Origin of the sequence: Allostigmatella hybrida, from assembly GCF_020103775.1 — a bacterium.
Taxonomy (GTDB): domain Bacteria; phylum Myxococcota; class Myxococcia; order Myxococcales; family Myxococcaceae; genus Hyalangium; species Hyalangium aurantiaca.
In genome coordinates this window covers 57,672-113,401 of record NZ_JAHXBH010000014.1, presented here as the reverse complement: position 1 = coordinate 113,401, position 55,730 = coordinate 57,672, and the positions used below count along the sequence as shown (strand labels likewise).

General features: G+C 70.2%; 52 protein-coding genes (2 of these 52 cut by a window edge). 21 read left to right on the top strand and 31 right to left on the bottom strand.

Annotation, left to right across the window (positions count from 1 at the left end; translation table 11 throughout):
- Nucleotides 1-447: the 3' end of a DUF6986 family protein gene (locus KY661_RS21455; RefSeq protein ID WP_225411990.1), read on the top strand. It extends 918 nt beyond the left edge of the window; only the last 447 of its 1,365 coding nucleotides appear in the window; its start codon lies beyond the left edge, outside the window; the stop codon is at nt 445-447.
- Between the two features lie 21 nt (nt 448-468).
- Here the strand turns inward: KY661_RS21455 and KY661_RS21450 are convergent, their stop codons facing one another.
- The 5 genes from KY661_RS21450 to KY661_RS21430 all read right to left on the bottom strand — a co-directional run bounded on the left by KY661_RS21450 (nt 469) and on the right by KY661_RS21430 (nt 5,666).
- Complete coding sequence (locus KY661_RS21450; protein WP_225411989.1) at nt 469-1,533, bottom strand: DUF2804 domain-containing protein; 1,065 nt, start codon at nt 1,531-1,533, stop codon at nt 469-471.
- A gap of 56 nt (nt 1,534-1,589) precedes the next feature.
- A complete protein-coding gene (locus tag KY661_RS21445; protein WP_075006596.1) occupies nt 1,590-2,108 on the bottom strand; it encodes a DUF2378 family protein in 519 nt (172 codons plus the stop codon).
- 132 nt (nt 2,109-2,240) lie between these two features.
- Nucleotides 2,241-3,407, bottom strand: a complete 1,167-nt coding sequence (locus KY661_RS21440) for an ABC transporter permease (protein ID WP_225411988.1) — start codon at nt 3,405-3,407, stop codon at nt 2,241-2,243.
- Nucleotides 3,404-4,138, bottom strand: a complete 735-nt coding sequence (locus KY661_RS21435) for an ABC transporter ATP-binding protein (protein WP_225411987.1) — start codon at nt 4,136-4,138, stop codon at nt 3,404-3,406. The genes KY661_RS21440 and KY661_RS21435 overlap by 4 nt, the downstream gene beginning before the upstream one ends.
- 13 nt (nt 4,139-4,151) lie before the next feature.
- The gene (locus KY661_RS21430) at nt 4,152-5,666 is read right to left on the bottom strand and encodes an alpha/beta hydrolase (protein ID WP_225411986.1); all 1,515 of its coding nucleotides are present in this window, start codon (nt 5,664-5,666) and stop codon (nt 4,152-4,154) included.
- 122 nt (nt 5,667-5,788) lie between these two features.
- Between KY661_RS21430 and KY661_RS21425 the strand changes: the two genes are divergently transcribed.
- The 9 genes from KY661_RS21425 to KY661_RS21385 all read left to right on the top strand — a co-directional run bounded on the left by KY661_RS21425 (nt 5,789) and on the right by KY661_RS21385 (nt 17,201).
- Entirely contained in the window at nt 5,789-6,613 is an 825-nt protein-coding gene (locus KY661_RS21425; RefSeq protein ID WP_225411985.1) for an NDR1/HIN1-like protein, read from the top strand.
- A gap of 101 nt (nt 6,614-6,714) precedes the next feature.
- Nucleotides 6,715-7,107, top strand: coding sequence for an aspartate 1-decarboxylase (gene panD / locus KY661_RS21420; protein ID WP_225411984.1), 393 nt, complete (start codon nt 6,715-6,717; stop codon nt 7,105-7,107).
- Nucleotides 7,108-7,262: 155 nt separating this feature from the next.
- On the top strand, nt 7,263-12,545 hold the full coding sequence (locus tag KY661_RS21415; RefSeq protein ID WP_225411983.1) for a trifunctional serine/threonine-protein kinase/ATP-binding protein/sensor histidine kinase: 5,283 nt from the start codon (nt 7,263-7,265) through the stop codon (nt 12,543-12,545).
- A gap of 94 nt (nt 12,546-12,639) precedes the next feature.
- Nucleotides 12,640-13,080: a hypothetical protein gene (locus KY661_RS21410; protein WP_225411982.1), complete on the top strand. Its 441-nt coding sequence runs from the start codon at nt 12,640-12,642 to the stop codon at nt 13,078-13,080.
- 6 nt (nt 13,081-13,086) lie between these two features.
- Nucleotides 13,087-13,713, top strand: a complete 627-nt coding sequence (locus tag KY661_RS21405) for a hypothetical protein (RefSeq protein ID WP_225411981.1) — start codon at nt 13,087-13,089, stop codon at nt 13,711-13,713.
- A gap of 195 nt (nt 13,714-13,908) precedes the next feature.
- Nucleotides 13,909-14,601 carry a hypothetical protein gene (locus KY661_RS21400; RefSeq protein ID WP_225411980.1) on the top strand — a complete coding sequence of 231 codons (693 nt, stop codon included), beginning with the start codon at nt 13,909-13,911 and terminating at the stop codon, nt 14,599-14,601.
- 44 nt (nt 14,602-14,645) lie between these two features.
- A complete protein-coding gene (locus KY661_RS21395; protein WP_225411979.1) occupies nt 14,646-15,290 on the top strand; it encodes a hypothetical protein in 645 nt (214 codons plus the stop codon).
- A gap of 109 nt (nt 15,291-15,399) precedes the next feature.
- Complete coding sequence (locus tag KY661_RS21390; protein WP_225411978.1) at nt 15,400-16,137, top strand: hypothetical protein; 738 nt, start codon at nt 15,400-15,402, stop codon at nt 16,135-16,137.
- 101 nt (nt 16,138-16,238) lie between these two features.
- Nucleotides 16,239-17,201: a hypothetical protein gene (locus tag KY661_RS21385; RefSeq protein WP_225411977.1), complete on the top strand. Its 963-nt coding sequence runs from the start codon at nt 16,239-16,241 to the stop codon at nt 17,199-17,201.
- On the opposite strand, the gene KY661_RS21380 is transcribed toward KY661_RS21385, so the two are convergent.
- Together KY661_RS21380 and KY661_RS21375 are read right to left on the bottom strand one after the other, a co-directional pair.
- The gene (locus tag KY661_RS21380; protein WP_225411976.1) at nt 17,198-18,031 is read right to left on the bottom strand and encodes a hypothetical protein; all 834 of its coding nucleotides are present in this window, start codon (nt 18,029-18,031) and stop codon (nt 17,198-17,200) included. The two genes, KY661_RS21385 and KY661_RS21380, sit on opposite strands and share 4 nt — an antisense overlap.
- Nucleotides 18,028-20,517 (bottom strand): TonB family protein, encoded by a 2,490-nt coding sequence (locus KY661_RS21375; RefSeq protein WP_398577220.1) that lies wholly within the window; start codon nt 20,515-20,517, stop codon nt 18,028-18,030. The genes KY661_RS21380 and KY661_RS21375 overlap by 4 nt, the downstream gene beginning before the upstream one ends.
- A gap of 15 nt (nt 20,518-20,532) precedes the next feature.
- Here KY661_RS21375 and KY661_RS21370 point away from each other — a divergent pair, with 15 nt between their 5' ends.
- A complete protein-coding gene (locus KY661_RS21370; protein WP_225411974.1) occupies nt 20,533-21,420 on the top strand; it encodes a hypothetical protein in 888 nt (295 codons plus the stop codon).
- 3 nt (nt 21,421-21,423) lie between these two features.
- On the opposite strand, the gene KY661_RS21365 is transcribed toward KY661_RS21370, so the two are convergent.
- The 4 genes from KY661_RS21365 to KY661_RS21350 form a co-directional block, all read right to left on the bottom strand.
- Entirely contained in the window at nt 21,424-22,530 is a 1,107-nt protein-coding gene (locus KY661_RS21365; RefSeq protein ID WP_225411973.1) for an alpha/beta hydrolase family protein, read from the bottom strand.
- 153 nt (nt 22,531-22,683) lie between these two features.
- Entirely contained in the window at nt 22,684-23,304 is a 621-nt protein-coding gene (locus KY661_RS21360; RefSeq protein ID WP_225411972.1) for an HAD family hydrolase, read from the bottom strand.
- 2 nt (nt 23,305-23,306) lie between these two features.
- Nucleotides 23,307-23,690: a thioredoxin gene (trxA, locus tag KY661_RS21355; RefSeq protein WP_075006612.1), complete on the bottom strand. Its 384-nt coding sequence runs from the start codon at nt 23,688-23,690 to the stop codon at nt 23,307-23,309.
- Nucleotides 23,691-23,739: 49 nt separating this feature from the next.
- Nucleotides 23,740-24,063, bottom strand: a complete 324-nt coding sequence (locus KY661_RS21350) for an FKBP-type peptidyl-prolyl cis-trans isomerase (RefSeq protein ID WP_225411971.1) — start codon at nt 24,061-24,063, stop codon at nt 23,740-23,742.
- Nucleotides 24,064-24,329: 266 nt separating this feature from the next.
- On the opposite strand from KY661_RS21350, the gene KY661_RS21345 reads away from it, so the two are divergent.
- Nucleotides 24,330-25,613: a hemolysin family protein gene (locus tag KY661_RS21345; protein ID WP_225412050.1), complete on the top strand. Its 1,284-nt coding sequence runs from the start codon at nt 24,330-24,332 to the stop codon at nt 25,611-25,613.
- A 71-nt stretch (nt 25,614-25,684) separates the two neighbouring features.
- Here KY661_RS21345 and KY661_RS21340 read toward each other — a convergent pair whose 3' ends face one another.
- The 3 genes from KY661_RS21340 to KY661_RS21330 all read right to left on the bottom strand — a co-directional run bounded on the left by KY661_RS21340 (nt 25,685) and on the right by KY661_RS21330 (nt 29,466).
- Nucleotides 25,685-26,671, bottom strand: coding sequence for an outer membrane protein (locus KY661_RS21340; protein WP_225411970.1), 987 nt, complete (start codon nt 26,669-26,671; stop codon nt 25,685-25,687).
- Nucleotides 26,672-26,799: 128 nt separating this feature from the next.
- Entirely contained in the window at nt 26,800-28,689 is a 1,890-nt protein-coding gene (gene nadE / locus KY661_RS21335) for an NAD(+) synthase (RefSeq protein ID WP_225411969.1), read from the bottom strand.
- 120 nt (nt 28,690-28,809) lie between these two features.
- Nucleotides 28,810-29,466 (bottom strand): LON peptidase substrate-binding domain-containing protein, encoded by a 657-nt coding sequence (locus KY661_RS21330; protein ID WP_225411968.1) that lies wholly within the window; start codon nt 29,464-29,466, stop codon nt 28,810-28,812.
- A gap of 127 nt (nt 29,467-29,593) precedes the next feature.
- On the opposite strand from KY661_RS21330, the gene KY661_RS21325 reads away from it, so the two are divergent.
- A complete protein-coding gene (locus KY661_RS21325) occupies nt 29,594-30,172 on the top strand; it encodes a YqaA family protein (protein WP_225411967.1) in 579 nt (192 codons plus the stop codon).
- Nucleotides 30,173-30,188: 16 nt separating this feature from the next.
- Here KY661_RS21325 and KY661_RS21320 read toward each other — a convergent pair whose 3' ends face one another.
- On the bottom strand, nt 30,189-32,594 hold the full coding sequence (locus KY661_RS21320) for an MASE1 domain-containing protein (RefSeq protein WP_225411966.1): 2,406 nt from the start codon (nt 32,592-32,594) through the stop codon (nt 30,189-30,191).
- Between the two features lie 205 nt (nt 32,595-32,799).
- Between KY661_RS21320 and KY661_RS21315 the strand changes: the two genes are divergently transcribed.
- Nucleotides 32,800-33,018 carry a hypothetical protein gene (locus tag KY661_RS21315; protein WP_075006716.1) on the top strand — a complete coding sequence of 73 codons (219 nt, stop codon included), beginning with the start codon at nt 32,800-32,802 and terminating at the stop codon, nt 33,016-33,018.
- On the opposite strand, the gene KY661_RS21310 is transcribed toward KY661_RS21315, so the two are convergent.
- The 4 genes from KY661_RS21310 to KY661_RS21295 form a co-directional block, all read right to left on the bottom strand.
- Entirely contained in the window at nt 33,015-33,680 is a 666-nt protein-coding gene (locus KY661_RS21310) for an HAD family hydrolase (RefSeq protein WP_225411965.1), read from the bottom strand. The genes KY661_RS21315 and KY661_RS21310 overlap by 4 nt on opposite strands.
- A 78-nt stretch (nt 33,681-33,758) precedes the next feature.
- Nucleotides 33,759-34,346: an ExbD/TolR family protein gene (locus KY661_RS21305; RefSeq protein ID WP_225411964.1), complete on the bottom strand. Its 588-nt coding sequence runs from the start codon at nt 34,344-34,346 to the stop codon at nt 33,759-33,761.
- Between the two features lie 39 nt (nt 34,347-34,385).
- Nucleotides 34,386-34,868 (bottom strand): ExbD/TolR family protein, encoded by a 483-nt coding sequence (locus KY661_RS21300; protein ID WP_075006621.1) that lies wholly within the window; start codon nt 34,866-34,868, stop codon nt 34,386-34,388.
- A gap of 120 nt (nt 34,869-34,988) precedes the next feature.
- On the bottom strand, nt 34,989-35,729 hold the full coding sequence (locus tag KY661_RS21295) for a MotA/TolQ/ExbB proton channel family protein (protein WP_083423177.1): 741 nt from the start codon (nt 35,727-35,729) through the stop codon (nt 34,989-34,991).
- 304 nt (nt 35,730-36,033) lie between these two features.
- Between KY661_RS21295 and KY661_RS21290 the strand changes: the two genes are divergently transcribed.
- Together KY661_RS21290 and KY661_RS21285 are read left to right on the top strand one after the other, a co-directional pair.
- Entirely contained in the window at nt 36,034-36,909 is an 876-nt protein-coding gene (locus tag KY661_RS21290; protein ID WP_225411963.1) for a GspE/PulE/PilB domain-containing protein, read from the top strand.
- Between the two features lie 11 nt (nt 36,910-36,920).
- Nucleotides 36,921-37,640 carry a hypothetical protein gene (locus KY661_RS21285; RefSeq protein WP_225411962.1) on the top strand — a complete coding sequence of 240 codons (720 nt, stop codon included), beginning with the start codon at nt 36,921-36,923 and terminating at the stop codon, nt 37,638-37,640.
- Between the two features lie 4 nt (nt 37,641-37,644).
- On the opposite strand, the gene KY661_RS21280 is transcribed toward KY661_RS21285, so the two are convergent.
- From KY661_RS21280 to KY661_RS21250, 7 genes are all read right to left on the bottom strand, one after another.
- On the bottom strand, nt 37,645-39,564 hold the full coding sequence (locus tag KY661_RS21280) for a GAF domain-containing sensor histidine kinase (RefSeq protein WP_225411961.1): 1,920 nt from the start codon (nt 39,562-39,564) through the stop codon (nt 37,645-37,647).
- On the bottom strand, nt 39,554-41,518 hold the full coding sequence (locus tag KY661_RS21275; protein WP_225411960.1) for a PAS domain S-box protein: 1,965 nt from the start codon (nt 41,516-41,518) through the stop codon (nt 39,554-39,556). The genes KY661_RS21280 and KY661_RS21275 overlap by 11 nt, the downstream gene beginning before the upstream one ends.
- A 54-nt stretch (nt 41,519-41,572) precedes the next feature.
- Complete coding sequence (locus KY661_RS21270) at nt 41,573-43,204, bottom strand: right-handed parallel beta-helix repeat-containing protein (protein ID WP_225411959.1); 1,632 nt, start codon at nt 43,202-43,204, stop codon at nt 41,573-41,575.
- A gap of 279 nt (nt 43,205-43,483) precedes the next feature.
- Nucleotides 43,484-44,233 (bottom strand): queuosine precursor transporter, encoded by a 750-nt coding sequence (locus tag KY661_RS21265; RefSeq protein WP_225411958.1) that lies wholly within the window; start codon nt 44,231-44,233, stop codon nt 43,484-43,486.
- 57 nt (nt 44,234-44,290) lie between these two features.
- Nucleotides 44,291-45,016 carry an SDR family oxidoreductase gene (locus KY661_RS21260; protein WP_225411957.1) on the bottom strand — a complete coding sequence of 242 codons (726 nt, stop codon included), beginning with the start codon at nt 45,014-45,016 and terminating at the stop codon, nt 44,291-44,293.
- Nucleotides 45,017-45,059: 43 nt separating this feature from the next.
- Nucleotides 45,060-45,437 carry a hypothetical protein gene (locus KY661_RS21255; RefSeq protein ID WP_075006628.1) on the bottom strand — a complete coding sequence of 126 codons (378 nt, stop codon included), beginning with the start codon at nt 45,435-45,437 and terminating at the stop codon, nt 45,060-45,062.
- Between the two features lie 89 nt (nt 45,438-45,526).
- A complete protein-coding gene (locus KY661_RS21250) occupies nt 45,527-46,162 on the bottom strand; it encodes a DUF5011 domain-containing protein (protein WP_225411956.1) in 636 nt (211 codons plus the stop codon).
- Nucleotides 46,163-46,514: 352 nt separating this feature from the next.
- Between KY661_RS21250 and KY661_RS21245 the strand changes: the two genes are divergently transcribed.
- The gene (locus KY661_RS21245) at nt 46,515-47,117 is read left to right on the top strand and encodes a DUF3943 domain-containing protein (protein ID WP_225411955.1); all 603 of its coding nucleotides are present in this window, start codon (nt 46,515-46,517) and stop codon (nt 47,115-47,117) included.
- Nucleotides 47,118-47,142: 25 nt separating this feature from the next.
- On the opposite strand, the gene KY661_RS21240 is transcribed toward KY661_RS21245, so the two are convergent.
- Nucleotides 47,143-47,655: a GreA/GreB family elongation factor gene (locus tag KY661_RS21240; RefSeq protein WP_225411954.1), complete on the bottom strand. Its 513-nt coding sequence runs from the start codon at nt 47,653-47,655 to the stop codon at nt 47,143-47,145.
- 165 nt (nt 47,656-47,820) lie between these two features.
- Between KY661_RS21240 and KY661_RS21235 the strand changes: the two genes are divergently transcribed.
- Nucleotides 47,821-48,495, top strand: a complete 675-nt coding sequence (locus KY661_RS21235; protein ID WP_225411953.1) for a dienelactone hydrolase family protein — start codon at nt 47,821-47,823, stop codon at nt 48,493-48,495.
- Here KY661_RS21235 and KY661_RS21230 read toward each other — a convergent pair.
- The 3 genes from KY661_RS21230 to KY661_RS21220 form a co-directional block, all read right to left on the bottom strand.
- Entirely contained in the window at nt 48,492-48,938 is a 447-nt protein-coding gene (locus tag KY661_RS21230; protein WP_225411952.1) for a hypothetical protein, read from the bottom strand. The two genes, KY661_RS21235 and KY661_RS21230, sit on opposite strands and share 4 nt — an antisense overlap.
- A gap of 80 nt (nt 48,939-49,018) precedes the next feature.
- Nucleotides 49,019-50,617 carry a hypothetical protein gene (locus KY661_RS21225; RefSeq protein WP_225411951.1) on the bottom strand — a complete coding sequence of 533 codons (1,599 nt, stop codon included), beginning with the start codon at nt 50,615-50,617 and terminating at the stop codon, nt 49,019-49,021.
- Complete coding sequence (locus KY661_RS21220; protein WP_225411950.1) at nt 50,614-51,588, bottom strand: hypothetical protein; 975 nt, start codon at nt 51,586-51,588, stop codon at nt 50,614-50,616. The genes KY661_RS21225 and KY661_RS21220 overlap by 4 nt, the downstream gene beginning before the upstream one ends.
- A 212-nt stretch (nt 51,589-51,800) precedes the next feature.
- On the opposite strand from KY661_RS21220, the gene KY661_RS21215 reads away from it, so the two are divergent.
- A complete protein-coding gene (locus KY661_RS21215) occupies nt 51,801-52,910 on the top strand; it encodes a helix-turn-helix transcriptional regulator (protein WP_225411949.1) in 1,110 nt (369 codons plus the stop codon).
- Nucleotides 52,911-52,984: 74 nt separating this feature from the next.
- Nucleotides 52,985-54,064 (top strand): metallophosphoesterase family protein, encoded by a 1,080-nt coding sequence (locus KY661_RS21210; RefSeq protein ID WP_225411948.1) that lies wholly within the window; start codon nt 52,985-52,987, stop codon nt 54,062-54,064.
- A 3-nt stretch (nt 54,065-54,067) separates the two neighbouring features.
- Here the strand turns inward: KY661_RS21210 and KY661_RS21205 are convergent, their stop codons facing one another.
- Nucleotides 54,068-55,417 carry a thioredoxin family protein gene (locus tag KY661_RS21205; RefSeq protein ID WP_225411947.1) on the bottom strand — a complete coding sequence of 450 codons (1,350 nt, stop codon included), beginning with the start codon at nt 55,415-55,417 and terminating at the stop codon, nt 54,068-54,070.
- 80 nt (nt 55,418-55,497) lie between these two features.
- Here KY661_RS21205 and KY661_RS21200 point away from each other — a divergent pair, with 80 nt between their 5' ends.
- Nucleotides 55,498-55,730: the 5' end (the start) of a GTPase gene (locus KY661_RS21200; protein WP_225411946.1), read on the top strand. 1,531 nt of this gene lie beyond the right edge of the window; the window shows 233 of its 1,764 coding nt (coding positions 1-233); the start codon lies at nt 55,498-55,500; the stop codon falls past the right edge of the window.

Sequence of the window (55,730 nt, the reverse complement as noted above, 5' to 3'; positions counted from 1 at the left end):
GTGGGCCCGCATAAGAAGGATGTGAAGAAGGCCCTCACGCCCGCCCAGAAGAAGGAGAACCGCGAGGGGGTCCACCGCGCGTGGCGGCTCGCGTATGACCACACGCGCCACTCGCTGGAGCGCGCCATCTACCAGGGGTGGGACCTGCACCCCGCGCAGCTCCCCGTGCGCTACGCGGCCGTGTATGCGTTCTTCCTGGAGGGGTTGGATCCCGCCTCGCGCCGGCTGAAGTCCTTCATCGACAAGGCGGCCCAGGCCACGCTGCTCGGCGACGTGTTCGACGACGCGGCCACCGGTCAGGGCCTGCTGAACTACTTCCTGCGCGGCATCTCCTGCGGCGCCATCACCGAGGAGGAGGCCCTGGCCACCGGCCTCACCCTGGAGGAGCTGCGCAGCCGCTCCTTCCTGAAGATCCTCAACGGCCGCCGCGAGGCCAGCGCGCGGTAACACCCGGCCCGCCGCCGGGACTCACCAGAACATGTCCTGATCCTCGGTGACTCCCGGCACGCTGGCGAGCGTGTACGTCTGGCCGCCCGCCCGCACCGTGCCCTCGAAGAGCCCCACCGGCTGCGCGAAGCGGCTCACCAGCAGCCGGAGGCTCTTGTCCTCCCGGTGCACGTGGATGGGCTTGAAGTGCAGGTCCACCGCCCCGTCCTCCGTCGTCACCCGCCAGGGCTCCAGCAGGTCCTTGCGCTCGTACGTGAAGCGCGCCCGAGCCAGCGAGTAGAGCCGGTCCCCCACCCAGAACGCGTTCTCGTTGGACTGGGGGTCCTCGTTGAAGCCCTCCACGAAGTTGAAGCCCACCGGCGTCCCGTCCGCCAGGCGGCCCGCGCCGAACGCCCAGCGCCACGCCGTGTGCCGCGCCAGGTAGCCCTGCGTGTAGTCCAGCCCGCCCACCCCGCCATCGAGCCGGAACTGCCTGCCGCCCACCTCCAGGCTGCCCAGCGCCAGCAGCCCGCCCCGCTTCTGCGTCACGTTCACCAGCCCGTCGTTCTTCACGGGCGCGATCACCGTGAGCGCCGGAGGGCCTCCGGCCACCACCAGCTCCCCCTTCCACCGGAAGGGCTGGAAGCCCGGCGTCCGCGCGCGGCGGATGTCCACCTCCACCTGGTAGCGCTCGTCGTCCTCGCCCCGCCAGGCCGCCAGGCGGCCGCCCAGCGTGCGGAACGACACGTCCAGCCCCGCCCCCGGCCGGTCTCCCACCGAGGCCAGCGCCCGGGGCACCCCCAGGAAGCTCACGTCACACAGCGGGCGCTTCTCCTTCAGGTCCACCGCCACCGCGAACGCGTTCGCCCCGTAGCCCAGGTCCACCACCGCGAAGAGCGCGGCCACCTCCTGCGTGGCGGCGAACAGGTAGTTCCAGCGCTTGCGCTTGAACAGCTTCAGGGCCGTCGAGGGCGCCCAGCGGCCCTGCAGGCGGCCCAGGTCCACCTCGCGCAGCTCTCCCAGGTAGGTGCCGAAGCACGGCTCGCCTTGCGCCGTGCAGACGGAGGCGGGCGCGGAAGCCAGGGTCATCTCTTGCTCGGGTGTCATTTCCGCATTGTGCGGAGAAGGCCCAGCCGCCGCCATGAAACTCTTGGAGGGGGGGACTACCAGGTGACGTGCAGCGTGAAGCTGATGGGCGAGTGCCGCACCACCCGGATGCTGGGCACCACGCGCGTCAGCCGCAGGCCTTCCTCCACCACGCCCTGGAGGAAGAAGGGCGACAGGTCCACGCTGGCCCGGAAGTCCAACCGGAACTGGCGCTCGTTCACCTGCACCGCGTTCACGGAGATGGGCGAGGTGTCAAAGCGCAGGTGCTCGGGGAACTTCTTGAGGAAGCGCACCGGCCCCACCAGCGGAACGCCCGCGGACACCGCCCCGCCCAGCACCGTGCGCGCGAAGCCCTGGACGAACTGGTGGCCCAGCCGCCGCCGCCCCTCCTCCACCGTCAGCCCCGGGTAGAAGCACCGGCAGGCGATGTCCAGGCACTTGCGGAACAGACTCATGGGGTACTGCGGCAGGAGATCATCCCGGTCGAACCCCACCTTGCGCAGCTCCGCCTCGAAGTACGAGTCCCGCTTCACCCCATGAACGAACAGCCCCTCGAACAGAATCGACCGCGTCATCGGCTCGACGCTCAAAGGCGGGGGGGTCGGGTGCAGGGTGGTCCGCATAAACGGGAGATTCACACCTTCGGACGCCGTGCGCAAAGCCTTGGAGTTCACTTTCCGTCCTCTCCTACCGCACGGTGCGTTTTCTTAGCGGCCGAAAATGATGCGTTCTTGACCCAGGAGGTGCGTGGTGAAGCGCAGGCAGGCCGCCGCCGCCACCAGGCACCCGAGCGCACCCAGCAGGTAGGGCAGCCCGCCCACGGCCTCGCCCCGCATCACCTCGCCCATGAGGAGCTGCTGGCCAAACACGGGGATGGCGAACATCCAGGCCTGGCTCTTGATGGGGGACAGGCCCAGGAGGAGGCTGGGCACCAGCGGCAGCATCAGCAGGAGCTGGAGGTAGGTCTGCGCCTCCTTGAAGGAGCGCGCGAAGGTGGACACCAGCACCTGCCCCGCCGAGGCGAACAGCGCCAGGGGCAAGAGCGCCGCGAGCATGCTGACCACCGACGTCCCATCCAGGTGGACCTTCAGCCCCAGGTCCTGGAGCGGCACGAGCCGCAGCATGACGAGGAAGGCCCCCAGGCACACGAGCGTGGACAGGGCCGCGAACACCACGGCGGTGAGCCACTTGCCGGCCACCACGTCCCCGCGCCCCACGGGGTTGATGAGCAGGGGCTCCAGCGAGCCGCGCTCGCGCTCCCCCGCCATGGCGTCGATGGCCACGTTCATCCCGCCCATGAGCGCGGCGAACACGAGAAAGTACGGGACGATGTAGAGCGCCCGGGCCGCCAGCCGCTCCGGCGTGGCCAGGTCCACCTCGTCCACCCGTACGGGGGCCGCCAGCTCCGGCGACACGCCGCGCGCGAAGAGCCGCTGGCCGCCCAGCATGCCCGAGTAGGCCTGGAGCATCGCCTTCAGGCGCTCGGCGTTGACGCGCGCCTCGTTGCGCGAGCTGTCCACCACCACCTGCACCGCGGCCGTGCGCCCCGAGGAGAAGTCCTTGCCGTAGTCCTCTGGAATGATGAGCACCGCGTCCAGCTTGCCCGCCTGGAGCTGGGCCTCGTAGTCCGCGGGCGGCTCGGTGAACTGGGCCCCGTAGCGCTGGAGGAAGGCCATGAGGCTGGGGGCGTGCTCCCTTCCCACCACCGGCACCTCCAGGGGCTTGGTGTCCTGGTACCAGGAGGCCATCATCGTGAAGAGCAGCGCGGAGACGAGCGGCCCCAGCAGCGTGCCCACCAGCGCGCTCGACACCGAGCGCCGGTCCCTCAGGTGGTCCTTCAGCTCCTTGCGGAACACCGTGGTGAAGCGGCTCATTGCATCAACCCCTGGTCCGATCCGATGGCGGAGATGAAGGCCTCCTCCAGGCTCTCCTTGCCCGTGCGGGCGCGCAGCTCGTCCGGGGTTCCTTCCGCCACCACGCGGCCCCGCGCCACCACGACGATGCGGTCACACAGCGCCGTCACCTCCTGCATCACGTGGCTGGAGAAGAGCACGCAGTGCCCCTCCGCCTTGAGCCTGCGGATGATGGTGCGCACCGCGCGGGTGCTCATCACGTCCAGGCCGTTGGTCGGCTCGTCCAGGAGCACGTTGCGCGGCGCGTGCACCAGCGCCCGCGCCAGGGCCACCTTCATGCGCTCGCCCTGGCTGAAGCCCTCCGCGCGGCGGTGGGCGATGTCCTTCATGTCCAGGAGGTCCACCAGCTCATCCACGCGCTTGTCCAGCGCCGCGCCGGACAGGCCGTGCAGCTCCCCGGCGTAGCGCGCATGCTCCCGGGCGGTGAGGCGCGGGTAGATGCCGCGCGCGTCCGGCAGCACACCGATGGCCCGGCGCACGTCCATGGGGCGCTCGGCCACATCCAGCCCGTCCACCCGGGCGGTGCCCTTGTCCGGGCGGATGAGCGTGTAGAGCATGCGCAGGGTGGTGGTCTTCCCCGCGCCGTTGGGCCCCAGGAGGCCCGTGACGACGCCATCCGCCGCGGAGAAGGACACATCCTCCACCGCCGTCACCGCGCCGAAGCGCTTGTGCAGGTGGCTCACTTCAATCATGCGGAAGCTCCCGTCACGGCACTGGCCCGGCGAAGGAGGTGAAGAAGGGGGGCCGCGTCATCGCCGCGCCACACTCGGACTTCAAGCCCTCCACGCTGCCTTGGGCCACGAAGTCCGCCATCAGCTTCTGGATGCAGCCGAGCGCCATCGTGCTGTGGCCCACCCCCGGCACCACCACGTGCAGGCTGTGGGGCAGCGTCTTCCGGGCCTCCTCGGCCCAGGAGGGCGGCGTCACCGGGTCCAGCTCCCCGGAGAGCAGGAGCGTGGGCACGGGCGAGTGGACCGGCTCCCGGTAGCCCTCGGGCACCGTGCCCCGGGGCCACACGCCGCAGGGCTCCAGCATGTTGCGCACCATGGAGGCGCCGAACCACGTGCCGGCCGTCTCGCGCTCGATGGCCTCGTCCGTGATGAAGGGCGCGTCCTCCGCGCAGACGACGGAGAAGAACATGCCGTGGCTCACCGACTCGCTCATGCCCCCGGTGATGCCCTGGCTGAGCGCGACGAAGGGCGACCACTCGCCCCGCGTGGCCTTGTCCAGCACGAGCGGCACCAGCGCCGCCAGCTCCGGCACATAGAGCTGGCCAAACAGCGCCTGGAGCACCGTCCTGCGTGAGAGCGTCACCTCCTCGGGCACGCCCGTGAGCGGGTGGGCCACGCGGACCTTCACCGGCGCCTGCTCCATCTGGGCCAGCATGGCCTGCACGCGCGCGCGCAGCTCCGGGAAGGCCTTGCCGCAGGCCGCGTCCTGCTCGCAGTGGGTGAAGAGCAGGTCCAGCGCGCGCTGGCCATCGCGCGGCGAGTAGAGCGGCAGGTACAGGCTCAGGGGCGCCACGCCGTCCAGGATGGCGGTGCGCACCCGGTCCGGGTGCTGGCGCATGTACACCAGCGCCGCGCGGGTGCCGTAGGAGACGCCCCACAGGTTGAGCTTCGGGTAGCCCAGCGCGTCGCGCACCTCGTCCAGGTCGTCCATGGCGATGGGCGTGGTGTACAGGCGCGGGTCGGCGTCATAGCCCTCCAGGCACTTGCGGAACTCCTCCTCGCGGTAGGCGTCGTCGAACTTCGCCGCCAGGCCCTCATCCGGCGGGGCCGGGTTGCACTTCAGCGGGTGGGAAGCCCCCGTGCCCCGCTGGTCCACCAGGAGGATGTCCCGGACGCGGTGGATGCGGTCCACCGCCTTGAGCACCGTCACCTCCGTGGCCGCCTGGCCGGGCCCGCCCGCCAGCAGCACCAGCGGCTCCGGCTCCGGGGCGGCCGCCAGCGCCGGCACCACCACCACGCGCAGGGAAATCTTCCGTCCCTGCTTCGCGGCGCGGTCCTCGAAGACATCATAGGTGCCGCACAGGGCCGGGGCCTCCAGGCCCTCGACGCGGCAGGTGCTCAGCGCCAGCCGGGGCCCCGCGGAGGCGGCGTCCTTGCGCGCACAGGCCCCCGCGAGCAGGCCCCCGGCCAGCACGAGCGCGGCGAGCCGCCAGGCGCCACGGCGGCCCGGGAGGGCACGGGGGTCAGGGGTGAAGGTTTCGCCGGCCACGCGTGCCTCCTCCAGGGGGCGTCCAGGAGCGGGACTTACCACCCTGGGCCGCCCTGCGCACTTTTCGGTGCCGGGGTACCGCTTGCAGCCACGCCCTGAAACGGCTTCCATGCCGCCCGCCCATGATGAAACGCTCTCTCCTTGCCCTGCTCGCCGTGACGCTGGTTACCCTCACCGGCTGCGCCACGCTCAAGAAGCTCTTCAAACGGCCCACCGTCAGCTTCAAGACGGCGCGCCTGTCGAGCGCCTCGCTGTCGGACGCGACCGTGGACCTGGTGTACGAGGTCCGCAACCCCAACTCCTTCGGCCTGTCGCTGGCGAAGGTGGACTACGCCTTCTTCGTCGAGGGCAAGCAGGTGGTGGCGGGCGCCCCGCGCCAGGGGCTCAACCTCAAGAAGAATGGCACCAGCGAGCTCGTCTTCCCGGCCAACGTGCGCTTCGCGGACATCGCCCCCGTGGTGCAGACGTTCCTCAACAAGGACGCGGCCGCCTACAAGGCCCAGGGCAGCATCGGCATCGAGACCCCCATCGGCGTCCTGTCCTTCCCCCTGTCCAAGGAGGGCACCTTCGAGGTGCCCAAGATTCCCAAGGTCATGTTCGAGGCGCCCCGCATCGCCAACATCACGCTGACGGGCGCCACGGTGGAGTTCCCCCTCACCATCACCAACCGCAACAGCTTCCCCCTGCCCGTGGCCGCCCTCACCGGCGCCCTCAAGGTGGCCGGGGCCAACGTAGGCACCCTGTCCACGGGCAACCTGGGCCTGCTGGATGGCGGCGGCGCCAAGCAGGTAACGCTCCCCCTGCAGATCAACTTCGCCCAGGCCGCCCAGGCCGCCTCGGCGCTGCGCTCCAACAACGCCCAGCAGCTCAGCTGGAGCGGCCAGGTGACGTCCGGCAACCAGAGCCTGCCCCTCGTCCTGTCGCAGCTCGTCAACTTCCGGCGCTGAGCCCTCCCCTCCCGAAGGGCAAGCAAGCAAGGGGGAACGGGTTGTCCCCCGCTCCCCTGGGCGCTACGGTTGCGGCGCCCCTCTTGGCCCCCTCTACTCCCATGCGACGCATCCTCTTCAAGTCGAAGATTCACCGCGCCACCGTCACCCAGGCCGACCTGGACTACGAGGGCTCGGTCACCATTGATACGAACCTGATGCGGGCCGCGGACATCCTTCCCTACGAGAAGGTGGCTGTGTGGAACGTGACCCGGGGCACGCGCCTGGAGACCTACGCGCTCGAGGGCGAGGCCGGCAGCGGCGTCATCTGCATCAACGGCGCGGCGGCCCACCTCAACCAGCCCGGGGACGTGGTCATCCTCGCCACGTTCGCCGAGGTGGAGGCCTCGGAGCTCGCCGGCTGGGAGCCCACCGTCGTCTTCGTGGACGCCAAGAACCGCCTCATCCCGGGCCGCACCCAGGAAGTCCCCGGCCCCGCGCGCCGCATCGCCTGAGCCCCCGGCCCCCGGCCAAGCGGAGAAAGTCCGGATTCCGGCGTCTTTTCCGGAAGCGGGGTTGAGCTTTCAACATGCCCTGGGGGCTTGTCCTCACATCGCACAAGACGCCAGGATCTCTCCCAAAGCACAATGGCGCTGGGGGGAATTGATCCATGCTGACCATACCAGGCTACACACTCGTGGGCTCTCTGAAGACCACGGGGTCCAACCTGCTTTTCCGCGCCGTCCGGGACTCGGATGGCCTGCCCCTCATCCTGAAGATGCCCATGGCCTCCTCCGGCGCCCGCGAGAGCGAGCGGTACCGGCGGGAGTTCGAGCTGCTCCAGCGCTTGAGCGATGTGCAGGGCATCACCCGGGTCCACGCCTGCGAGCGCATCCATGACCGGCTCGGGCTGCTCTTGGAGGAGGTGCAGGGGGACCTGCTCGCGGACCTCACCGGCAAGCCCTTCGAGCTGGGACAGGCGCTGGACATCGCCATCTCGCTGACGTCCATCCTGGCGGAGCTTCACCGGCGCGGCGTCATCCACAAGGACATCAAGCCCTCGAACATCATCATCACCCCCTCGGGCGAGGCGCGCCTCATTGACTTCGGCATCGCCACGCTCCAGCTCGTGGAGCACGTGGACGCGGCGCCCGCCCCCCTCATCGAAGGCACGCTGGCGTACATGTCGCCCGAGCAGACCGGGCGCATGAACCGCGCGGTGGACTACCGCACGGACCTGTACTCGCTGGGCATCACCCTCTACGAGATGCTCACGGGCCGCCGGCCCTTCCACGGGCGCGACGCGCTGGAGTGGTTCCACGCCCACATGGCGGTGGTGCCCCAGCCTCCCCTCGAGCTCGTGCCCAGCCTGCCGCCGGTGCTCTCCGCCATCGTGCTCAAGCTGATGGCCAAGGTGGCCGAGGAGCGCTACCAGAGCGCCGACGGGCTGAAGGCGGACCTGGAGCGGTGCCGGGAGAACCTGCGCCGGGGCGTGGACGAGGACTTCCCCCCGGGCGTGTATGACTTCCCCACCCACTTCCAGCTCCCCCAGCGCCTCTACGGGCGCGATGCCCACGCGGCCACGCTGCTCCAGGGCTTCGAGCGCGTGGCGCGCGGCGGGCGCCCCGAGCTGCTGCTCGTGCGCGGCTACTCCGGCATCGGCAAGTCCGCGGTGGTGCACGAGCTGCACAAGCCCGTGGTGCGCCAGCGCGGCTTCTTCCTCAGCGGCAAGTTCGATCAGCTCCAGCAGGCCATCCCCTACGCCACCCTGGCGCAGGCCATCCGGGGCCTGACGCAGCACCTGCTGGCCGGCAGCGACGAGGCGCTGGCCCGGTGGCGCGCGCGGCTCCAGGAGGCCTTCGAGGGCCAGGGCCAGCTCCTGGTGGACCTGGTGCCCCAGTTGGAGCTCGTCGCCGGCAAGCAGCCGCCCGTGCAGGAGCTGCCCCCGTCCGAGGCCCAGCACCGCTTCACCCGCGTGTTCCGCAAGTTCCTGGGGCTGTTCGCCACCCCGGAGCACCCGCTCGTCCTGTTCCTGGATGACCTGCAGTGGGCCGACATGGCCAGCCTCCAGCTCATCCAGCACCTGCTCACCTACCCCACCTCGCCCTCGGTGCTCGTCATTGGCGCCTACCGGGACAACGAGGTGAGCCCCTCGCACCCGCTGAGCCTGGCGCTGACGCAGATGCGCGAGGCGGGCGCGCGGATGACCGACGTGCAGCTCGAGCCGCTCCACCTCGAGCAGGTGCGGCAGCTCGTCTCGGACGCGCTGCCCGGCGCGGTCACCACGGAAGTCGTGGAGCCGCTGGCGAAGCTCGCGCACGAGAAAACGGGCGGCAACCCGTTCTTCCTCCTGCAGTTCATGCTGACGCTCCACCAGGACGGGCTGCTGGTGCGCACCCTCAAGGGCACCTGGCGCTGGGACGCGGCGGGGGTCCAGGCGAAGGGCTACTCCGACAACGTCGTGGACTTCATGGTGGGCAAGCTGCGCCAGCTCTCCTTCGGCACCCAGCACCTGCTGCGGCTGGCCGCGTGCGTGGGCAGCACCTTCCCGCTCCAGACGCTGGGCATCATCTCCCACCGCCCGGAGGTCACCGAGGTGCAGCGGGAGTTGTCCCCCGCCTTCCTGGAGGGGCTGCTCGTGCGCGTGGGCACGGAGCAGTACCGGTTTCTCCACGACCGCATCCAGCAGGCCGCCTACACGCTCATCGCCAAGCAGGAGCGCAAGAACGTCCACCTGAAAATTGGCCGCTTGATGCTGGAGAGCCTCTCGCCCGAGGAGGTGCAGGAGAAGCTCTTCGATGTCGTCGGCCAGCTCAACGCCGGCGCGGAGCTCATCATCGAGCCCGGGGAGCGCCTGCGCGTCGCGCGCCTGAACGCCGAGGCGGGCCGCAAGGCCAAGGACTCGGTGGCGCTGCGCTCGGCGGTCAATTACTTCACCGCGGCGTTCCAGCTCCTGCCGGGCGAGCCGTGGGAGGTGGACCCCGCGCTGGCCTTCCGCATCCGGCTGGAGCACGCGACGTGCGAGTTCATGAGCGGCAATGCCACCGAGGCGATCCGCCTGGTGGATGACCTGCTCCTGCACACCCGCGCCCCCAAGGACACGGCGGCCGGCTACTGCCTGAAGACCGACATCCTCATCGGCATGGGCGACATCCAGAACGCGCTCACGTGCTTGCTGGAGGGCCTCGCGCTGATGGGCATGCCCATGTCCCCCCACCCCACGTGGGAGGAGGTGGAGGCGGCGCACGCGGAGGTGGAGGCGCTCATCGGCAAGCGCTCCATCGAGAGCCTCGTGGAGCTGCCGCGCATGACGGACCCCAACACGGAGGCCGTCATGAGCCTGCTGGGCGCCATGTACGCGCCGGCCTTCGTCACGGACACCAACCTGCTGCTCCTGCACCTGAGCCGCATGGTGGCCCTGAGCCTGCGCTACGGCAACACGGGCGCCTCGGTGAACGGCTACACGTGGTACGGGCTGGCGGTGCTGGGGCACGCCTTCAAGCAGTACCGGGAGGGCTACGCCTTCGGCGAGCTGGCGTGCGCGCTCGTCGAGCGCCACGGGTTCACGGGCCTGCGGGGCAAGGCGCTCTACGGCATGGAGATGCTGGCCTACTGGACCCAGCCGCTCTCCAAGTCCCTGGAGTTCGTCCGCCAGGCCTTCCAGCTCACGCTTCAGGCCAGTGACAGCCAGGTGGCCGGCTACTGCTTCAACCACATCGTCATGGTCCGCTTCTTCCTGGGGCACGACCTGGCGGAGGTGTACCAGGAGTCGGTCACCAACCTGGACTTCGCCCGCCGGGCGGAGTTCCGGGACTCGAAGGACATCGTCCACTTCACCCAGCGCCACGTGCAGCAGCTGCGCGGGCTGACGCCCTCGTTCGGCTCGATGAGCGGCGATGACTTCGACGAGGCGGCCTTCGAGGCGGGGCTGACCCCGGCGCGCATGAGCACCATGCGCTGCTGGTACTGGCTCATCAAGTCGCAGTCCTGCTTCATGCGCGGCGCCTATGCCGAGGCGCTCGAGGCGGCGGACAAGAGCTTCGAGCTGAGCTGGTCCTCGATTGGCCACATCCAGCTCATGGAGATCCACCTCTTCCGCGCCCTGGCCCTGGCGGCCTGCTACGGGACGATGTCCGGGGACGGGCAAGCGAAGGCCCTGGAGGCGCTGCGCCAGCACCGGCAACAGCTCGCGGACTGGGCCGTCTACAGCCCGTGGACGTTCCAGGCCCCCGAGCGGCTCGTCGCCGCGGAGCTGGCCCGCGTCACCGGACAGCATGACGAGGCCCTGCACGCCTACGAGCAGGCGTACCAGGCCGCGTCTGAGCACGACTACCGCCAGAAGGCGGCCCTCGCGTGCGAGCTGGCCGCGCGCTACTGGTACGAGCGCCAGGTGCCCACCATCGCCGAGGCCTATGCGCGCAAGGCCCGCAAGGGCTACCTGCGCTGGGGCGCCCGGGGCAAGGTCCAGCACCTGGACACCGTCTGGCCCCACCTGGCGTCCTCCGACGGAACGAATGACGCCTCCACGGACACCAACTCCACGCACATCGACGCGCTCGCGGTGGTGAAGGCCCAGCAGGCCATCTCCGAGGAAATCGTCCTGGAGCGGCTCACCGCCTCGCTGCTGCGCATCGCCATCGAGAACGCTGGCGCCCAGCGCGGCGCCCTGCTGCTGCCCAATGGTGACACCCTGTCGATCGCCGCCCTCTCCGGCGCCACGCCCCCGGAGCCCGGGACCGGCAAGGCCGAGGCCCCGCTGCCCTGGACCGTGGTCTCCTACGTGAAGCGCACGCGGGAGCACGTGCTCATCAACGACGCGTCCCAGACGCACCCGTACACGGCCGACCCCTGGTTCGAGCACAACCCGGTCCGCTCCGTGCTGTGCCTGCCCCTGCTCATGCAGGAGGAGTTCCGCGGGGCGCTGTACCTGGAGAACAACCTGGCCACCAGCGCCTTCACCCCCTCGCGCATCAAGCTGCTGGGGCACCTGGCCACCCAGGCGGCCATCTCCATCGAGAACGCCCGGCTGTACGCGGAGGTTCAACACGCCGAGGGAGCCCTGCGCCGGGCGAACGACGAGCTGGAGAAGCGCGTGGAGGAGCGCACCCGGGAGCTGAAGCAAACCCAGGCGCGCCTGGTGGACACCGCGCGCGCGGCGGGCATGGCGGAGGTGGCCTCCAACGTGCTCCACAACGTGGGCAACATCCTCACCAGCGCCGTCATCAACCTGCAGATGATGCGCGAGACGGTGGACAGCTCGCGCATGGGCCGGCTCAAGCAGGTCACCACCCTGTTCGAGCAGCACGTGGACAACCTGGCCGCCTTCCTCACGAAAGACCCGCGGGGCACCCAGGTTTCCAGCTACCTGTCCGCCCTGGCCGACGAGCTGCTGCGCGAGCAGAACACGCTCCAGGACGGCATGGGGGCGATGAGCAAGCACATCGAGCACATCCGGGCCATCGTCCAGGTGCAGCAGACCTATGCGCGCAGCACCCTCGTCACCGAGGAGTGTGACTTGTCGAACCTCGTCGAGGACGCGCTGAGCATCCAGCGCCCCGCGCTCGTCCGCCACGGCATCACCGTCTCCCAGCAGCTCACCGCGCTCCCCAAGGTGTGGATGGACAAGCACAAGGTGCTGCAGATCCTCATCAACCTCATCAGCAACGCCAAGAACGCCATGCACGCGCTGCCCGAGGGCCAGCGCTACCTGAGCATCTCCCTCGACGCCCAGGAGAACCGGGCCCGCATCCGCGTGGTGGACACCGGCATGGGCATCGCGCCCGAGGTGCGCGGGCGCCTGTTCACCCAGGGCTTCACCACGCGCGAGGGGGGCCACGGCCTGGGCCTGCACTCCAGCGCGCTGGCCGCGCGGATGCTGGGCGGCAAGCTCCAGCTGGAGAGCGAGGGGCCAGGCAAGGGCGCCACGGCCACCCTCGAGTTGCCCCTGGGCTGACAGGGCGGGCGCGCGCACGCTTTACCCTCTGGCGGACGCTCTGCGATGCTCGGGGCGTTTCCAGCAAGGGGCCCCGCCCCGGAGGCATGGCACGATGCGGAGGATGTGGGTGAGTGGAGGACTGGTGCTCGCGCTGGCGGGGTGCTCGTCCATCGAGACGCGGCCCAATCCCCAGGACGAGGACGTCCTCTTCGGCTCGAACGTGCCGGTGTACCCGGCGCCCAAGGTGAGCCGCTGCGCCGCGCACGCCAAGTCCTCGCTGCGCGGCCCGTGCGAGGACGCGCTCTACCTGGGCACCGCGTACACGCGCCGGCTCTCCGTGGGGGACGAGGTGTGCATCGATGGCGGCTACGGCGAGGAGGTGGGCCCCGCGTGCAAGGCCCGCGCGGCCGTCATCGACACGGGCACCAACAAGGTGAAGCTGGAGGTGCGCGGCACCAAGCCGGACTCCCGCTGGTTCAACTCGGAGATGCGCCATGCCTGGTACGAGGAAGGCGCCCTCGTGGACCTCTATCTCGCCGAGCAGGGGTATTAAACCACCATGGCCTTCTACGATTCCTTCGTCGCGCAGCTCTCCGCGTTCAAGAAGCTGTCCCCCCAGGAGCTGAAGAAGCTGGCCGGCTCCCGCCTGTCGGACCTGGTGCTGCAGGAGATTTCCCGCTCCCGCGTCCGGGTCTCCGACCTGGAGAAGCGCTTCCCGTCGGCGGGCCCCAAGGAGCTGGCCCAGCACCTCATCGAGGGCAAGAAGGCCATGGCCAGCATGGCCGGCGGCATCAGCGGCGTGTTCGGCCTCATCTCCGTGCCCGCGGACATGCTCTTCATGACGTGGCTGCAGATCATCCTCCTGGTGGACCTGGCCACGCTCTACAAGGTGAACCTCAAGAGCGACCGGGCCCGGGGCGAGCTGCTGGACCTGTTCGGCTATGCCAACGGCCTGGGCTCGCTGCGGCGCACCAGCCCGAAGGTGCTCGGGGGGCTGGCGGCCAAGGTGCTCGCCAAGGGCGGCCTGCCCACGCTGGGCCGGGCCATGCCGCTGGTGGCCGCGCCCATCACCGCCTACCTCAACAACCAGCACATCCAGAGCGTGGGCGAGCAGGCCGTGCGCTTCTACGAGGGCTTCGACAAGGCACACGCCAAGGCGAAGTCCCACACCAAGAAGGCCGGCTGAGCCCGCGGGCCCCTCTTCCCGGGCCCATCGACTCCTGAACATCCCGGAGCCCCTCTCCCCACCCGGGGACGGCGGCCGCGTCTCTTTTCCTTAAACGCAACTTGATTGCGTTTGTACTTTCATGACACTTACTCCCGTGCGTTTCACGAGGCCGTGAAGCGCGGAGCCCGCTTGCGGGCGTTCCCGGGAGGGTCCATGAGCAAGCTCGTGTGGGGTGTGTGCGGGGGAGGCGTCCTGGCCGCGGGGGCGCTCACCGCGTGGTTGCAGCGCCCCGTGGAGCTGCCTCCTGAGGCCCCGTTCCCTGCCGCCTCCCTCCCCGTGGAAGCCTCTCTCCCGGAGGCCTCGCCCGTGGCCGCGTCCGCCGTGGCCTCGCGTCCGCCCCGGGCGAAGGTGCCGCCTGCCGCGCCCCCCGCGCCTGTCCCGCCGCCTCCGTCCCCCACCCCGCCGCCGGTCACCGTGGCCCGGCGTCCCCCGCCCGCACGGGAGGAAGGCACCCGGGCCACCCAGCTTCGCGGCCGGATCGCCCAGGCGCTGCGCGGAGAACACCCCACGCCGGTGGCCCGCCGGGACGCCGTGCTCGGCGAGTTCTTCGCCTCGGGCGAGAGCCAGGAGCCCTGGACGCAAGAGGCCCGCGCGGCCCTGGACCGGTGGCGGGAGACGGTCGCCGCCTCGGTGCTCCCCGTGCGGCTGGAGCCCATGGGGTGCTTCAGCGCCGGGTGCCTGGCCCAGGTGAGGTTCCCGGACGCCGCCTCCTATGAAGAGGCCCACCGGCGCGTGGCGGGGCTGCAGCTCGGCGAAGTGGGGCCGCACATGCAGCTGCCTCCCGAGCACCTGCCCTCCGGCGAAGTGGCCGTCTCGTGGGCGGTGCTGCGCCCCGAGCCCCTCTGAGGCCGCGCGGACAGCCTGTTCCCCCCTCCCTCCCCTGACAAACCATGCGCTTTCCCTCCCGTCTTTCTCTCCTGGCCGTGTGTGGCCTGCTCCTCGTGGCCTGCGGTGACTCCGAGTCCTCCGAGCCAACACCCCAAGAGCCGCAACAGCCGGCAGATCCCTGCGCGCCCCACGGCCACATCCACCGCGAGGCCGAGGGCGACTGGTGCCACTGTGATCGCGGCTACCTCGCGCCCGAGGGACAGCTCGCGTGCGTGGTGGACCCCTCCTACGTGCCCCCGAAAGAGGGCGAGTTCGACTTCCAGGACGAGGGCGCGCACGCCTGCTGGCACGTGGACAACGGTCCCTACGCCACGGTGACGGCCTCGGAGGCCCGCTCACCGCGCGTGGATGCCTTCCACACGCTCTACACGCTGAACCTGCGCCCGGTGGACGGCGGGTACACCGGCTCCTTCCAGTTCAAGGCCTTCGGCACTGGGGACTTCATCGTCTACCTGAGCGAGCACGTGCCGCTCACCGTGTCCGAGGGGACGCTTCCGGTGAAGATCCTCGCCGAGAAGCACGCCTCGGTCTGCGCCGGGCTGCCGCACATGGTGGGCCTGGAGCTGACCGAAGGGGTTGTCTACACGTTCACCCTGGGCCCCACGTCCCTCGCGCAGCTCCGGATGGTCACCGAGTACTTCCCGTGACGCCCGCGAGGCCCCGGGGCCCGTAACCCTCTCACCGCTGTACCCCATGGCAGCCCAACGGCGCTCACGGTGAGCGCCGTGCGGCCATGGTTCACCCTGAGGTCATGACATGAACACAACGACGATGCGGAACATCTGGGGCGCCGTGCTGGGACTGGGGCTGGCTGCCTGTGGTCCCACCGAGGTCCAGGACGAGGCGCAGCCCGGGCAGCAGGAGCAAGGCGTGGTGCTGGAGGCGGGCTGCACGCAGCTGGACGCGCCCGTCGCGGAGCACACCTGCCACCACGTGAACAACGGCCCCGCGCTCACCGTCAACGCGAGCGCCACGCAGAACTTCCCGGGCACCAGCCCCAACATCAACACCACGCACACCTACTACACGGTCAACCTGACGGGCTCGGGCTCCTCGCGCGTGGGTACGGTGAAGTTCACCCCGGCCAAGAAGTCCGCGGACGCCACGGGCACCCAGTACGCGTGGGCGTTCTACCGCAACAACAGCACCCCGCTGGTGGTGAAGAGCGCCGATGGCAGCACGACCCTGTCGCCCGTGCTCACGCACTCCGTCGCCATGGCGGGCTGCGCGCTGACGACGGTGTCGGTCTACAACCTCACGGGCAACACCCCCTACCAGCTCGTGTTCGGCGCCACCTCGTCCGCCTCGGTGGGCATCGGCGCGGAGCGGGTGGAGGACATGCGCTCCTACTACTTCCAGGATGCGGACGGTGACGGCTATGGCAACCCCAGCGTCTACAAGCTGACCGCGTGCGTGCCGCCGGCCAACTACGTGGCCGACGACACCGACTGCAACGACAGCAACGCGTCCATCCGTCCCGGCGCGGGTTGCTAGCGCGCCTGGGGTGAGCCCGCCGCTCATCTCCGCCGGGGTGCTCCGCCATGCGCGGGGCCCCCGGCCTTCGCCGTTTCCCCCGTGCTTCCGAGATATCTCCCATGTTCCGTCTTCCCACCGCCGTGCTGTTCGCTGCCTGCTGTGCCCTCTGCCTCTCCACCGGATGCGGGGACGATGAACCCGCGCCCCTGCCGCCCCCCGGCAATGACGGAGGCAATCCGGACGCAGGCGACGGCGGCACGCCCGACGCAGGGCCCGGGGAGACCCAGGGCCCGTGGGTCACCACCTCGGTTCCCACCGAGGGCAGCACGGACCTCTACCCCGCGGAGGTGTACTACCGCACCACTGGCCAGAAGGGCCTGGCCGAGCGCAAGGTGCTCACCGTCACGTTCAACGTGCCCATGGACACCTCGGTGACCCAGGCCACGCTGCACGACAAGACGGATCCAAGCGCGGAGCCGCGCACCGTGGAGGGCACCTGGTCCCCGGACGCGAAGACGCTGACGTTGACCGTGCTCCAGCCCGAGGAGGGCGGTCCGGTCCTCTATGGAGAGAACGCCTATGCGGTGGACCTGCGGGGCCTCCGGGATGTCGAGGGGCACGCCCTCGACGCGGCCCACGCGGGGCTGGGGGATGGACAGCTGGACTTCCAGACGGCGCCCAGCGACGAGCTGCTCAACCACGCCTGCGGCCACACGCTCGCCGACACCACCACCGCCGTGAGCGCCTCCGCCACCCCGTCCGGCACGCTGCCGCGCATGGACAAGACCCATACGTACTACGCGGTGACGGTGCCCTCGGACAGCGGCGAGCCTTCCGGCTACACCCGCCTGCGCCTGATGCCCGAGACGTCCTACCTCCTCTTCCTCGATGCGCCGGTCTCCGTGGCCCTGAGTCCGCTCGCGGGCGGAACGCCCGTGGCCTCGTCGCTGGAGCCGTTGCCCCCGGCGTGCGAGGGCCTCACCCACCGCGTTGGCTTCACCACCCCGGGCGATAAAGCCGACCTCCAGGTGCACGTCACGGGCAGCGCGGCGTTCCACGCCATCCTCGAGCAGTCCTTCTAAGGACCGGCGGGCTCCCAGGCGCTCGTGAAGGCGGTGTGCCGCCGCAGGTTGATGGAGAGGGCCCGGTGCACCTGGCTCTCCGGGGGCACCGCCACCGGCCCTCCTCCTGGGGGGACTTCCAGCCGGTCGAAGTGCGTCCCCGAGAACCAGACGTGGGGCCTGGGCTCCACGAGGAACAGCCCCTCGTCGTCCAGTTCCACCTCGCTGGGCACGAACTCCACCCGCTGCAGCTCCAGCGGGGGCGGGAAGTCCAGCCCCGCCCGGAAGGCCACCGACTGGCCCTCCCGGGAGGCCCTGCCTTCCAGCAGCACCGAGTGGCCCTCCAGCCGGGCCGCCTCCACCGGCACGCCCGCGCTCGCGGGCTGGAGCAGCAGCGAGAAGGAGCGCACCATCCCGGCGATACCGGGGGCCTTGCCCAGCACGAGCGGACCGGCCCTGTCCTCCAGCAGGTCGAACACCACCTCCCGGTCCCACTCTCCCAGCACCCGCCCTCCCGAGAAGAACTCCTCGTGCGCGTGCGCGGTGGGCAGCAGCAGCTCGCCCGTTCCCCTCCAGAGCCGTCCCGTCCACGAGTCCTGAAGCGGTGAGGGGTTCTCGAAGAGGTAGATGGGCCCGAGCAGCATCCGCGCCACCGTCAGCTCCACCCGCCATCCCGTGTCCGTGGTGAAGTGGCCCACGTGCGCCTCGCCCGGGGCCAGGGCGGCGCGCAACCCCATCTGAAACGTCACCGGTCGGCCGCCCGTCCCCGAGAGCCCACACCGCACGCCGCCCAGGCCGGTCAGCAGGCCCGTGCCGAGCCACCGGGTGAAGTTCCGCCGCGTCGTCCTCATGGCTGCTCCTCCTCGAAGTCCAGGTACACCGTCAACGTGCCGCGCAGCGTCCGGGGAGCACCGGCCGCGAAGTGGCGCGTGGCCAGCAGGGAGGCGGGAGCCTCCGGGCCGCGGAAGTTGGAGACGTAGTTGAACTCCGCCTCCCGCCAGCGCGCGTCCAGGAGGTTCTCCACCGTCAGCCCCAGCTCCACCGCCTTCCACCGTCCCCGGAGCGCCGCGTCGAACAGGAAGATGGGCTCGCTGTAGCGGTCCAGCGGGAGGGGCTTGGGGCCGATGGTGCTGTGCCCCAGCGCCACGTTCCACCCCACCCGCTCGCCCCAGAGCTCGGCCTCCCCACGCACCGAGGCATCCACCCGCCCGAGAAGCCCGGGGATGTAGGGCATGACGGTCCCCTCGAACAGCTTCCACGGCGAGGCCCCGGGCACGGGCAGCGAGGCGCGGGACCACGCGATGCTCGCCTGCACGTCCACGCGCTCCTGGATCGTCAGCCGCGCCATCGAGAACGCGCCCACCCGCTGAGAGGCCCCCACGGGCTGGTTGCGCCCGGCCTCCTCGTCGAACACGAAGTCCTGCGAGACGCGCGTGGCGAAGACGGCGCCCCGGGCCTCCACCGTGAGCGCCTCGTTCCCCGCCGTGTAGCCCAGCCCGGTCTCCGCCGAGGTAACTCGGGCAAAGGGGGCGAACTCCGCGTCCGAGAGCGCGGCGGCATCGCTGGAGCGCGCCCCCAGGCCCACGCTCGTGAACCAGGAGAGCCTCGGCGTCAACCGGGCCTCCACGGACAGCCGGGGGCTGAGCGTGAAGCCATACGCCTCGATGGCCTCCGAGGGAATGCGCTCCCCCTGCCGGTCCTCCTCCGGGCGGTTCTGGTCCTCCACCGCGAACAGGAAGCTGTCCAGCCGCGCCCCTCCGCGCAGCAGCAGCCAGGGCCGTGGGGCCACCTTGCCGGAGGCGTAGGCGCCCAGGTTCGTCACCCGGACATCGTTGTCGAAGAGGGTGAGGTACGGCGCGCCGCCCCGGTCCCTCAACCGGCGGGAGCGCGTGTGCACGGTGTCGGAGCGCACGGAGTAGCCCAGCTCCAGCGGCTGGAGCTGCCCGCCCCAGGTGATGCCCGGCGTGTACCGGCCGCGCAGCCCCAGCGTGGTGCCCCGGTAGGACTGCTCCGTGTTGTCGCCGCGCTGGGCCTCGCCCACGGGCGGGGTGTCATTGAGAAAGCCGGTGAAGTTCTCCCGGATGCGCATCTGCCGCTGCACCCAGAAGGCCTGCTGGATGAGGCGGCCTCCCTTCGACAGGCGCGTCATCAGCTCCGCCGAGCCCAGGTACCGCTGCGTGGCCCCGCCCTGGTTCGGATCATACAGGCAGAAGAAGGGGTCCTCCTCGCCGCAGTCCAGGCGCCCCGCCACCCAGTCCGTCTCCCGGATGACGCCCGCCGAGGAGAACCGGGCCGCGTAGCCCGCCCCGAACAGCCGCAGGCGCGAGGCCTCGCCCACCGCCAGCTCGCCCTGCGCCATGGCGCCCGCGTTCGAGTAGGCGCGGTTGGGGCCGAATCCATGCCCTTGCCTCAGCAGCAGCCCCACGAAGGTGGACTCCCCCGTCTCGTGAGGGCCCCAGACCAGCGCCAGGCGCCGCGAGTGGAAGCTGCCGTAGCTGCCCGACACCATCAGCCCGCGCCGCTTCAGCCCGAGCTGGTACTCCACCGTGCCCGCCACGCCGAAGTCGCCCTGGGCGGGATCATACGGCCCCTCGGTGATGCGCAGCGTGTCCACCAGCTCGGGGATGATGAAGTAGGTGTCCGCGTAGCCGTGGCCGTGGGCATGGGACACCTCGTTGAGCGGCACGCCATTGAGCCGGAACTCCACGTCCTTGCCCTCGCCCGCGTCGAAGCCCCGGATGAACACCGTCTCCGCGTGGCCCTCCCCGCCGTGGTTGGCCAGCATCACCCCGGGGGCGAGCAGCAGCAGATCCGTGGCCGAGTTCCTCGGCACATCCGCGAGCTGCCCCACGTGGATCTGAAAGTCCCCCGCCGCCACGGGGGGCGGCCGGTTCCCCTGCCCCTTCACCACCGTGGTGAACGCGGGAGCGCTCTCCGGCTCAGGAGGCGGCGGCGAGGGAGGTGGCTCCGGGGGAACGAAGGTGACGGGCACCTCCGTCTGCACTTCCACCGGAACGCTGCCCTGGGTCGCGGGCTGAAAGCGCCACCGCACCGCCGCGGCCAGGGCCGCCCGGTCCAGCACCACGCCCGCGGACTCCCGCACCTCCACCTGGGACACCTCGCCCTGCGTGTCGATGGTGAGCCGCAGGAGCACCGTGGCCGGGCGCTCCAGCGGCAGCGCCTCGGGGGGGAGCACGGGGGGGGCGGCCTCCACCGGGACCGGAGGCACCACGGCGGCTTCGAGGGGGGCGGCACTCAGCACCCCCAACACCAGAAGGGAAATCCACACGCCCTGGCCCATACACCCGCGCGCACTTGACTTGCAACCAAGTTGCATCTACTCCTTGGCTACATGAACACACGGATTTCACTTCCTGGCACGGGACGCGCCGTGCTCGCCGGGGCCCTCCTGCTCACGGGGGCGTGCTCGCCCACGGCCACGGGGGACGTCCGGGTGATGATGAGCGGCGAGGAGGGGGCGCAGGATGGCTACGCCAGCCACCTCTTCGCCGACGGCTGGTCGGTGCGCTTCACCAAGTACCTGGTCTCCGTGGGGGACTTCACCCTCACCTCGGACGCGGGAGAAACCCAGTCCTCGTCCCGGCACGTGCTGGTGGATCTCCAGAAGGGGGACGTGGCGTTGGAAGGCCTGACAGGGCTGACGGCAGGGCGCTGGAACGTGGGCTTCGCGGTGCGCCCGCCGGATGAGCGCACCGAGCTGCCCGATGGGAACGTGTCCGCGGAGGATCTCGCCCTGGTGCGCTCACGCGGCTACAGCTACTGGCTGGAGGGCGAGGCCGTGAAGGTGGGCACGGGCGTGTACCGCTTCTCCTTCGGCTTCCCGGTGAACGCGCGCATGGAGAACTGCATCAACGGCGTGGATGGGACCCAGGGCATCGTCGTGCCGGAGAACTCCACCGCCGAGGCGGAAGTCACCCTCCACGCCGAGCACATGTTCTACGACCGGCTGGGCACCCACCGCGGCGTGCAGCTGCGCTTCGAGCCCTTCGCCGCCACGGCGGGCGCGGACCGGGTCATCACCTCCGAGGGGCTCGCCACCCAGCAGCTCTTGGATCTCCGGGGCATGCAGGGCGAGGAGCTGCGCGACAGCGACGGCACGCCCGTCGTCTACGAGCCGGGCGCCTATGATGTCCGGACGCTCTGGGCGTTCGTCACCCAGAGCATCGTGGACCAGGCGCACCTCAACGGCGGGGGCGTTTGCGCGGTGAAGCCCCTGTAGACGTCAGTCCCACTTGAAGGGCTTCTGGTACTGGTTCGGGTTCTGAATCACCAGCCCTGGCCCGTTGTAGGCCAGGTTGAAGTCCTTGCGGTGGCTCATGTACACGTCGTTGTAGTTGTGCGCCGCGATGCCGCTCTTCTCCTCGAAGGGGATGACCACGGCCTTGCGTCCCATGGCATCCTGGCCGGGGTGGTTCTTGAAGCTCGTCGCGCCCTCCACACCGAACATGTTGGAGACCGGATCCTTGGTGTTGACGTAGTGCACGTAGCGGGGCCCGTCCGGGTACCGGCCCGACGCCGCGCCGAACGTCTCCGCGGAGACCTTGTACATCAGGTCGGACTTGCCCTCCTTCTTGAGCTCATCGGCCACCTGTCCGAGCGCGCGGCTGGTGATGAGTCCGCCCTGGCTGTGGGCCATCAGGTGCACGTTCTTGCCCCCCTTGAGCTCGCTGAGGACCGTGTCCCGCAGCGCGTCCACGGCGAGGTTCTTCCCCATGTTCGTCTTGTCGCCCACGCTCTGCATCAGGTCGCCGACAAAGCCATCCGTGGCGTTGTGAATGCCCACGACCTTGGAGCCCGTCGCATCGGCGGTGGCCTGGAGGGCCTCCTTCTGCTGGCTCAGGGTCGTGTTGATGCCGTTGACCTGGAGGATGGTCTCGTTCGACCGGAGGCGGCCATTCTTCGGCGTGAAGCCCTCGATGTCCTCCAGCTGGATGGGGCCCTGGTCCTTCACCCCACCCCGGTCGCCCATCTTGATGGTCTTGTCGGCGCCGACCAGGGCGCCGTCGAACTCCGAGTCACTGACGCGCTTCTGAAGATGGGTCCCCTCGACGCCGAAGATCTTCGACAGATCCTCGACGGTCTTGGGATCCTTGAGGTCCGCCTGGGCCAGGTCCACGACCGGCGGTGCGGCCTCCACGGTCGCCCCCGGCGGAGACGTCGTCACCGTGTTGCTGGGCCCCGCCGACTGCTCGAAGACATCCTGCAAGGGCTTCGCGGGCGCGGAGGGGACGGCGTTCGGGGGGGCCGCCTCGGCCGCCTTCTCGGGGGCGGAAGGGGGCGGCGGTGCAACGGCGGCGGACGGCGGGGATTGGCGGGAGATGCTCACCATGACGGAAAGCTCCAGGGGTAGGACAGCGAGGACCGCTGTGTGAGGAGCGACTCCCTGTGCGGCTTTCATGCCACAGAGTGCGACTTCCTCACGCTCCCTGAATTCCGGGGGTTAGCGTGGACCACGCGCCCACGCTCCCGGTGACTTCTGTCATCACTGGGGGTTTGAGTCCCAGGGGGGCAGGTGCGCGAGCAACGCTCCCAGCTGCTCGATGCGCACGTCCCCGTCCAGCCCGAGCCCCACGAAGCGCACCCCGGCCGCGGCCGCCGCGCCCCGGTCGTAGCGCGAGTCGCCAATCATCACCGCCTCACCGGGGGCCGCGCCCAGCTTCTCCAGGGCGTACAGCACCAGGTCCGGCGCGGGCTTGGAGCGGGGCACCAGGTTCGCGCACGCGATGCACTCGAAGAGCTCGGCCAGGTGGCCCGCCCCCAGCAGCGAGGGCGCCAGCGTCGAGGCCGTGTTCGTCACCACCGCCCGCCGCAGGCCCCGCCGGCCCAGCGTCTCCAGCAGGGGCCGCGCGTCCGGGTTCACCCAGACGTGCTGAGCGTAGCGCGGGAAGTGCTCGGTGTAGAAGCGGTCCAGCTCCTCCGGCGAGCACCCCAGCCGGAAGACCTCGATGTCCGCCTGCGTGCCCTGGCCGAAGGTGGGCGCGAACTCCTCGCGCGTCACCGGCGAGCCGCGGAAGTGCACCCCCGCGGCCGCCACCACATGGGCCCAGGCCTCCTCGCTCTTGAGGAGCACCCCATCCATGTCGAAGAGGACCGCCCGGAGCACGCTCACGCCTTGGGCGGCTCGGAGGAGGCCCGCTGCTCGGCCACCTGCTTGCGCACGTCGTCCATGTCCAGGGCGCGCACCTTGGAGATGAGGTCCTCCAGGGCCGCGGCCGGCAGCGCGCCGGCCTGCTCGAACAGGAGGATGCCATCCCGGAACACCATCAGCGTGGGGATGGAGCGGATCTCGAACGCGCCGGCCAGCTCGGGCTGCGCCTCCGTGTCGATCTTCCCGAACGTCAGGTCCTTGTGATTCTCGGACACCTTCTCGTAGATGGGTCCGAAGTTGCGGCAGGGGCCACACCAGGCGGCCCACCAGTCCAGGAGGACGATGCCCTCCTTGCCCACGGTATCCTTGAAGACTTCCTTGCTGATCTCGACCGTCGCCATTCTCAGGCCTCGTTCTTTCTCGGATCCGGGGCTCCGGACCTCTTGGGTGCTACCGCACTTCCAGCAGTTCCACCTCGAACAGCAGGGTGGACTTCGGGGGGATGACCGGCGGGAAGCCCCGGTCCCCGTACCCCATCTCCGGCGGGATGGTGAGCTTGCGCACACCGCCGATCTTCATTCCCGCCACGCCCTGGTCCCAGCCCTGGATGACCTGCCCCTTCCCCAGCTGGAAGGTGAAGCCCTGGCCGCGGTCACGGCTGCTGTCGAACTTGGAACCGGTGGTCAACGTCCCCACGTAATGCACCGTGACGGATTTGCCCGCCACCGCTTCGGCGCCCGTGCCCACCTTGACGTCCTCGATCTTCAAGCTCATCCCTCTGGTCTCCTCTGAAGTAGAAAGCCCGACCATAATGCCCCGGCGGCACGGATGCTGCTTTCCGTAAGCCCTCCACCCCGGAATTCCCGGCGGAAAGGCCCCCGGACGGCCAGGCGGGCTGGGAATCTTCACTATTCAACGCTGGCCGGGGGGGGGCTCGAAGCACGCACAACGCCCCGCCACGCCGCCCTTCCCCCCCGTAGACTGGCCCCCCCCTCGCTGACAGGAGCCCACGTATCGTCTCCGAACTCGCCATCATCCTGCTGCTCGTGCTCGTCAATGGCATCTTCGCGGGAGCGGAGATCGCCCTCATCTCCCTGAGGAAGACGCGGCTGCGCGAGCTGGTGGAGGCCGGCAGCGGCGCGGCAAAGTCCGTGCTCGCCCTCCGGGAGGACCCGGAGCGCTTCCTCGCCACGGTCCAGATTGGCATCAGCGTGGTAGGCGCCGCCGCGGCGGCCTTCGGTGGCTCCTCCATCGCCATGCGCCTGGCGCCCGTGCTCGCGGACCTGGGGGTGGCCCCCACCGCCTCCGAGGAGCTGGCCCTGGCGCTCGTGGTGGTGTTCGTCTCGTTCCTGTCCCTGGTGCTGGGCGAGCTGGTGCCCAAGTCGCTGGCCATCCAGCACGCCGAGCGCTACGCGCTGCTCATCGGCCCCGTGCTGCGCGGCCTGTCCCGGTTGATGAAGCCGGTGGTGTGGTTTCTCACCTTCAGCTCCAACCTCGTGCTGCGCTTCTTCGGCGACAAGACGAACTTCAGCGAGTCCCGCCTGTCCGCCGAGGAGCTCCAGCAGCTCGTGGAGGAGGCGGCCCGGAGCGGCACGGTGGACCCACGCACGGGCGACATCGCCTCGCGCGCCTTCGAGCTGGCGGAGCTGACGGCCTTCGAGGTGATGGTGCCCCGCGCGCGCATCACCGCCCTGTCCCGGCGCGCCTCCCAGGAGGAGATTCAGCGCGTGATTCTGGAGGAGGGGCACTCCCGGATGCCCGTCTACGACGGGGCGCTGGACAACATCGTCGGGTACGTCGTCGCCCAGGACCTGCTGGGCATGGCCTTCGAGAAGCAGCTCATCCTCCTGGAGGACGTGCTGCGCCCCGCCTACTTCGTGCCGGAGGCGACGCGGGCGTTGGACCTGCTGCGCCAGTTGCAGGCGCGGCGCTGCCCCATGGCCATCGTCGTCGACGAGCAGGGTGGGCTCTCCGGCCTCGTCACCACGGAGGACCTCGTCGAGGAGCTGGTGGGCGAGCTCTTCAGCGAGAACGACACGCCCGCCGAGCTGCTGCGCCGCGAAGCCGACGGCACGATGCTCGTGGATGGCACCGTCCCCATCCGGGACGTGAACCGGGAGCTGGGCTTCGAGTTGCCGGAGGGCGACAGCTGGTCCACGGTGGGCGGGCTCTGCATGTCGCTCGCGGGGGCCATTCCCGCGCCTCCCACCCGGCTGCCCCTGCCCGATGGCACCGTGCTGGAGGTGGTCGAGGCGTCCGCCCGGCGCGTCAAGCGCGTGCGCATCCACCCGCCCCCTCCCCCCGCGGCTTCGCCCCCTGCCTGAAAAGCACGGCGGCGAGGCCCCCCAGAACCGGGGACCCCGCCGTCATTCACTTCGAGCCATGGGCGCGTCCGTTAGAACGTGCCACCGATGTTCAGCGTGCCGGAGTAGCGGCCGTTGCCGTTGAGGCCGTCATCCACCGCGGCGAAGTCCTGGTCGAACAGGAAGTTGTAGTTCGCCCGCAGGTCGGCGGTGAAGCTGCCGAAGTGGGTCCGGAGGCCCGCGCCCACGGGCACGTTGCCCACGGTGTCGTCGCTGAAGCCGCCGCCCGTGCCGCGGAAGTTGTAGTCGCTCAGGCCGATGCCGCCCAGCACGTAGGGCTGGACCGGGGTCGCCGACAGGGCGAACGTGGCGGCCGCCTGGCCACCGTTGCGCACGATGTCCGGGCCGCTGGAGGCCGAGAAGGCCGTGTCGGACACGTCGTTCACGGCGCCGCTGTAGCCCAGCTCGAGGCCGAACACCTTGGAGGGCTTGATGGCGGCCGTCACACCGTAGGCGGCACCCGGATCAATCGCGGGGGCCAGCGAGCCGGTGTAGCCTTCCACACCGCCGCCGACCATCAGGGTCAGGCCGCGCATGTTGGCCCCGGACTCCTTCTTCTCCTGGCGCGCCACGTCGTTCTCATCGACGTCCACGGTCGGGGTGAAGGCCGCGCTGCTCGGAGGCGGCGCGGCAGGGGCCACCTGGGCGGGCGGTGGCGTCAGTTGCGGCTCGCGCAGGGGCTCACTCTGGCTGTCCCACGCGCTGCCGCTGCCACCCGTGCCGCTCACGGGCTCACACCGCAGCAAGACCTCGCCCTGCTGGGCGTCCAGCGAAGACCCGGTGCTGAGCGACGAGTCGCTCTGGGCAATCCCGGCCTGGCCACTGCCCCCGATGGACTCGTCCACCGGCTGGGTTTCGACGACCGCGACGCTCTCCTCCATCACCGACGGCGAGCCCATGGAGCTTGCCTGGGTGTCCTTCTTCTCGAACCCCGCGGGGCACTCCTTGCCGTCTCCCGCCAGAGCCGCACCGCTGTAGAGAAGCGCGGCAACCGCGCCCGTCAGAATCTTCGCTTTCATCCAACCCTCCGTTGTCCTGTGACTGACAAGAAGGTTGGGGGGGATCACGTCCCTGGCAAGATGCGTTCCAAGAACGCCCCGGGGGCAGGCCTCCCGGACGCACAGCGTCCGGGCAGGCAGTCAAGCGCTCAGTCTCGCGTCCACTCCGAGGCGGTGACGACCGGCAGTTGCAGGGCCCGCTCACGGTCGAGATCCAGGTTGCCGATGTGCAGGGACAGGGGCGACTGGACCCACTTGTAGATGGACTGGAGGAAGAGGCGGACGAACTTGTCCACGTAGCCCTTGAGCCGCTCGAGCTCCACCTCGGGGAACATGGTGGAGAGGGCCTGCACCAGCTCGGCGGGAACCAGCTTCTCGCCCGCGAAGAGGTAGAAGCACGCATCGAGGATGGGGAAGGGCATCAGCTCCTCCTCGCCCACCTGGTTGTGCGCCAGCTCCGGCCCGGCGGGCTTGGACAGCACCTTGCGGATGCCCTCGTAGCCCGTCTTCTCCTGGAGGTAGTCCAGCAGGTACATGACCACCGTCTTGGGCACGTTGGCGATGACGGCCAGCGCCCCCATCAAGTCGCCGCCGGTGGTGGTGTAGCCCACGGCCTTCTCGCTCATGTTCCCCGTCTGGAGGAACAGGCCACCGCTGGAGTTGGACCAGTTCCACATGCGCTGGGCGCGCAGGCGCGCTTGGATGTTCTGCTCGGTGATGGGGGTGACGGCCGTCTCCCCGAGCATCTGCCTCACCACGGCCAGCTCCCGGTCGAAGGCCTCCTCGATGGGCACCACCTGGAAGGGCACGCCCAGCTCCCGGGCGATGGTCTCCGCCGCCTCGCGCGTGGAGTCGCTGGAGTAGCGGCTGGGCATGTAGAAGGTCTGCAGGAGCGAGCCCGGGTTGTCCGGCCGCGCCCGCTTCGCGTACCGGTGGGCGATGAGCAGCGTGAGCAGCGAGTCCCGGCCGCCCGACAGCGAGATGCCGATGCACTTGAAGGCGCGCGTCTTCTCGAAGTAGTCGCCCACGCCCAGCGCCAGCGCGTCCAGGATGTCCTCGCACAGGGCCTCGCGGGCGGGCCTGCGCTGGTCGGGGCCGGGCAAGAAGAAGCTGCGGTGTGGCGGCGCCGGGTACGTGAGCTTCTCGCGCCGCGTCTGGAGGATGCCCATGCAGTCCAGGATGGGCACCAGCTTGCCGCCGTCGGCCACCCACTCCTCGCGGTCGCTGCGCCAGGTGGTGTTCTCCGCGCGCAGGCGCACGGTGCGGTCCAGGTCCACCACCGCCGAGGTGAAGCCCTCCTGGAAGCGCGGCGTCTCGATGACGGAGCGGCCGTTCTGGTTCAGGAAGCCCCCGCCGTCGAAGATGATGCCGTCGTTGCTGCCCAGGGCGTTGGCGTAGGCGATGGTGCACTGGTGGTCCGCGGCGCGCGTGGCGAGCAGCTCCCGCCGCGTGTCCACGAAGCCCAGCCGGAAGGGCGAGGCGGACAGGTTCACCACCAGCTCGGCGCCCGAGTAGGTGCGGCGGCGCTGCGGGCCATCCGCGCTCCAGATGTCCTCGCACACCTCCGGGGCAATCACGCCGAAGTCGAAGCGGAAGAGGTAGTCGCCCAGCGGCACGCCGCGGTGCACCTCCGCCATGCCCGGGTAGCCGCGCGAGTAGGTGCGGCCTTCATAGAAGATGTTGTAGGTGGGCAGCTTCTCCTTGGGCACCAGCCCCAGGATGTGGCCTGCGGCCACCACCGCCGCGCAGTTGAGGCGCAGGCCCTGGTGGGCCACCGCCACGCCCACCACGAACACGGTGGCCAGCTGGGCCGTCTCGCGCGCGAAGCGCTCCAGCGCCGGCCACTGGTGGTCGATGAAGCCCTGCCACTGCACCAGGTCCTCGGCGGGGTAGCCGCCGATGAGCTGCTCCTGGAAGAGGCCGACGGTGACGTCCTCGGCGGCCATCCGTCGCCCCAGCTCGAGCGCCCGGTCCACGTTCCGGGAGAACGCTCCCACGGTGGTGTTGACGCTGGCGAGCCCTACCTTGACAAGCCGCATGGGTGCGAATCCTCTCAAGGCCCACGGCGCGTGCACACGCGAGGGCCGGTGTGGTGTCCGGGTGGAGAAAAGGCCTGGGATGCCAGAGGACGCAAGCGTTTCGGCGCGCGCGGGCCGGACTTAGTTCAGTGGCCCGGTGGGCTTCACGGGCTGGAGGCGGGCCATCAGCTCGCCCACCTCCCCGGTCACCGCATCCAGGCGCTTGCGGACATCCAGCTCGGCCAGCAGCTCCTGGCGCCGCTCCGGCTCGGGGATGATGGCCGCGGCCACCACATCCGCCAGCGTTCCGCCGCTGGCGCGCGCCACCGCGGGCAGCAGCCCCTCCGAGAAGGAGGGCGGCACCCGCCCCGCGAGCTCGAACATCGCCTGCCGGAGCTGCTCCTCCTCGGGCCCCTCGTAGGGGAAGTCCGGCAGCAGCTCCACCCGGACCTGGCGGTAGAGCCGCTCGGCGGGAAGCTCGGACACCAGCCGGGCCCGGCAGACGCCCTGCAGGAGGATGTTGTAGCGGCCGTTCTCCAGCACCTCGTGCCAGACGATGAGGCCCGCGCACAGGATGGGCTGCAGGGCCGGCCGCCCGGCATAGCCCGGCTCCCAGCCGGGCGCGAGCTGGGCGAGGGCCATGACCTGGTCGCCCGCCAGCGCATCCCGGACCAGCTCCCGGTACCGGGGCTCGAAGATGTGCAGCGGCAGCACCGAGTGCGGCAGGAGCACCGCAGACGGCAGGGGAAAGACCTTCAGCGATTCCGAGGCTTCAACGAGGCTTGGTGGGACCGTCATGGGCGCTTCCTCTCCTGAATACTGTTCATAAGGCGGCCCCCTGGAAGCCGCACCCCCTTCAGGCGGGAGCTCACCGGCTCGCAAGGCGGTGGAAACTGGCCGTGCTTTCGCTAGGGTGCGCAGCCTCATGCCGGATACGTCCTCCGTTTCCAAGGTGCCCGCCGTCCCCGCCGAAAAGCTCTCCTGGTACCGCAGGCTCTACCTGCGCGTGGAGGCCCTGTCCTCCACCAAACATGCCCTGGCGGCCATGCTCGCGGTGTCCGTGGTGGACGGCTCGTTCTTTCCGGTGCCGCCCTTCGCGCTGCTGGTACCCATGGTGATGGCGCAGCCGAAGAAGTGGCTGCGCTATGCGGTGCTGGGAACGGTGGCGAGCCTGGTGGGTGGCCTGCTCGGCTACTGGCTGGGCACGCTCATCAACGCCGGCGCCGTGAGCTTCCTGAACATCGACCTGAACATGCGCGTGCAGCGCTTCGGCATCGATGCCTCGCTGGGCGAGCTGCTGGGCCAGAACTTCTGGGTGCTGGCGCTGCTGTGCTCGGTGCTCCCCACGCCGTTCAAGGTGGTGGCCATCGGCAGCGGCATGGTGTCCGTGCCGCTGGACCGCTTCCTCCTGGCGGCCATCATCGGCCGCACGCTGCGCTTCATGGCCGTGTCCGGGGTGATGCGCTTCGCGGGTCCCACGGCGCGCAAGTGGCTGCGCGTCTGAGCCCTCGCGCGGGCGTTCACGAGCCGGTCCGCAGCTCCCCGGGCTCCATCGCCGCGTCGATGGTGGCCAGCAGCACCTCGGGCCGCACCGGCTTCTCCAGCACCTGATTGCGCACCGTGCGCAGGAACTCACGCGCGGCCGCCGTGCAGGCGCCCCCGGAGATGAAGACCAGGCGCTCGGCCAGCGCCGGCTCCCGCAGGGTCAGCCAGGCGTGGATGTCCATCCCCGTCGTGCCGGGCATCTGCAAGTCGCACACGACGACATCGAAGCGCTGGCCTGCGGCGACCCACTCCAGCGCCTCGCTGCCACGCGTGGTGGTGACGACATCGTGGCTGGGCTCCAGCAGCAGGCGCATGGACTGCGCCAGGCGGGGCTCGTCGTCGATGATGAGGATGCGCCCGCGCCGCGCCGAGGCCCGCTCCTGGGCGTCCACCGCACTGCTCATGCGTTGAGGCAATGTGTTCACTTCGCCCTCCGAAGGAGCCGCCGGCAACAAAACGGTGAAGACGGAGCCCCGGCCCGGCTCACTGCGGACGAGCAGCTCGCCCGCGTGCGCCCGGATGATCTGATGACAGATGGAGAGCCCCAACCCGGTGCCCTCCTCGCTCGACTTGGTGGTGAAGAAGGGCTCGAAGATGTGCGGGAGCACCTGGGGGTGAATGCCCCGGCCGGTGTCCGACACCTCCACCAGCGCCCGTCCATCCAGTGCCCTTCCGGTGCGCACCCGCACCTCGTGCTGCGCCACACTCCCATCCGGGATGGCCTGCATCGCGTTGACGAGCAGGTTGAGCAGCACCTGCCCCAGCCGCGCCTCGCTGCCCATCACCCGGGGCACGGGCCCGTACTCCTCCACGAGCCGGGCCCGGCTGCCCAGCACGTGCCGCGTCATGCGCAGCGCGGGGGCCACCACCGCGAGCAGGTCCACGCGCTGGTGCTCCTCGCTCCCCTCGCGGCTGAACGTGCGGAGATCCTGCACGAGCAGCCGGATGCGCTCGGCGCCCTCCTGCGCGTTGCGCATGTGGCCGTACACCGCGCGGCTCACCGCGTTGCCACGGCCCAGCTCCCGCGCCGCCGCATCGAGGTTCATCGTCAGGTAGGCCAGCGGGTTGTTGATTTCGTGGCCCACGCCCGCGGCGAGCGTCCCCACCGCGGCGATGCGCTCGGCGGCCAGGAGGCGCGCGCGCATCTCGTGGGTGGCGGTGACATCCCGGTACATGGAGACCAGGTGCGTGGGCACCCCCGCCGCGTCCCGGACGGGGGACAGCTGCAGCTCGCTGTAGAGGCGCTGGCCATCCCGCCGCGCCAGGGGCACCTCCCCCCGGAACGGAAGCACCCGGCCCAGGGCTTCCTCCACGCGCTGACGCGCCCCGGGCGCCATCTCGCTCACGTGCTTGCTGGGCGAGGCCCCGTGCACCTCCTCCGGGGGCGCACCCACCAGCGCGTGGTAGGTCGCATTGGCGTAGACGATGCGGGGCCCCTCGGGCGTCACCTGGCTGATGGTGACCCCCTCGCCCACGTCGCGCAGGGCCGCGTCCAGCAGCTCCAGCCGCGCCAGCGCATTGCTGCGCTCGGCGCTGACGGCCGCGAGCAACAGCCCGGCCACGGAGTGCACGGTGATGAAGAGCTGGCTGACCAGCAGGTGGCCGCCCTCGGTCCCTTCCGTGAAGGGGCTGTTGCCCGTCACCGTGCCCCAGATGGACATCACGGTGATGAACAGCGTGGTGAGCGCCGTGCCCTGGGGGCCAAAACGCAGGGCCGCCCAGATGCACACCGGCACGAAGAGCGAGGGCTCCGCGCGGGCGATGCGCGCATCCAGCACCCCGCCGTGAAACACCTCCCAGCCAAGCAGCAGGACGGCCACGCCGAGCCCCAGCGCCTCGGCCCGGTGCTTCAGGGGCCGCCACTGCCACATCAGCAAGGCGGCCGGCACCACGACCAGGACGCCCAGCGCATCGCCCGCCCACCACACCGTGGCCACCGCCAGGAAGGACGGCCCCGCCAGGGCGCCCGACAGGCTCAAGCTGAACACGCTCACCAGGCTGCTCACGAGCGGGCAGCCCACGGCCACCAGAATCAGCGAGACGACGTCCCGGACGCGCTCCAGCAGGGGCGAGAAGCCCAGGCGCCTCAGCGCCCACAGCGCGAACAGCGCCTCCAGCGTGCTGCCCACCGACATGCCCAGGCAGGCGGGCCAGGGCGAGCCCCTCAGGACGGTGAAGGCCAGGGTGCCCAGGAAGATGCCCGGCCAGTGCGCCCACCCGAGCCACAGGAGCGCGGCGACGGCCACCCCCGAAGCCGGCCACACCGGGCTGACGGCATCCGGAAAGATGGCGAACGGCACGCTCACATACCCGGCGGCCAGGTACAGCACGGCCACGCACAGCATGTTCCGCAGGCCGCGCAGGGTGAACGCCTGTGCCATGAACGCATGGAATAAGATGGCTCAACCCCCCCGGATGGCCCGCGTACGTGAAGTGTCATCGTACCCGGCGGCCAGGCTGGGTCAAAACCTACCGGACGGCATTTTCCGCGTTTTGTCTTCCTCCGGGCGTTGGGGGCAATCACCCGGCGCCGCCCGCGTAGGAGAGGACGTAGGGAAGACTCGCATCCCGGAGGAATCGAACACCATGTCACGTCCTGGTGCCGCCGCCCTGTTGTCGTTCATCGTTCCAGGAGTGGGCCAGATTTATAATGGCGACATCCTGCGCGGCCTCTTCTGGCTCATCATCACCCCGGGCTTCTGGGTGGGCTCGGGGGGGTTGCTGGGTTGGGTGTGCCACTTCATCGCCGCCGCCACGGCGTACAGCCGCGCCGAGGACAAGGAGCTGGGCCGCCTGCCCGCCTAGCCTCCGGCGCGCACGCCGCGCAGGGCCGCGCCCAGCTCCGCCGCCGTGGTGGCGAGGGCCTGGGCGCCGTGGGCCCGGAGCTCCTCCACCCCCCGGAAGCCCCACGTCACCCCGACGCTGACCATGCCCGCGCCCCGCGCGGTGTCCATGTCCACGGAGGTGTCTCCCACGAAGGCGCAGTCCCCCGGGGCCACGCCCAGCTCCTGGGCCAGGGCGAGCGCCGCGGTGGGGTCCGGCTTGCGGGGGATGCCGGGCCGCTCGCCGTAAACGGCCGCGAAGGGCACGTCCGGCATCAGCCCCTTCACCAGCTTCTTCGTGAAGCCATCCGACTTGTTGCTCAGCACCGCCAGCTTCACGCCCTCCCGGTCCAGCTCCGCCAGCAGCGGCAGGATGCCCGGAAACACCCCCGTCTGATCGAACAGGTGCTCCGCGTAGTAAGCGCGGTAGACGGTGAGCAGGGAGGTGTGCAGCGCCTCGTCCCCCCCGGAGGCCGCCTTGCGGGCCAGCTCCATGACGCCCTCGCCCACGAAGTGGCTGTAAGCGGCGGTGGGATGGGGAGGCAGGCCGTGGTGGGTGAGCGAGTGGTTCATCGCCGCGGCGATGTCCGCCAGCGAGTCCACCAACGTCCCATCGAGATCAAACAGGGCAGCGCGCAGGGGCATGGCCCCCCTCATACACGAACGCCCCGGCCAGACAGAGGGCCGAGGCGCGTGGGCGGCTTGAGACTTCTCAGGCAGCGGTCAGTGAGGGGCCGCCGAGGCGCTGGCACCCGGGGTGGCCTCCGGGCCGCCCTTGGTGAGCACCGCGAAGTTGATGTTGTTGTAGCCCGCGGTGGCGCAGCTGAACATCACCCGCTTGATGACCTTGAACTCCACTTCCTTGGAGGCCTGGATGTTGACGTCGCCCTTGAAGGCGTTGGCGTCATCCTGGGCCATGGCGTGGAGATCCTCGAACTGCTTCTTCATGTCCCGGAGCTTCTCCTCCAGGGCAGGAATGTTGAGGTACTCGTCCTTCACCAGGTCCTCGACCCGGCCCACGATGGTGCCCGAGACGCTCACCTGCTCGGCGGAGACCATCACCACCGGGTGCATCTCGATCTCCTTGACGTTGATGGCCTCGGGCAACTGGATGTCCTTGGTCATCATCAGCACCTCGCCCGTCGCGGAGAAGTTCGCGATGAGGAAGAGCACGATGATGACGAACATGTCGACCAGCGGCGTGATGAGCAGGTCGGCGTAACCGCCCTTCTTGCCGTGCGCGCCGTGGCCGAACACCTTCGAGTGCTCCAGCCGCTTGCCGTACCGCTTACCGGGAACCTTGATGGCCATGGTGTCGTGTACCTTGAATTCTTTGGAGGGGCAGGGCCGTTAGCCCGCCGCCATCACCGAGACTTGGGGAAGCCCCGAGCCCATGCACTCGTCGATGATGCGGACCAGGATGTCGTAGCGGACCTTGTCATCCGTCTGCAGCGTGATGGCGGATTGATCCGGGAACTGCTCGCGGATCTCCTTGAAGCGCGCGGTGAGCTTGGCCAGATCCAGCTTCCCGCTCTCGTCGCGGGAAATCGGAATCGGGTCGAACGTGCTCTGGTCCGCCGAGAGGCGCATCTCCTCGGGCGTGATGGCCAGCGTGAGCTGCACCGTCTTGGTCTCCGAGGGCGGGGTCTCCTCCGTGGAGGGCCCGCCGGCCTGGGAGACCTGGAGCTTGCCGATCTGGGTCCACACGGCCGTGAGGAGCAGGAAGCTGATGGTCACCGCCATCAGGTCGATGAAGGGGGTCAGGTTGATCGAAGCGTCCAGTGGCTTCTTGCCACCTTTGCCTCCGCCCCCAAGGTCCATACCGCCGGCCATGACAACCTCCGCTCAGCCACTACCGTTGTTCAGAGAGAAAAAAGACTGCCACAAAGACGAAGGGCGCTGCTGTCCGCCGTGCTTCTCCAGACAGCGCGCCCGTGTTCCAGGTTCCGGCGATTACTCTTCGTGCCCGTGGGTGGCGACCGGGATGTTCATGTTCTTGAACTTGTCGCGGTTGGTCACGATGAGGTTCAGCACCGAGACGCTGGTCTCGTTGATGTCGTTGATGATGGACTGGGTGCGGCCCATCAGCACCGAGAAGGCCACCAGCGCCGGGATGGCCGTCAGCAGCCCGAAGCCCGTGCAGTTCATGGCTTCCGAGATGCCGTTCGCCAGAATCGTCGCCTTGTCGGCCGGGTTCACGTTGGCCACGGCTTCGAAGCAGGAGATCAGACCGGACACCGTTCCGAGCAGACCGGCGAGCATGGCGGCGTTGCCGAGCATGGCGAGGTAACCGGTGCGCACCTCGAGCTTGGGCGTCTCGCGCAGCGAGGCCTCGTCGAGCGCCGCCTGGACCTCTTCCTGGCCCTTCGGCACGTTCATCAGGCCCGCCTTGATGACGGCGGTGAGCGGGGTGGCCTTCTGGCCGGCCACGTAGTTGATGGCCTTGTCCAGGTCACCCGCGTAGATGTGCTTCTTCAGGCCGCGCAGGAAGCCCTCCTTGTTGATGGAGGACTTGAAGAACAGCACGATGCTGCGCTCCACCACGATGGCCAGCGCGACGACGCCGCACAGCGCGATGGGGTACATGCCCCACTGTCCTGCCTCCCAGCGCCGGGCAATCTCCTCGAACAGCGTGCGATCCGGCCCGCCGGTGTTCGCCAGGATGGTCAGGTTCGTCAAGGACCCCAGGTTCATCGCGTGTTGCCTCCAAGTAGGCGCTGGCCCCCGTTTTACGGGCCTTACAGTCCTTATACCAGCCCTCCGGACAGTGCGGCATGGAGGGGAAATATTCGGGACTGGGTGGTGAAAACAGTGGGGCCGACTTTAGGAATGGCACCCCCCAGTGTCAAGGCAGCCCCCCGCGTTAGCTATTGAAATCTCATGGTTATTTTGCTTTCGGACCAGGGCTTGGCACCCCGCGCGTGAAGGCGGGGAGCACCACATCTGGTGCCTGGCCGGATGCTTGGGTCCCCTGTTTTCCCGTGGTAAGCGCGCCCGCATGGAGAGGAAGCGGATTGGAGAGATCCTCCTGCAGCGCGGGGCGATCAGCCCGGTGCAGCTGGAGGAGGGCCTCAAGGCGCAGCGGCAGACCCAGCAGCGGCTGGGGACGACCCTGGTCGCCCAGGGGGCGATCACCGAGGCGACCCTGGTCCAGGCCCTGAGCGAGGCGCTGGGGCTGCCCGTGGTGGACCTGGCCGCCGTCACCCCGGACTGGGCGGCCATTCACCTGGTGCGGGCGCGGTTCTGCGAGCAGCACGAGCTGTTCCCCTTCGCCCTGGAGAACCGGGGGGGCCGCCGGCACCTGGTGGTGGCCATGACCGACCCGCTCCTCGGCCCCGCGCTGGAGGAAATCGAGTTCACCACCGGCCTCAAGGTGAGCCCCCGGGTCGCCGCCCGCTCCGCGGTGCTCGCCGCCATCCTGCGCTACTACCACAAGGCGGCCTCCCCCCCCGCCCGCCCCGGGGCCCCCACCGGCAAGCAGGCCCCGCGCGCCGCGCAGGCCCGCCCGCCCCGGCCCTCCCGGCCCGCCCCGGCCCCCGTGGGGCGCGAGGACGACGACGAGGAGGTCATCGTCGGCGAGGAGCTGAGCGCCGCGGACAAGACGCAGCGCACGCGGCTGGCGGACCTCATCACCGAGCGCGAGCAGCAGCGGCGCAAGAAGGGGGCCAAGGCCCCGGCCCGGCCCGCACCGGGCGGCTCGGGGGTGCTGGATGACCTGGACTACCTCATCGGTGGCGGCGGCCTGCGGGACGAGCCGGACCGCATCGAGGAGCTGGAACGCAAGTTCTGGGCCCTCATGCGCATCATGGCGCGCAAGGGGCTGCTCACCAACGAGGAGTTCACCCGCGAGCTGGACGACAAGGGCGAATCCTGAGGAGACACGCGATGCGCACGGGAGCCTTATTCACGGTGGTGGCGGTGCTCGGCTGGGGTGGACTCTGGGGGTGTCAGGGCAAGGGCGTGGCCCTGAAGCTCGACATGGATCCGCCCTCCGTCACGCCCGCGGAGGCCCAGGCCTTCAGCGGGCAGGTGCGCGGCGTGGAGCCCCAGCTCACGCTCAACGGCGCGCCGGTGGCCTTGAAAGAGGGGCGGTTCGAGCTCACCGAGCCCCTGAAGAACGGGGACAACGTGTTCACCTTCGTCCTGTCGGCGAAGCCGGGCGCGGACAAGGCCGCGGAGCAGAAGACGGACCGCTACGAGGTGAAGCGCGTGCCGCAGGAAGTCTTCGACGCGGAGCACTTCTACAGCACGAGCGGCAGCATGAACGGCATCCAGCGCAGCAGCTCCGGAGGCCTGCTCGCGGACAAGGCCGAGGGCCGGCTCCAGGCGGATGAGCTGAGCGGCTCGCGCCTGGAGGAGTACGGCCATGAGAACCGGCCGCCCCGGGACGGCATGCCGCTGGACATCCGCCTGAGCGTGGGAGAGGGCCGGGTGAAGGTCTCCGTCAAGCCGGAGCAGGGCCCGGTGGCCAGCGCCGTGGCCTCGCCCGGCACCCCCGCCACGCTCCAGGCCTCCGCGGAGCTGCACCACCGCAAGTACACCGTCCGCCTGGAGGCCCTGGACGGCAAGCCCGCGCGGAAGGTGGACCTGCAGGTGCGCTACTAACGCCTCAGGGCTTGGCCAGGGGCAGCCGCAGGATGAACACGGTGCCCTGGCCCAGCGTGCTGTCCACGGTGATGCGGCCCCCGTGGCTCTCCACGATGCCCTGGACGATGGAGAGCCCCAGCCCCGTGCCCTTGCCCTCCTCCTTCGTGGTGAAGAAGGGGTCGAAGATGTGGCTCAGGTGCCTCGGGTCGATGCCCGTGCCCGTGTCGCTCACCCGCACTACCGCGTCCTCCCCGTCGCGCTCGGTGGACAGCACCACTTTGCCGCCGGCCGCCATGGCATGGCAGGCGTTGGTGATGAGGTTGACGAAGACCTGGACCAGGTTGGTGCGCACCGCGGAGATGGGTGGCAGCGGGGTGTAGTCGCGCTCCACGGCCACCTTGGCCTGCGCGACGACGTGCTCGCAGTAGCCCACGGCCTGCTCCAGGATGGACTCCAGCGGCACGTGCTCCGGCTTCTCCTTGGCGGGCCGCGCGTAGGAGACCAGGTCCCTCGTGAAGCGCAGGATGCGGTCGCTGCTCTCGCGGATCTTCTTCAGCTTGTCCTGCTCGGACGTGGAGTTGGGGCGCAGCCGCGCGTTCATCAGCAGCGACTCGGCGTAGGCGGCCACCGCCGTCATGGGGTTGTTGATTTCGTGCACCACGCTGGCGGCGAGCTGGCCGATGGAGGCCAGCTTCTCCGCGTGGATGATGCGCTTCTCCAGCTCCTTGACGACCGTGATGTCCTGCCCGATGGCGATGACGCCCTCGACTTCTCCCTGGGTCGTGAGCATGTGGGAGGTGGCGAACGCCACGCGCACCTCGCGGTCGCGCGAGCGCAGCCGCGTCTCGAAGCTGTTCACCCGCTCGCCGCGCATGGCCGCCGACAACATGGCGCCAAAGCGCAGATGCTCGTCCTCGGGGATGAAGGCGAACACGTCCTTGCCCAGCACCTCCTCCTTGGTGAAGCCCGTGAGCGCCACGAGCGCCTGGTTGAACACCACCACCTGCCGGTCCCGGTTCGCCACGAGGATGAGGGCGTTGGCCCGCTCCAGCAGGTCCTCCAGGTACTTGCGCACGAACGTCAGCTCGTCGATGAGCTTGGCGTTGCGCACCGCCACCGCCACCTGGTTGGCCAGCTGCAGGAGCACGCGCTCGTCGTGGGAGACGTCCGCCTCGAGCCCCTCCGGGTACTCCATGTTGATGGCGCCGAAGAGCTGGCCGCTGGCCACCAGCGGCGCGCTCACCCCCAGCGCCGTCCCGGTGAAGATGAGGGGCACCTCGCGGGCCACCGTCACCCGGTCCGGGGGCAGCCGCGCCATCTCCAGGTGCGTGCGGGCCACCGCGCTGCGCTTGAGCACCAGCGGCTCGTGGGCGCCGTCCTTCAGCCGCCCCTCCGCATAGAGCGAGGTGAGGCCGCAGGTGCGCGCATCCACGATGCGGATACAGAAGGTGCGGCTGGGGAACAGCTCCTTCACCCCGCGCGCCACCGCCGCCACCAGCTCCTCCTCGCCACTGGCCTCCGCCACGCTGCGGCTCAGGTCGAGCAGCACCCCTTCCGTGCGGGCCTGCTCCAGCAGGGCGCGCTCGGCCACCATGAGCCGCCCGGGCTCCAGCCGGCCGCGCACCGCCACCGTGTCGCCCCGGCGCGCCACGGTCAGCAGCACGCAGCGGCGGCCCGGCAGCGGCACCTCCACATCCGAGCTGTCCCCGTCCTCGGGCACCAGGCTGGGCTCCTGGGAGAGCGTCTGCACCATGCCGGCCACCATGCCCTCGGGCGTGGTGCCGTGGACGGTGCAGAAGCGCACGAAGGGCGGGTTGGCGGCCAGCAGCCGCATGGAGCCGTCACACAGCGCCAGCGGCTCGTCCAGCACCTCGAAGAGGGCCTGGAAGGCCTCCAGCGGGGGGCCCTCGCTCCTGCGCACCACCCGGAAGTCAGTCTTCATGGGAGGAGGCCTTGTCGAGATCGAGGATGCGCTGCGTGCCCATATAGGTCTTGGTCTCGTAGCGGGTAATCTTGCCGATCTTCCGGACGATCTCCGCCATGCGCTCGGCCTCGCGGTAGATGATGTCCACGGGTTTGAAGGCGAAGTCCTCGGGCTTGAGCTTGCGCTTGAGCAGCTCCGCGTAGCCCATCACCGAGGTGAGCGGCTGGTTGAGCTCGTGGGCCGCGGTGCCCGCAAGGGCCACGATGACGGCGCTCTTCTCGCTCTCCTCCAGCCGCGTCTCCACGTCCGACAGCTTTCGCTCCAGCTGCATGCGGTCGCGCAGGTCCGTGAAGATGCCCACGCTGGCCACCTCCCGGCCCCCCTCGTAGAGGATGGAGGCCGTCATGTTCACCGGGACGAGCTCCTGGGCGCGGTTCACCACATCCTGCCGGCACATGGAGAGCCGGCCGCGGCCCCCGAAGTCCGGGCTGCGCAGCTGGGCCATGATGCGCTCGGCGACCCCCACGGGGTAGAGCTGGCGGATGGTCATCGTCCCCAGCACCTCCTGGGCGGTGTAGTCCAGGATGGCCTCCGCCCCCTTGTTGAAGAGGATGATGCGGCCCTGCATGTCCGCGGCGATGATGGCGTCCACGGACGAGTCGATGAGCCGCTCCAGGAAGTCCTTGGTGTGGCGCAGCTCGTCGGCCAGGCGCCGTGCGTGCGTCACGTCCCGGAACGAGAGGATGGTGGCCGCGCCGCTGTCGCGCAGGGGCGCGGCGGACAGGGAGAGCGTGAGCTGCCGGCCCGCCTGGGTGCTCACGCCGACATCCACGCCCGCGCGCGTCTCCCCACGCCCCGCGCAAGCCACCATCTCCATGAGCACCCCGTCGTCCACCGGGTGCGTGAGCTGGTGCAGGTGCCGGCCCCGGGCCTCGTTGGGCGAGGTGTCCAGCAGCATGGCGCCCGCCGGGTTGAGGCTGAGCACGCACGCCTTGTCATCCAGGATGGCCACCCCCTCGCTCACGTTGGCGAAGAACAGGTGGTAGGTGCGCAGCGCGGCCGCCTGCTCCTCGGCGGCGATGCGCGCGGACTTCTCGCGCTCGGTCTGCCCGCGCATGTCCTGGAGCACGCTGGCGTTGCGCAGCGCGATGGCGGTGGCGTGCGCCACGGTCGTCAGGAAGTCGATTTCCCGCCCGGAGAAGGTGCGGCGCTGGCCCGCGGCCCGCACCAGCAGCACGCCGCGCACCTCGCCCCGGATGGGCAGCGGCAGCGCGGCGATGGCGTGGATGCCCTGGGCGGCCACGGCGCGCTGCACGCCCTCCAGCAGCGGGTGGGTGGGCGCGTTCTCCACCATCACCGGGCGGCCGGTGCGCACCACCTCGCGGATCTCCGGGTAGCGCGACAGCTCGATGCGCCGGTTCTTCAGGGCCGGGTCATCGCTGGAGGCGACGATGATGCCCTCGTCCCGGTCCAGCATCACCAGCGAGGCCCGGGAGATGTCCAGCCGCAGCGCCAGCCGCCGCGTCACGTCGTGCAGGAGCGCCCCCACATCGAGGCTCTCGGCGTAGTCCGCGGTGAACTCCAGGAGCAGCGACAGGTCCTTCTGGAGCTGGGCCTGCTCCTCGCGCTCGCGGTAGCGCTCGGCCAGGCGCTGGAGCCGGTAGGCCAGCTCGTGCGGCACCGCGCTGGTAATCACGTCCGCGGGCCGCAGCGGCTCCAGCGAGGCGAAGGCATCCTCGCCCGGGTCCACCAGCGCCAGCAGCAGCGCGTGGAAGGCGCCGTTGCCCGACAGCAGCGAGGCGAGCGCGGGGCCGCTGCCGGCGGAGGTGAGGTCCACCAGGATGATGACGGCCTCGGCGGGGCTGTCCACCACGCGCAGGCCCACCCGCTCCGTGGCGCGCAGGAGCGGCTCCCGGGCGGGCGAGTCCGAAGGAACGAGGGCGACGCCGAGGGAAATCTCAGGAGACGACACGAGGCAGCGGACTCCGGGACGGGGCGGCCCCGGCAGTCTATACGCCCCGGCCCTTTAGGGGCAGTCCGCCTCGACCGCGCCCCGGTCCGGAGCCCGTCCACAGAAGGACAGGCCCAGGTCCGCCCCCGAGTCCTTGGCGGGAGAGTCCGGCCCCGGCGTGAAGTCCTCGGAATCCACGTCCACGAAGGCGGGAGCCTTCTCCACCGACTGGGCATCCAGCCCCGTCGCGGCCCGCCATCCGTCCAAGTCGAGGTCCTCGGACTCGCGGCGGAAGACGGCCTTGCCCCCGGACCGGAAGTAGAGGTTGCGGTCCATCACCACCCCGCTGCGGTCATCTCCCCCGCGCAGGGTGACGGCGCAGCCAGCAAGCACGTTGTTGCGCAGGTCCAACGTCTTCGAGGGGCCGGACGTGCCGTGGCCGAACACCAGGCACGGGCCCGGCATGTTCCACACGGTGTTGTGCTGCACCTTCACGTCCGTGGACGTGTCCACCCGGATGCCGAGCCCATCGTTGTCACCGGAGCCGTCCCCGTCGAGCACCCGGTTGCGGCGCACCACGATGCGGGTGGGGGGCGCGTTCACGCGCACGCCGCCCACGACGATGCCGCGCCCGTTGGCGCGCACGGTGTTGTCCTCCACGGTGACGTCGCTGGCGGACAGGTGCACCACCACGCCCTCCCCCGCCGAGGTGGCGGTGCGCCGGTGGCCCCAGATGGTGTTGTGGCGCAGGGTGACGTGGGTACACGTCTTGATGTCCACGCCGTTCTCCTGGTTCTCGTGCAGCGCGTTGTCCTCCACGAGCAGGTTGTCGAAGGGGGTGCCCTCCACCGTCGCGCCACCCTCGGGGCCGAGGCACTGCACGCCGTCGCCGGAGTTGTGGTGGATGTCGTTGCCACGAATCACCACGTTGCGCGCCGTCGTCTGAACCACGACGCCGTGGCTGTCCTCACCACTCTTCTTGAAGTGGTGGATCTCGTTGTCCTCGATGAGCACGTCGCTGGCGGACTCGGCGATGCTGACGCCCGCGCCCTCGGTGCCGTTCTTCAAGATGCTGCCGCGAAGAATTCCATGGTGGGCCCCCTTGCCGCGCCAGAACACCGCGAACGCCCGGTCCCCCGCCAGGTCCAGGGTGAGCCCTTCGATGCGCCAGTACGCGCCGCGCACGTCGATCATCGGCGTGCCATTGCCCGAGCCGCCCTTGAAGACGGGCGAGGCCCCGGGCGCGGCCATCACCGTGAGCATCCGGTCCGCGCCACCGCCGCGCTCCTCCAGCTTCAACCGCTCGGAGTAGGTGCCCGTCTCCAGGAAGACGGCCTCGCCGGGCCGCACCACGGAGAGCGCCTTGGCCACGGTGCGGAAGGGCTTCGCTTGCGAGCCCTCCGCGGCATCGGCGCCGCGAGGCGAGACCCAGAGAATGCGTGAGAACTCCGGGGGCGGAGGCGGCTCCTCGGCCTCCGGCGGGGCCGGCACTTCGGGCGCGGGCCCGGGAGCAGGCGCCGGGGACACGGGGCCGGGTCCTTCCGGCAAGGAGGGCGTTGAGCCTCCGGGGGCGGGGACCTGGACGGTGCCCGTCTCACCGGGGCGGGCGCCCCGCTCCTGCTGCGTCATCTCCGCCTTGCCACAGGAGGCAAGGCCCGCGAAGACGGCAGCACTGCCGAAGGCCACGAGGGCCGCTCTGAAACGCATCCAGACTCCTTGTGTGGGCGGCGGCGATGGGGAAGCACCGCGGGATTCGCGCCCGACAAGGCTCAGGGAAGCTTCATTCCTCCTGTTTCGAAGCGGGAGGCCCGCCAGGCCGCTGGGGGAGGCAGCGGCATCCTGCAATTTGAGGCGCTTGCGAAGGGCTCCCGCGCGCCTGGCCGGCAGAGCCCCTGGCCCCCAGGCTCCCCATGGCGGAGGGAAGGGGGGGTCCGAGGAGGGAGGGATGTCCTCCCTGTCTTCTTCACCCAGAGTGCCACCCCGGGCTCAGGCCACGCGGCCCGGGGCCCCCTCCAGGGGGCGCACGGGGGACTCATCGATCGGCTCACCGTCAGGCCCCAGCTTGACCGGGTGAATCCCCAGCCGGCGCTCTACCAGGGCATGGCCCGCGTAGATGAAGGGCGTGAGGCCCACGGCCACCAGCAACTTCACCACATAGGAGGTCAGCACGATGCGGATGATGACCTCGGTGGGGAGCACCCCCGTCCAGGCGATGATCTGCACCACCACCGTGTCGATGAACTGCGACACCAGCGTGGAGCCCGTGGCCCGCAGCCACAGGTAGCGGTTGTTCGACTTGCGCTTGATCAGGTTGAAGACGGCGATGTCGCTGAACTGGCCAATCAGATAGGCGATCATCGACGCGACGAGGATGCGCTGCGAGCCGCCGAAGACGTTGTTGAACGAGCCCTCGGAGGTGCCCATGTAGTCCGGCGCGCGCGTGAGGGGCGCCCAGTCGATGCCCTGGGCGATGTTGATGACGGCGAAGGCGAACACCGCCATGCCGAAGCCCACCCAGGTGACGAACCGGGCGGCCTTCTTGCCGTAGAACTCATTGAGGATGTCGGTGAGCAGGAACGTCACCGGGAACGGCAGCATGCCCGCGGACATGACCGCGAGGATGGGCCCCAGCTTCACCTCGAAGAGCTTCACCCCGATGATGTCGCCCACGACCAGCGAGGTGATGAACACCCCCGCCAGCACCACGAAGAGCCGAAGCCGTATATCCAGTTTCATTCCAGCCCCTTTTACCAGCCGGGTTCGCCTCTTATCACTTCCGGCGGGCCCCGGGGCTCAGAGCACCGCGCTCCGGCCGCCGTCCACCGCGAACACCTGCCCGGTGATGTAGGGGGCCTCGCGCGCCAGGAAGAGCACCGTCCGAGCGATGTCCTCCCCGCTGCCCTCGCGCTGCAGGGGGATGCGCTGGAGCACGTCCTGCCGCTCGGCCGCGTCGAAGGACTCGGGCAAAATCACGGCTCCCGGGGAAATCGCATTGACGCGCACCTGAGGGGCCAGCTCCACCGCCAGCGCCCGGGTGAACATGATGAGCGCCGCCTTGCTCACCGAGTAGTGCGCGTAGTGGCTCACCGCGCGCTCGCCGCCAATGTCGGTGATGTTCACCACGAGCGGCGAAGGGGCCGCGCGCAGGGCGGGCAGCAGCGCCTGGGTGAGAAAGAAGGGCGCATCCAGGTTCACCCCCAGCATCGTCCGGTACTGCTCCCGGGTGATGGCCTCGAAGGGAACCCGCGCGTACAGGCCGGCGTTGTGCACGGCGACATCCAGCACGGGGTGGGCGGCGCGCACCCGCGCGCCCAACGCATCCACCTCGCGGGGATTCGAGAGATCCGCCGAGTAGAGGGTGACACGGCCTCCCTGGCCGCGCAGCTCCTCGGCGAGGGCTTCCAACTCCTGGGACGAGCGGTGCGCGTGGAGCGCCAGCTCATACCCTGCCTGTCCCAGGGCCCGTGCCACCGCACGGCCCACCCGGATGCCAGCCCCTGTCACGAACGCGGTCGCCATGCCGCGACGTCCCTAGCAGGGCAGCAGGGACAGGAGGAAGCCCTTACGACCGGCCGTAGCGGTGGTAGCGGACGGGCACCCACACCCACTTCTCCACCGTCTCGTAGCGGCCGGGCACCCACCGCTGCTCGTAGTAGCCCCCCTCGCAGTGCTTCCCGCGCCGGGGCCGGTAGTGGCACTGCTCGGGCACCCACACCTGCTCATAGCGCCCCTGCGACCACACCTGCACCGTCTGAAGCTCGTAACGGCCTTCCTGGCCCGACGGACGGGACGGCCGGGACGGACGCGGGGGGTGGTGGGACGGGGCGCCGTACCCGGGGCCATGGCCGCCCCGGAAGCCCTGCGCCTCCTGGGCGAGCGCACTGGAACCAAGGAGCAGCGTACCGAGAGCCAGGGAGAAGATGCTGGACTTGAGAGCCATGTTCGAGTTCCTCCGTCGTAGTGCCCTGTCTGACGGGGCCCCCCACGGAAGATTCAATCCCGGCCCTTCCCCCCTCTGGGAACAGGCACTTACTCGTAGACGGGGCAGTCGACCACCGTCACGGTGCGCGAGGCGGACACGGTGTGGCCCGCGCTGTCCTGCACCTCGTACGCCACCGTGTAGGTGCCCTCGCTCCAGCCGTTCACGGTGTTGGTGACGGCCACGGACAACGTCAGGTTCCCGTAGCAGGCATCCGACGCGCTGTAGCCCGGGTCCACCCAGTTGCTGCCGCACGTGTGGATGATGTCCGTCTCACCGGCCAGCGTCAGCGTGGGCGCCTGGGTGTCGCGCACGTTCACGGTCCGCAGGCCCTCCGCGAGGTTCCAGTTGGCGTCGTGGGCCAGGTACGAGACGTGGTACGTGCCCTCCGCGCCCGACTGGGGGCCCGGACCGAAGCCGTCGTTGCCAGAGTTATAGGATTGCACCGTCAGCGGCGCGCCGGAGCCATCGGTGGCCGTGGCGCCCGGGTCGGACCAGCTGTCCACACCGCACTCCAGGTTCAGCTCCGCTCCGCCATTGAGCGTCAGGGTGACGGCCCCGTCCACCCCCTGCGTGGCCTGGTTCAGGGAGTCCGGCGTCTCCAGGCCGGCCCCGCCACAGCCCACCAGCGACACACTCACCGCTCCGATCAGAATCTTCCAGCTCTTGTTGAAGTGCAGGCCCATGATTGTCTTCTCCTTGCTGTCGAATCGAATCGAGTGACGCCGGGCGACGGATTTTCCCTCGGAGGAGCCAATCCCTCTCTCCAGCGTGAGACACACTTTAGCGGGCCCTCTGTTGACGCTGGAGCGCGAAACGCTAACAAAAAACAGCCCTGGCCTTCTCAACTCGGATGTCATTGCTGATTGAAATTCGAGGTACGGGCTCACCCCCGCTGGGTAGCGGGTGACACCTTCCTGGGTCGCATCCGCCCGAGCAGCGAAATCGTGGAAAGGGCCTTCTCCACACTTTCGGGCCCAGGGCGTTTCCGCCCGCCCCCCGAGGCCTCGCGGGGTGCGCCTCGATAGGATTCTCCTCATGATGTCTGGTCTGCTCCTAGCCTTGGTGCTGTCCTCCTCACCCGAGCCTCCCCGGGCGGCGCCGGACGCGCCGGTTCGCACCTGGCTCGTGCCCGCGCTCCACTCCGCGGGCATCATGGCCGCCATGCGCACCTCGCTCTCGCTGCTCTGGCCCCGCGACTTCGACCCCAGCCGGTTCCGGGAGAACTTCCGCCAGCTGCGCCGCGGCTACTCGCGCGCCCCCCACTTCGATGCGAACCAACGCGCGCTGGAGTGGGATGGAGACTCCTGGCTCATCAACACGGTGGGCCACGGCCTCTTCGGCGCCGAGGTCTATGCGCGCAGCCGCCAGTGCGGCCAGGGCCCGGGGGCCTCCCTGCTGGCCACCACCCTCGCCTCCACCACCTGGGAGTACGGCGTGGAGGCCTTTCACAAGCAGCCCTCCGCCCAGGACCTGGTCTGGACGCCGCTGGTGGGGGCGCTGCTCGGCGAGGGCCGCTTTCAGCTCCATCGCCACGTGCGGGATGGGGGCTTCGCAGCCGGCCCCGCTCGCACCTTGCTCCTCTTTCTGATCGATCCCCTGGGAGAAGCCGAGCGCCGCGCGCTGGGCACCCGCTGCTGACCTTCGCTGCTCCGAAGGCCTGCGCTCAGTGGGTCGGCGGCGTGTAGGCCACCCCGGTGACGGTGTACTCCACCGCGCCGCGCGGCCGCTCCACCTGCACGGACTCCCCCACCTCCTTGCCCAACAGGGCCCGCGCCAGGGGGGACTCCACGCTCAGCCGCCCCGCCTTCACATCCGCCTCATCCGGCCCGACGATGCGGTAGGACGCCTCCGCCCCCTCCTCGTCCTCCAGCATCACCCAGGCGCCGAAGAACACCCGGCCCTCTTGAGCGGGCTCGGGCGTCACCACCTGGACTTCGTCCAGCGTCTCCGTGATCAGGAGCATGCGCCGCTCCCGCTCCCGCTTGCGGTCGGCGGCGCCCAGGGCCTTCGGCTCTTCCTCGCCTGCCCCCAGGCCCTGCAACCGGGCCAGCTCTTCCTGGAGTGCCCGGTAGCCCTCCGGGGTGATGTAGCGCTTCTCCCCCGAGGCCGCGCGAGGCCGGGGCAGGAGGAGCCCCTCGCCCCCCTCACTGTCTTCCTTGGTGAACGCCTTCGACATGTGGCCTCCCCGTCGCTCCTCTTGAATCTGGCTCACCTGCTCCCACCTGCCAACGGCAGGTCGCGTGAACGACATTTCGCCAGGGCCCCCTCCGCTTCTCCGGGAAGCGCGCGCGCCGGGGCTTTTAAGGTGCTGCCGCCGTTCCACCCCCTCTGGAGGATGACCATGGCGGAGACCTCGAAGCTGACCGCGAAGGACGGAACCGAAGTGCCGGGCTATTTGCGCGAGGCCGCCGGAGGCAAAGCCCCCGGCGCGGTGATCCTCGTCCACGAGTGGTGGGGGCTGAATGGCCACATCCGCGGCGTGGCGGACCGGCTGGCCCAGGAGGGCTTCACCGTCTTCGCGGTGGACCTCTTCCAGGGCAAGGTGGCCAAGGACCCGGCCACCGCCCAGCAGTACATGAACGCGCTCGACTGGAAGCAGGCGGAAGCGGACCTGCTCCGCGCGGCCGAGGCCCTGCGCCAGCGCCAGCCCGGAACGAAGGTGGGCATCACCGGCTTCTGCCTGGGCGGAGGGCTCGCGCTCTTCGGCGCGGCGAAGGACCCTGGGCTCGCCGCCTGCGTCCCCTTCTACGGCATCCCCGGCGACGACAAGGCGGATGTGACGAAGATCCGCGCCCCGGTGCTGGGCCACTTCGCCAACCAGGACGACTTCTGCTCTCCGGACCGGGTGAACGCCCTGGAGGCGAAGCTGAAGGGTGCCCACGTGCCCGCGGAGATTCACCGCTACGACGCCCAGCACGCCTTCTTCAACGACACGCGTCCCGAGGTCTACTCTCCCCAGAACGCCGAGACGGCCTGGCGGCGGACGGTGGACTTCCTCCACGCGAAGCTGGGCTAGTCCGCCGTCCCCGGGCCGGCTTCCGCGGGGGGAGTCTCCTGCGCGGGAGCCTCCTGCGCGGGAGCCTCGGCCGGGGGCACCGGGGCCTGCGACGCTTCCGGCATCACCGCCTCGAACCGGTAGCGCGCCACGCCCTTGGGGAGCACGACCTCCAGGAGCGGGTTCTCGTCGGCCAGCGCCTTGGACACGGGCAGGGCGACGAGGCCCTCCGCGTCGCTGAACACGGACACGCGCGTCCGTCCGCTGCTGGCCACCACCTGGGCGCCCGGGATGGGGCGGTTCGTGTCCTTGTTCAGCAGGCGCAGCGTCACCGCCGGGGTCTGCGCCGCGCGCTCCACGTCCTGCGGCACCACCACCTCCCCATAGCGGGGACGCAGCGCACAGGCGGACGATAGGCCAAGGCACAGGAGGGCAACGCTCAGCGACGCACGGCGAAGGCTCATGAAGGATCCATCCCAGAGGGAGAAAAGTTCGCCTACCCTCCTACGGCGCGGGCACCAGGGCAAGCCGGTGCGCGAGCCCCTCACTCGAACCGGAAGTAGGCCTCGAAGTCCGGCGTCCCCTTGCGGCGCTTGCCATCCGCGCCCACCTGCGGCGGGTAGTTGGCGAGCACCCCGCCAGGGTCCGGCGTCTCCACGCTCCCCAGGGGAACCGGCAGGTGCTCCCGGATGCCCGGCAGGCCCGCCACCTCGCCCAGATAGCCGGGCAGCGTGAGCGGGGACACCATCTCCCCGGCGGTGAGCGACAGCTCCGGGCCCTCTTCGAGCGCGGCCCTCAGGCCCGCCGCCGCCCGGCCTTCCATCCGGTAGGCCCGGAAGACGCGCAGCAAGGACAACCCCACCGCATGCGCGGTGAGCGTCAGGTGCACGGGGTTGGTGCCCAGCTGGTCATCCCCGTACGAGCGCCAGACGAAGCCGCTGGAGCTCCTCACCCACAGGCCGTACACGTTCTCCTCGTCGTGCATCTTCTTGGAGGGCAGCCCGCCGGAGAGCCCCACGAGCAAGTCCCGGGGCACCCGCAGGTGGCCGGACGCGAAGGCATCCGTGAGGAAGTGGTCGGCGAAGGCGTTGCGCACCAGCGCCGCGTCCAGATCCTTGTCCAGGGCCAGGAGCAGCGCCTCCTTGTGATGAAGGGCATAGCGCGCCCAGCTTCTCGGGGCGAAGTGGTCCTGGTTCTCGTTGGCGAGGTTCACGTAGTCGAACCAGCCCCGGTGGGTGTTGAGCAGGAAGGTGCCCTCGTCCTGGGGCGTCACCCCGCGGATGGCGTCGGCCACGGCGGGGGTCAGCTCCTCGGACAGCTCCTCCGGCGTCCCGTAATAGTCCCCCGCGAGCGCCACCACCTCCCCGTACGTGAGCGTGAGGCCCGGACGGATCTCCAGCTCCGTGAGCGGACGGTAGCGGGCCATCAGGTCCTCGAGCCGGTCCTGGAAGGGCTCGCGCCACGTCGGGTCCGCGCTCGCCACCGTGAGGCCCTGCCGCTCCAGCACCGCGTCCGGCTCGAGCTCAGTCTCCGCCGTGCGCAGCAGCACGTGGCTCTGCCTCGCGGTGGACCGGCTGGTGTGGGAGAACACCGACTTGCCCGACAGCAGGCTCGCCAGGTACTCCGCGCTGGCACGGTGCTCGGCAGTGCCGAAGTAGTCCGGCCGCACCGAGACCACGGGCCGCTTCGCCGTCTCCTTGCGCAGGGCCGCGAGCCGCTGCCGCTCCTTGTCTCCCGAGCCTTCCGGGTCCCCAGCGCCTGGCCCGAAGGACAGCGCCATGCGCTCCCCCGGCATGGGGGCGGCGGCCGGGGAGGAGGATGGGGCCTCCGGCGTCATGACGGCCTGGAAGGCCCGGCGGGCCGTGAGGCCTCGCAGCGCCGCGGCCTCCGCCGTGCGGACCTGCGAGGGCGAGAGCAACTCGGAGGTGCGGCTGTTGAACGCCAGCGGCGCGCCCGTGGGCGCGGGCGTCAGCGGCGGCAGGGGCGGCTCCGGGACTTGCGCCGGGGCGGCCGCCTGGACCGGCTTGCGGCCTCCCTTCTTCGCGGCGCTCCGCGGGGGCGCGGCGGGACGGCCCGTGGCCCCCTTCCCTTCCGCCTTCTGGGAACCCGCCTGCCCCTTTCCCCGAGGTTTGCGTGTCGTCACGGCAGTCCTCCATCCATGCCTTGCAGGCGTACGCCGAGCCGGATCCCCGCCAGCAGGTGCGCGGGACGGCCCGGGACCAGGTATGCCACCTGAAGCGTGCTCCCCACGCGCGGCGCCCCCCGGCGCGTGGGCGACAGGTTCTCCCGTGCATAGGCGCACTGGGCGAGGAACACGCAGTAGTCCACCGCCGCTTGCAGGGAGAAGTGCTCGGAGAGCGGCTCCTGCGGCGAGGAGAAGAACCCCGCGCGCAGCACCCGCCGGGCATAGCGCCGCGCGAGCGTACTGGCCTGCTCGTTGGTCAGGGGCTCCGCGGGGACGCCCGTCCGCCGCGCCTCCTGGGCCAACTGCTCCAGCAGCCCCGGCGGGCCATCCTCCGCGTCCGTGCCGGCCAGCAGCACCGCCAGCCGCTCGGGCAGAACGGGGTCATACCCCTCCACGAAGCGGGCCACCGCCTCGGTCACCCCCGCGTAGTGGACCCCGAAGCGGTGCCGCACCTCCCCGCCCTCCTCCTCCGTGTGCAAGAGCGGCGAGGGCGTGGTGGGGATGCTGGGGTCCACGCTCCACTGGATGGACCAGAGCGAGGGGGGCTCCACACCCTCCTCGGGCTGCGGGGCGAAGCCTCCGAGAATGAGGTGGAAGGGCCGGGGCAAGGTTCCCAACCGGCGCAGCGCCTGGGACTCCAGGGCCGCGTGCAGGCGCTTCGCATAGTCCCCGACGGACTCCCCCGGCCGTAGGGGGGCCCGGTCGTCAAACGCGCGCAGCGACGTGGCCACGGTGCCCCCTCCGATCGAGCCCACGCCATTGAACATGGCGAGCAGCTGGCCCCCGGACAACGGGACGAGCTTCTCCACGTTGGCCATGTTCGAAAGGAAGCGCTCCTGGCCCCGCGCATCCACCTCCATCACCGTGGCCAGCCCGTCCGTGGCGAACACCAACGCGTCCGGCGTCTTGAAGGCGATATCGATGGTCATGGCCCGCGCGCAGCATACCGGCTGGGCCCCACGCTCCGCGCTCCGGGAATCCAAGATGAGTATTACCGCTTGAAGCAATTAGTTTTTCTGAGCTGACCTCTGGGGTTGGTTCTTTTCGCGTCCCGGGCTTCCAGAACGTAAAGAGCCGACTCAGACTTTTGGAGGGCTCCCTCTGGATCGCGAACACGCTATATTCGTAAATCGTGAATCATATGGAATCCGGGGATAGGACATTCCTGGCAGACCTCCAGCGTCAGATCGACACGGTGGAACCGGGTGCGGAGGTCCTGCAGCCGCTCACCGCGATGCTGCGCGAGGGACTGCGGGCCGAGCGCACCCTGGCCTACGGCGTGACGATGGGCGTGGAGCAGTACGGGGCCGGGTTCTGCCACGGGGTGGGGTTTGCCCCCGGAACGGAGCTGTTCCACACGCTGGATGGCTTCCTGCGCCAGCGGCCCTCACCCTGGGGCTATTTCGATCCGGCCCGGCCCGCCACGGCCCAGCGCAACCGGGTGCTGCACTTCCGCCCTCCCGCGCAGGAGGAAGCGCGCGAGGCCCCCCTGCACGAGGCCGGCGCGGCCTCCTGGAAGCGGCTGGGCATCGGGCCGGATCAAGCCATCGTCGTCCAGGAGCGGGTGAGCCAGGCAGGCCTCGCGCTCTACCGCCAGTTGGGCGTGGACAACATGTTCCAGCTCCGGGCGCTCGTGTGCGAGGGCCCCGCCCTGCTCTCCTGGATCGGCGCCCTGCGCGCCGAGCCCTTCACCCCCCGCGAGCAGCGGCTGTTCCAGCGCCTGGTGCCCATGCTGCAACGGCGGCTCCAGCTGGAGGCGCGGCTGCGCGAGGCGCGGCTGCTCCACTCCGCGCTGGACGCGGCGCTGGAGGCGCTCGGCCAGCCCGCCTTCGTGCTCTCCAACACCCACCAGGTGGTCCACGCCAACGCCGCGGGCCAGGCCCGGGCGGAGCAGAGCACCCCCACCGTGGTGGAGGCCGTCCAGCGGCACGGCCGGGGGGAGCCCACCCCGGCGGACATCTCCGTCACGGCCCTGCGGGTGCCCGGGCTGGCCCCGCACTACCTCGTCGTGGACAAGAGCACCCTCGCACAGGCGAGCGCCCGGGTCCGCCTCCTCGCTGGGCGCTGGGAGCTCACCACGCGTGAGGAGCAGGTGCTCGAACACATTGTCCAGGGCCAGAGCAACCGGGCCATCGCCGCACAGCTGGGATGTTCAGAACGGACGGTGGAGGTCCACGTCACCCACGTTCTGAGCAAAGCATGGGTCGAGAGCCGCTCGGCCCTCATCGCGAAATTCTTCCAATCCCCTTGAACGTGAACTCTTCCTCCCGAATCCGAGCCGCCCTCAGCAACGCCGCCCAATGTGCCGCCGGTCCTCCCCGCACCGTGCATGGCTCGTTCGCGCCCTTTCCCCGGCGGCCCCGCCTCGCCGTCGGAGATCCCCAGACGGACATCCAGCGCTTCTTCACGCTGCTGGACCAGCGGAACCTGCTCACCCAGGACGGGTGGCTGCGGTCCGACTCCCAGCTCATCTCGGTGGGAGACCACTTCGACTGGGGTCCTCCGGAGGCGCGCGAGGCGGTGGCCCAGAGCGGCCTCCAGTTGCTCGCCTGGCTCGCCGCGCACCCCTCGGATCAGGTCGCCATCCTCGCGGGGAACCATGATCTCGCGCGCGTGGGAGAGCTGGCGGACTTCACCGATGCCACCTTCGCCGAGGCGCAGGTGGAAGCGGACCGCATCTACGCCGGGGGAAACCCCGACACGGCGGCGGAGCAGGAGTTCCTCCAGCGCTACCCTCAGGTTCCCAACGTGGAGCTGATCGCCCGGGACTTCAGCACCTTCCGGGAGGAGCAGCGCACGTGGGTCACCTACCTGCTGCGCGAGCGGCGCCTGCGCATGGCGTACGCCTCGGCGCCCGGCCTGCTCGTCAGCCACGCGGGGGTGACGCGCGAGGACCTGCTCGCGCTGGGCATCGCCCAGGACCGCCACAACAACGCCCACGCGGCGGCGTACGCCCTCAATGACACGCTCGACACGGCGGTGGAGAACTGGAAGGGCGGCCCGCTCACCGTGCCGGGCCTGTACCAGCCGGGCAGCCGCGAGCTGGGCGAGGGCCTGGGCATCGTCTACCACCGCCCCAGCACCCTGCCCGAGGACGCCGAGCGCACGCGCCAGAGTCCGCGCCGGCGCTTCAACCCCCTGAACCTGCCCCTCGGCCTGACCCAGGTCATCGGGCACACGCGGGACAAGCGTGCCCGGGAGCTGCTCGGCCTGCCCCCGGCGGCGGCCCCCTCCGGCGGCCTCCGCCACCTGGTGACCAACGGCAAGCGGTTCACCTATGCGCCGGGCCCCCCGCCCAAGACGGAGTGGGAGGACGCCGTGCTCGTCTTCACCGATGGGGGCCTCAACGACTCGCCGCTGGAGTCCATCGAGTTCTTCGACTTCGACACCCGCGGCGCCCGCTGAGGGCTACTTCGCCTTCAGCTCCGCGAGCCGCTTCTCCAACGCCTCGCGCTGGCGCGGAGAGACCTGGGCCTTGGGCAGGGCCTGGGCATAGGCCAGGGCCTCCTGGAGCGTCGCGACGGCGGCGTCCTTGCGGCCCTGGTCCATCTGGATGGAGGCGCGCTCGGAGAGCACGCGCAGCCGCCGGGCCCCCTGCACCTTCCGCAGCGCCCGGTCACTGGCGGCCAGCGCGTCGTCGAGCCGCCCCAGCGTCCGGTAGAGGCTGGAGAGCCGCGCGGGCGGGTTGTAGTCGTTGGGCAGGTCCCGCTCGCTCTGCTCGATGGCGGGCACCGCGCGCTGGGGCGCCCCGAGCGTCAGGGCCGCCAGCATGCGGTGCGAATCGAAGACGGTGCGCGCCTCCGGGTTGGGGGCCTGGGCGGCCTCGGCCTCGAGGAAGCCGAGCCACTCGGCGGCGGTGGCCTTCATCCCCGCCTCGTCCTGGAGGGCCTTGCGCGCCTCCACCACCACCTCGTACAGCCCGGAGCGGTCATCCGGCGGCATCTCGATGGCGGGCGGGGCGAGCACCTCCTGGGCCCGGGCCTCCGCCGACCGCAGCAGCTCCCGGCGCGCGGGGCTCTCCGGGGGCAGCGCCAGCGCGCACCCCAGGCCCCACGTCGTCGCGTTCGCCAGCGACGCGGAGCGGGGCACCCGGGGTGACTCCTCCAGGAGCTTGCGCGCGCAGGCCTCGTGCTGCTTCGCGCCGTACCGGGCCGCCAGCAGCGACTCCAGCGTGCGGCCGCGGCGGGACCAGTCCGCGGGGGCCTCGGCCAGCGCCTGGGCGAAGGCCTCGGCGGCCTCGGCCGGCTTGCCCTCTCCATAGAGGGCATCACCCCGGACGAGCTGCGCCTCGGCGCCCTGGGCCCCGCCGCGCCAGGCCCGCTCTCCATCCTCGAAGAGCTTCTCCAGCTGGGCGACGGTGGCACTGCCCGAGAAGCGGACCAGGGCCTTCTCCTCGCGCGGATCGATGATGAAGAAGGTCGGCCAGAAGTCCATCGGGTACTTCTCCTGGAAGCCCGCGGTCTGCGGCAGATCCGTGTTGAGCTCCAGCCAGACGAACCGCCCCGCGTGCCGCGCGAGCGCCTTGTCCGTGAAGACGTACTCCTTCATCGAGAGGCAGGTGTGGCACCAGGGGGCCCAGGTGTCCACGAAGAGGGGCAGGCCCCGGGCCTTCGCTTCCTCAAGGGCCCGGCCGTAGTCGTCCGCGATGAACGGCAGGGGCCCTTCCGCGCCCAGCGCCGGCGCATCGGGCGCTTGGGTCCGGGAGGTGGAGCACGCCAGGAGCCCCACCGCCAGCAGGCAGGCAACATGGATTCGCATGGAAGCCAACCCTAGCGCGGACCCAGAAGAGAGGAAGGACTGGGCTCCGCCCGGGGCCCATGCTGTTGTCGGGCCGTCACATGACTTCCCTCACCGCGTTGCGCGCCGCCCTGGAGTCCTCCCTCAACGCCCTGCCCGCTCCCGAGCGCTTCCCCCGGAGCGAGGACGCGGACCGGGCCCGGCGCCTGTCCGAGCGGCTGCGCCGGGACTTGCTGCCCCGGCTCGGCGGCGAGGCCCCGCTGCTGCTGGTGGCCATCGCCGGTCCCAACAACGTGGGCAAGTCCACCCTCTTCAACTCCCTCATCGGCGTGTC

Excerpts from the sequence above, each read along its gene's own strand:
- KY661_RS21395 (WP_225411979.1), top strand. The coding sequence starts at position 14,646 with ATGCGCTTTCCCTCCCGTCTTTCTCTCCTGGCCGTGTGTGGCCTGCTC.
- KY661_RS21220 (WP_225411950.1), bottom strand. The coding sequence starts at position 51,588 with ATGACCATCGATATCGCCTTCAAGACGCCGGACGCGTTGGTGTTCGCC.
- KY661_RS21425 (WP_225411985.1), top strand. The coding sequence starts at position 5,789 with ATGATGAAACGCTCTCTCCTTGCCCTGCTCGCCGTGACGCTGGTTACC.
- KY661_RS21300 (WP_075006621.1), bottom strand. The coding sequence starts at position 34,868 with ATGGCCGGCGGTATGGACCTTGGGGGCGGAGGCAAAGGTGGCAAGAAG.
- KY661_RS21230 (WP_225411952.1), bottom strand. The coding sequence starts at position 48,938 with ATGAGCCTTCGCCGTGCGTCGCTGAGCGTTGCCCTCCTGTGCCTTGGC.
- KY661_RS21310 (WP_225411965.1), bottom strand. The coding sequence starts at position 33,680 with ATGCCCCTGCGCGCTGCCCTGTTTGATCTCGATGGGACGTTGGTGGAC.
- KY661_RS21205 (WP_225411947.1), bottom strand. The coding sequence starts at position 55,417 with ATGCGAATCCATGTTGCCTGCCTGCTGGCGGTGGGGCTCCTGGCGTGC.
- KY661_RS21330 (WP_225411968.1), bottom strand. The coding sequence starts at position 29,466 with ATGACGGTCCCACCAAGCCTCGTTGAAGCCTCGGAATCGCTGAAGGTC.
- trxA (WP_075006612.1), bottom strand. The coding sequence starts at position 23,690 with ATGGCGACGGTCGAGATCAGCAAGGAAGTCTTCAAGGATACCGTGGGC.
- KY661_RS21240 (WP_225411954.1), bottom strand. The coding sequence starts at position 47,655 with ATGTCGAAGGCGTTCACCAAGGAAGACAGTGAGGGGGGCGAGGGGCTC.
- KY661_RS21435 (WP_225411987.1), bottom strand. The coding sequence starts at position 4,138 with ATGATTGAAGTGAGCCACCTGCACAAGCGCTTCGGCGCGGTGACGGCG.
- KY661_RS21340 (WP_225411970.1), bottom strand. The coding sequence starts at position 26,671 with ATGAAAGCGAAGATTCTGACGGGCGCGGTTGCCGCGCTTCTCTACAGC.
- KY661_RS21250 (WP_225411956.1), bottom strand. The coding sequence starts at position 46,162 with ATGGGCCTGCACTTCAACAAGAGCTGGAAGATTCTGATCGGAGCGGTG.
- KY661_RS21415 (WP_225411983.1), top strand. The coding sequence starts at position 7,263 with ATGCTGACCATACCAGGCTACACACTCGTGGGCTCTCTGAAGACCACG.
- KY661_RS21235 (WP_225411953.1), top strand. The coding sequence starts at position 47,821 with ATGGCGGAGACCTCGAAGCTGACCGCGAAGGACGGAACCGAAGTGCCG.
- KY661_RS21365 (WP_225411973.1), bottom strand. The coding sequence starts at position 22,530 with ATGGTGAGCATCTCCCGCCAATCCCCGCCGTCCGCCGCCGTTGCACCG.
- KY661_RS21315 (WP_075006716.1), top strand. The coding sequence starts at position 32,800 with ATGTCACGTCCTGGTGCCGCCGCCCTGTTGTCGTTCATCGTTCCAGGA.
- nadE (WP_225411969.1), bottom strand. The coding sequence starts at position 28,689 with ATGCGGCTTGTCAAGGTAGGGCTCGCCAGCGTCAACACCACCGTGGGA.
- KY661_RS21410 (WP_225411982.1), top strand. The coding sequence starts at position 12,640 with ATGCGGAGGATGTGGGTGAGTGGAGGACTGGTGCTCGCGCTGGCGGGG.
- KY661_RS21375 (WP_398577220.1), bottom strand. The coding sequence starts at position 20,517 with ATGCAACTTGGTTGCAAGTCAAGTGCGCGCGGGTGTATGGGCCAGGGC.
- KY661_RS21215 (WP_225411949.1), top strand. The coding sequence starts at position 51,801 with ATGGAATCCGGGGATAGGACATTCCTGGCAGACCTCCAGCGTCAGATC.
- panD (WP_225411984.1), top strand. The coding sequence starts at position 6,715 with ATGCGACGCATCCTCTTCAAGTCGAAGATTCACCGCGCCACCGTCACC.
- KY661_RS21255 (WP_075006628.1), bottom strand. The coding sequence starts at position 45,437 with ATGGCTCTCAAGTCCAGCATCTTCTCCCTGGCTCTCGGTACGCTGCTC.
- KY661_RS21320 (WP_225411966.1), bottom strand. The coding sequence starts at position 32,594 with ATGGCACAGGCGTTCACCCTGCGCGGCCTGCGGAACATGCTGTGCGTG.
- KY661_RS21390 (WP_225411978.1), top strand. The coding sequence starts at position 15,400 with ATGAACACAACGACGATGCGGAACATCTGGGGCGCCGTGCTGGGACTG.
- KY661_RS21270 (WP_225411959.1), bottom strand. The coding sequence starts at position 43,204 with ATGCGTTTCAGAGCGGCCCTCGTGGCCTTCGGCAGTGCTGCCGTCTTC.
- KY661_RS21285 (WP_225411962.1), top strand. The coding sequence starts at position 36,921 with ATGCGCACGGGAGCCTTATTCACGGTGGTGGCGGTGCTCGGCTGGGGT.
- KY661_RS21290 (WP_225411963.1), top strand. The coding sequence starts at position 36,034 with ATGGAGAGGAAGCGGATTGGAGAGATCCTCCTGCAGCGCGGGGCGATC.
- KY661_RS21350 (WP_225411971.1), bottom strand. The coding sequence starts at position 24,063 with ATGAGCTTGAAGATCGAGGACGTCAAGGTGGGCACGGGCGCCGAAGCG.
- KY661_RS21370 (WP_225411974.1), top strand. The coding sequence starts at position 20,533 with ATGAACACACGGATTTCACTTCCTGGCACGGGACGCGCCGTGCTCGCC.
- KY661_RS21280 (WP_225411961.1), bottom strand. The coding sequence starts at position 39,564 with ATGAAGACTGACTTCCGGGTGGTGCGCAGGAGCGAGGGCCCCCCGCTG.
- KY661_RS21440 (WP_225411988.1), bottom strand. The coding sequence starts at position 3,407 with ATGAGCCGCTTCACCACGGTGTTCCGCAAGGAGCTGAAGGACCACCTG.
- KY661_RS21445 (WP_075006596.1), bottom strand. The coding sequence starts at position 2,108 with ATGACGCGGTCGATTCTGTTCGAGGGGCTGTTCGTTCATGGGGTGAAG.
- KY661_RS21265 (WP_225411958.1), bottom strand. The coding sequence starts at position 44,233 with ATGAAACTGGATATACGGCTTCGGCTCTTCGTGGTGCTGGCGGGGGTG.
- KY661_RS21450 (WP_225411989.1), bottom strand. The coding sequence starts at position 1,533 with ATGACACCCGAGCAAGAGATGACCCTGGCTTCCGCGCCCGCCTCCGTC.
- KY661_RS21305 (WP_225411964.1), bottom strand. The coding sequence starts at position 34,346 with ATGGCCATCAAGGTTCCCGGTAAGCGGTACGGCAAGCGGCTGGAGCAC.
- KY661_RS21295 (WP_083423177.1), bottom strand. The coding sequence starts at position 35,729 with ATGAACCTGGGGTCCTTGACGAACCTGACCATCCTGGCGAACACCGGC.
- KY661_RS21245 (WP_225411955.1), top strand. The coding sequence starts at position 46,515 with ATGATGTCTGGTCTGCTCCTAGCCTTGGTGCTGTCCTCCTCACCCGAG.
- KY661_RS21380 (WP_225411976.1), bottom strand. The coding sequence starts at position 18,031 with ATGAGGACGACGCGGCGGAACTTCACCCGGTGGCTCGGCACGGGCCTG.
- KY661_RS21405 (WP_225411981.1), top strand. The coding sequence starts at position 13,087 with ATGGCCTTCTACGATTCCTTCGTCGCGCAGCTCTCCGCGTTCAAGAAG.
- KY661_RS21325 (WP_225411967.1), top strand. The coding sequence starts at position 29,594 with ATGCCGGATACGTCCTCCGTTTCCAAGGTGCCCGCCGTCCCCGCCGAA.
- KY661_RS21385 (WP_225411977.1), top strand. The coding sequence starts at position 16,239 with ATGTTCCGTCTTCCCACCGCCGTGCTGTTCGCTGCCTGCTGTGCCCTC.
- KY661_RS21260 (WP_225411957.1), bottom strand. The coding sequence starts at position 45,016 with ATGGCGACCGCGTTCGTGACAGGGGCTGGCATCCGGGTGGGCCGTGCG.
- KY661_RS21400 (WP_225411980.1), top strand. The coding sequence starts at position 13,909 with ATGAGCAAGCTCGTGTGGGGTGTGTGCGGGGGAGGCGTCCTGGCCGCG.